At 76.2% G+C, this 55,915-nt stretch carries 47 protein-coding genes and 1 pseudogene (1 of these 48 running past the window's edge); 24 read left to right on the top strand and 24 right to left on the bottom strand.

What is annotated here, in order from left to right; genetic code table 11:
- The 6 genes from dpgA to ACH5AR_RS20190 form a co-directional block, all read left to right on the top strand.
- A protein-coding gene (gene dpgA, locus ACH5AR_RS20165; RefSeq protein ID WP_396302798.1) for a 3,5-dihydroxyphenylacetyl-CoA synthase DpgA crosses the window boundary here: on the top strand, nt 1–613 show its 3' portion. The gene continues 524 nt to the left of window position 1, outside the view; the window shows 613 of its 1,137 coding nt (coding positions 525–1,137); its start codon lies beyond the left edge, outside the window; the stop codon is at nt 611–613.
- A 21-nt stretch (nt 614–634) separates the two neighbouring features.
- Nucleotides 635–1,318, top strand: a complete 684-nt coding sequence (gene dpgB, locus ACH5AR_RS20170) for an enoyl-CoA-hydratase DpgB (RefSeq protein WP_396302799.1) — start codon at nt 635–637, stop codon at nt 1,316–1,318.
- Nucleotides 1,315–2,646, top strand: a complete 1,332-nt coding sequence (dpgC, locus tag ACH5AR_RS20175) for a (3,5-dihydroxyphenyl)acetyl-CoA 1,2-dioxygenase DpgC (protein ID WP_396302800.1) — start codon at nt 1,315–1,317, stop codon at nt 2,644–2,646. Before dpgB ends, dpgC begins: the two co-directional genes overlap by 4 nt.
- 68 nt (nt 2,647–2,714) lie before the next feature.
- Nucleotides 2,715–2,996: an MbtH family protein gene (locus ACH5AR_RS20180; RefSeq protein WP_396302801.1), complete on the top strand. Its 282-nt coding sequence runs from the start codon at nt 2,715–2,717 to the stop codon at nt 2,994–2,996.
- Nucleotides 2,993–5,023 carry an ABC transporter ATP-binding protein gene (locus ACH5AR_RS20185; RefSeq protein WP_396302802.1) on the top strand — a complete coding sequence of 677 codons (2,031 nt, stop codon included), beginning with the start codon at nt 2,993–2,995 and terminating at the stop codon, nt 5,021–5,023. Before ACH5AR_RS20180 ends, ACH5AR_RS20185 begins: the two co-directional genes overlap by 4 nt.
- On the top strand, nt 5,020–10,038 hold the full coding sequence (locus ACH5AR_RS20190; RefSeq protein ID WP_396302803.1) for an amino acid adenylation domain-containing protein: 5,019 nt from the start codon (nt 5,020–5,022) through the stop codon (nt 10,036–10,038). The genes ACH5AR_RS20185 and ACH5AR_RS20190 overlap by 4 nt, the downstream gene beginning before the upstream one ends.
- Before the next feature lie 71 nt (nt 10,039–10,109).
- On the opposite strand, the gene ACH5AR_RS20195 is transcribed toward ACH5AR_RS20190, so the two are convergent.
- The gene (locus ACH5AR_RS20195) at nt 10,110–11,111 is read right to left on the bottom strand and encodes a DUF4190 domain-containing protein (RefSeq protein WP_396302804.1); all 1,002 of its coding nucleotides are present in this window, start codon (nt 11,109–11,111) and stop codon (nt 10,110–10,112) included.
- 536 nt (nt 11,112–11,647) lie between these two features.
- On the opposite strand from ACH5AR_RS20195, the gene ACH5AR_RS20200 reads away from it, so the two are divergent.
- Nucleotides 11,648–12,079: a helix-turn-helix domain-containing protein gene (locus ACH5AR_RS20200; protein WP_396302805.1), complete on the top strand. Its 432-nt coding sequence runs from the start codon at nt 11,648–11,650 to the stop codon at nt 12,077–12,079.
- A gap of 16 nt (nt 12,080–12,095) precedes the next feature.
- On the opposite strand, the gene ACH5AR_RS20205 is transcribed toward ACH5AR_RS20200, so the two are convergent.
- Nucleotides 12,096–12,698: a ClpP family protease gene (locus tag ACH5AR_RS20205; protein WP_396302806.1), complete on the bottom strand. Its 603-nt coding sequence runs from the start codon at nt 12,696–12,698 to the stop codon at nt 12,096–12,098.
- Between the two features lies 1 nt (nt 12,699).
- Nucleotides 12,700–13,338 carry an ATP-dependent Clp protease proteolytic subunit gene (locus ACH5AR_RS20210; RefSeq protein WP_396302807.1) on the bottom strand — a complete coding sequence of 213 codons (639 nt, stop codon included), beginning with the start codon at nt 13,336–13,338 and terminating at the stop codon, nt 12,700–12,702.
- A 187-nt stretch (nt 13,339–13,525) separates the two neighbouring features.
- Between ACH5AR_RS20210 and ACH5AR_RS20215 the strand changes: the two genes are divergently transcribed.
- Nucleotides 13,526–14,167 (top strand): hypothetical protein, encoded by a 642-nt coding sequence (locus ACH5AR_RS20215; protein ID WP_396302808.1) that lies wholly within the window; start codon nt 13,526–13,528, stop codon nt 14,165–14,167.
- Nucleotides 14,168–14,182: 15 nt separating this feature from the next.
- Here ACH5AR_RS20215 and ACH5AR_RS20220 read toward each other — a convergent pair whose 3' ends face one another.
- From ACH5AR_RS20220 to ACH5AR_RS20230, 3 genes are all read right to left on the bottom strand, one after another.
- Nucleotides 14,183–15,007: an arylamine N-acetyltransferase gene (locus ACH5AR_RS20220; protein WP_396302809.1), complete on the bottom strand. Its 825-nt coding sequence runs from the start codon at nt 15,005–15,007 to the stop codon at nt 14,183–14,185.
- A 103-nt stretch (nt 15,008–15,110) separates the two neighbouring features.
- Entirely contained in the window at nt 15,111–16,154 is a 1,044-nt protein-coding gene (locus ACH5AR_RS20225) for a hypothetical protein (protein WP_396302810.1), read from the bottom strand.
- Nucleotides 16,151–17,623 (bottom strand): phenylacetate--CoA ligase family protein, encoded by a 1,473-nt coding sequence (locus tag ACH5AR_RS20230; RefSeq protein ID WP_396302811.1) that lies wholly within the window; start codon nt 17,621–17,623, stop codon nt 16,151–16,153. Before ACH5AR_RS20230 ends, ACH5AR_RS20225 begins: the two co-directional genes overlap by 4 nt.
- A gap of 417 nt (nt 17,624–18,040) precedes the next feature.
- On the opposite strand from ACH5AR_RS20230, the gene ACH5AR_RS20235 reads away from it, so the two are divergent.
- Nucleotides 18,041–18,688: a hypothetical protein gene (locus tag ACH5AR_RS20235; RefSeq protein WP_396302812.1), complete on the top strand. Its 648-nt coding sequence runs from the start codon at nt 18,041–18,043 to the stop codon at nt 18,686–18,688.
- 133 nt (nt 18,689–18,821) lie between these two features.
- The gene (locus ACH5AR_RS20240; protein WP_396302813.1) at nt 18,822–19,253 is read left to right on the top strand and encodes an SRPBCC family protein; all 432 of its coding nucleotides are present in this window, start codon (nt 18,822–18,824) and stop codon (nt 19,251–19,253) included.
- 78 nt (nt 19,254–19,331) lie between these two features.
- Here ACH5AR_RS20240 and ACH5AR_RS20245 read toward each other — a convergent pair whose 3' ends face one another.
- Complete coding sequence (locus tag ACH5AR_RS20245; protein WP_396302814.1) at nt 19,332–20,885, bottom strand: alkaline phosphatase family protein; 1,554 nt, start codon at nt 20,883–20,885, stop codon at nt 19,332–19,334.
- 196 nt (nt 20,886–21,081) lie between these two features.
- Between ACH5AR_RS20245 and ACH5AR_RS20250 the strand changes: the two genes are divergently transcribed.
- Complete coding sequence (locus ACH5AR_RS20250; protein ID WP_396302815.1) at nt 21,082–21,864, top strand: GntR family transcriptional regulator; 783 nt, start codon at nt 21,082–21,084, stop codon at nt 21,862–21,864.
- A gap of 165 nt (nt 21,865–22,029) precedes the next feature.
- Nucleotides 22,030–23,040, top strand: a complete 1,011-nt coding sequence (locus ACH5AR_RS20255) for a helix-turn-helix domain-containing protein (protein WP_396302816.1) — start codon at nt 22,030–22,032, stop codon at nt 23,038–23,040.
- 214 nt (nt 23,041–23,254) lie between these two features.
- Here the strand turns inward: ACH5AR_RS20255 and ACH5AR_RS20260 are convergent, their stop codons facing one another.
- On the bottom strand, nt 23,255–24,244 hold the full coding sequence (locus ACH5AR_RS20260) for a DUF4232 domain-containing protein (protein WP_396302817.1): 990 nt from the start codon (nt 24,242–24,244) through the stop codon (nt 23,255–23,257).
- 520 nt (nt 24,245–24,764) lie between these two features.
- Between ACH5AR_RS20260 and guaD the strand changes: the two genes are divergently transcribed.
- The 3 genes from guaD (at nt 24,765) to ACH5AR_RS20275 (ending at nt 27,569) form a co-directional block, all read left to right on the top strand.
- Nucleotides 24,765–26,144 carry a guanine deaminase gene (gene guaD / locus ACH5AR_RS20265; RefSeq protein WP_396302818.1) on the top strand — a complete coding sequence of 460 codons (1,380 nt, stop codon included), beginning with the start codon at nt 24,765–24,767 and terminating at the stop codon, nt 26,142–26,144.
- Between the two features lie 47 nt (nt 26,145–26,191).
- Complete coding sequence (locus ACH5AR_RS20270; protein WP_396302819.1) at nt 26,192–27,109, top strand: hypothetical protein; 918 nt, start codon at nt 26,192–26,194, stop codon at nt 27,107–27,109.
- A gap of 235 nt (nt 27,110–27,344) precedes the next feature.
- Entirely contained in the window at nt 27,345–27,569 is a 225-nt protein-coding gene (locus tag ACH5AR_RS20275; RefSeq protein WP_396302820.1) for a hypothetical protein, read from the top strand.
- Nucleotides 27,570–27,627: 58 nt separating this feature from the next.
- On the opposite strand, the pseudogene ACH5AR_RS20280 reads toward ACH5AR_RS20275, so the two are convergent.
- The 4 genes and pseudogenes from ACH5AR_RS20280 to ACH5AR_RS20295 form a co-directional block, all read right to left on the bottom strand.
- A pseudogene (locus tag ACH5AR_RS20280) lies at nt 27,628–28,232 on the bottom strand (alpha/beta fold hydrolase); the annotation flags it as partial.
- Nucleotides 28,233–28,432: 200 nt separating this feature from the next.
- Nucleotides 28,433–30,370: a glycerophosphodiester phosphodiesterase family protein gene (locus tag ACH5AR_RS20285; protein WP_396302821.1), complete on the bottom strand. Its 1,938-nt coding sequence runs from the start codon at nt 30,368–30,370 to the stop codon at nt 28,433–28,435.
- A 236-nt stretch (nt 30,371–30,606) separates the two neighbouring features.
- A complete protein-coding gene (locus ACH5AR_RS20290) occupies nt 30,607–31,704 on the bottom strand; it encodes a chemotaxis protein (protein WP_396302822.1) in 1,098 nt (365 codons plus the stop codon).
- Nucleotides 31,705–31,959: 255 nt separating this feature from the next.
- Nucleotides 31,960–32,550: a lytic polysaccharide monooxygenase gene (locus ACH5AR_RS20295; protein ID WP_396302823.1), complete on the bottom strand. Its 591-nt coding sequence runs from the start codon at nt 32,548–32,550 to the stop codon at nt 31,960–31,962.
- 338 nt (nt 32,551–32,888) lie between these two features.
- On the opposite strand from ACH5AR_RS20295, the gene ACH5AR_RS20300 reads away from it, so the two are divergent.
- From ACH5AR_RS20300 to ACH5AR_RS20310, 3 genes are all read left to right on the top strand, one after another.
- Nucleotides 32,889–33,356, top strand: coding sequence for a MarR family winged helix-turn-helix transcriptional regulator (locus ACH5AR_RS20300; protein WP_396302824.1), 468 nt, complete (start codon nt 32,889–32,891; stop codon nt 33,354–33,356).
- Nucleotides 33,357–33,599: 243 nt separating this feature from the next.
- On the top strand, nt 33,600–34,802 hold the full coding sequence (locus tag ACH5AR_RS20305) for an MFS transporter (RefSeq protein WP_396302825.1): 1,203 nt from the start codon (nt 33,600–33,602) through the stop codon (nt 34,800–34,802).
- 54 nt (nt 34,803–34,856) lie between these two features.
- Nucleotides 34,857–35,687: an aldo/keto reductase gene (locus ACH5AR_RS20310; RefSeq protein WP_396302826.1), complete on the top strand. Its 831-nt coding sequence runs from the start codon at nt 34,857–34,859 to the stop codon at nt 35,685–35,687.
- A 942-nt stretch (nt 35,688–36,629) separates the two neighbouring features.
- Here ACH5AR_RS20310 and ACH5AR_RS20315 read toward each other — a convergent pair.
- A complete protein-coding gene (locus tag ACH5AR_RS20315) occupies nt 36,630–39,749 on the bottom strand; it encodes a phosphocholine-specific phospholipase C (protein WP_396302827.1) in 3,120 nt (1,039 codons plus the stop codon).
- A 245-nt stretch (nt 39,750–39,994) separates the two neighbouring features.
- Between ACH5AR_RS20315 and ACH5AR_RS20320 the strand changes: the two genes are divergently transcribed.
- On the top strand, nt 39,995–41,098 hold the full coding sequence (locus ACH5AR_RS20320) for a glutamate--cysteine ligase (RefSeq protein WP_396302828.1): 1,104 nt from the start codon (nt 39,995–39,997) through the stop codon (nt 41,096–41,098).
- 45 nt (nt 41,099–41,143) lie between these two features.
- Here the strand turns inward: ACH5AR_RS20320 and ACH5AR_RS20325 are convergent, their stop codons facing one another.
- Nucleotides 41,144–41,386, bottom strand: a complete 243-nt coding sequence (locus ACH5AR_RS20325; RefSeq protein ID WP_396302829.1) for a hypothetical protein — start codon at nt 41,384–41,386, stop codon at nt 41,144–41,146.
- Nucleotides 41,387–41,493: 107 nt separating this feature from the next.
- On the opposite strand from ACH5AR_RS20325, the gene ACH5AR_RS20330 reads away from it, so the two are divergent.
- Nucleotides 41,494–42,555: a YihY/virulence factor BrkB family protein gene (locus ACH5AR_RS20330; RefSeq protein ID WP_396302830.1), complete on the top strand. Its 1,062-nt coding sequence runs from the start codon at nt 41,494–41,496 to the stop codon at nt 42,553–42,555.
- A 37-nt stretch (nt 42,556–42,592) separates the two neighbouring features.
- Here the strand turns inward: ACH5AR_RS20330 and ACH5AR_RS20335 are convergent, their stop codons facing one another.
- Nucleotides 42,593–43,738, bottom strand: coding sequence for a mechanosensitive ion channel family protein (locus ACH5AR_RS20335; protein ID WP_396302831.1), 1,146 nt, complete (start codon nt 43,736–43,738; stop codon nt 42,593–42,595).
- Between the two features lie 203 nt (nt 43,739–43,941).
- Between ACH5AR_RS20335 and ACH5AR_RS20340 the strand changes: the two genes are divergently transcribed.
- Nucleotides 43,942–44,310 (top strand): PRC-barrel domain-containing protein, encoded by a 369-nt coding sequence (locus ACH5AR_RS20340; RefSeq protein WP_396302832.1) that lies wholly within the window; start codon nt 43,942–43,944, stop codon nt 44,308–44,310.
- 126 nt (nt 44,311–44,436) lie between these two features.
- On the opposite strand, the gene ACH5AR_RS20345 is transcribed toward ACH5AR_RS20340, so the two are convergent.
- The 3 genes from ACH5AR_RS20345 to ACH5AR_RS20355 all read right to left on the bottom strand — a co-directional run bounded on the left by ACH5AR_RS20345 (nt 44,437) and on the right by ACH5AR_RS20355 (nt 46,429).
- Nucleotides 44,437–44,907: an ATP-binding protein gene (locus tag ACH5AR_RS20345; RefSeq protein WP_396302833.1), complete on the bottom strand. Its 471-nt coding sequence runs from the start codon at nt 44,905–44,907 to the stop codon at nt 44,437–44,439.
- A 138-nt stretch (nt 44,908–45,045) separates the two neighbouring features.
- On the bottom strand, nt 45,046–45,438 hold the full coding sequence (locus ACH5AR_RS20350) for an STAS domain-containing protein (protein WP_396302834.1): 393 nt from the start codon (nt 45,436–45,438) through the stop codon (nt 45,046–45,048).
- A gap of 88 nt (nt 45,439–45,526) precedes the next feature.
- Nucleotides 45,527–46,429 carry a SigB/SigF/SigG family RNA polymerase sigma factor gene (locus ACH5AR_RS20355; protein ID WP_396302835.1) on the bottom strand — a complete coding sequence of 301 codons (903 nt, stop codon included), beginning with the start codon at nt 46,427–46,429 and terminating at the stop codon, nt 45,527–45,529.
- 230 nt (nt 46,430–46,659) lie between these two features.
- On the opposite strand from ACH5AR_RS20355, the gene ACH5AR_RS20360 reads away from it, so the two are divergent.
- Entirely contained in the window at nt 46,660–47,301 is a 642-nt protein-coding gene (locus ACH5AR_RS20360) for a CatB-related O-acetyltransferase (RefSeq protein ID WP_396302987.1), read from the top strand.
- A 93-nt stretch (nt 47,302–47,394) separates the two neighbouring features.
- Here the strand turns inward: ACH5AR_RS20360 and ACH5AR_RS20365 are convergent, their stop codons facing one another.
- From ACH5AR_RS20365 to ACH5AR_RS20375, 3 genes are all read right to left on the bottom strand, one after another.
- Nucleotides 47,395–47,697 carry a hypothetical protein gene (locus ACH5AR_RS20365; RefSeq protein ID WP_396302836.1) on the bottom strand — a complete coding sequence of 101 codons (303 nt, stop codon included), beginning with the start codon at nt 47,695–47,697 and terminating at the stop codon, nt 47,395–47,397.
- Nucleotides 47,694–48,176, bottom strand: coding sequence for a hypothetical protein (locus tag ACH5AR_RS20370; protein ID WP_396302837.1), 483 nt, complete (start codon nt 48,174–48,176; stop codon nt 47,694–47,696). Before ACH5AR_RS20370 ends, ACH5AR_RS20365 begins: the two co-directional genes overlap by 4 nt.
- Before the next feature lie 88 nt (nt 48,177–48,264).
- Nucleotides 48,265–51,177, bottom strand: a complete 2,913-nt coding sequence (locus ACH5AR_RS20375; protein ID WP_396302838.1) for a BTAD domain-containing putative transcriptional regulator — start codon at nt 51,175–51,177, stop codon at nt 48,265–48,267.
- A gap of 734 nt (nt 51,178–51,911) precedes the next feature.
- Here ACH5AR_RS20375 and ACH5AR_RS20380 point away from each other — a divergent pair.
- Both ACH5AR_RS20380 and ACH5AR_RS20385 read left to right on the top strand, forming a co-directional pair.
- Nucleotides 51,912–53,336 (top strand): uracil-xanthine permease family protein, encoded by a 1,425-nt coding sequence (locus tag ACH5AR_RS20380; protein ID WP_396302839.1) that lies wholly within the window; start codon nt 51,912–51,914, stop codon nt 53,334–53,336.
- Nucleotides 53,337–53,494: 158 nt separating this feature from the next.
- Nucleotides 53,495–54,241: a hypothetical protein gene (locus ACH5AR_RS20385; protein WP_396302840.1), complete on the top strand. Its 747-nt coding sequence runs from the start codon at nt 53,495–53,497 to the stop codon at nt 54,239–54,241.
- A gap of 55 nt (nt 54,242–54,296) precedes the next feature.
- Here ACH5AR_RS20385 and ACH5AR_RS20390 read toward each other — a convergent pair whose 3' ends face one another.
- From ACH5AR_RS20390 to ACH5AR_RS20400, 3 genes are read right to left on the bottom strand one after another with little or no spacing between them, the layout of a single operon-like run.
- Complete coding sequence (locus ACH5AR_RS20390; protein ID WP_396302841.1) at nt 54,297–54,728, bottom strand: peptidase inhibitor family I36 protein; 432 nt, start codon at nt 54,726–54,728, stop codon at nt 54,297–54,299.
- Nucleotides 54,729–54,782: 54 nt separating this feature from the next.
- The gene (locus ACH5AR_RS20395) at nt 54,783–55,220 is read right to left on the bottom strand and encodes a peptidase inhibitor family I36 protein (protein WP_396302842.1); all 438 of its coding nucleotides are present in this window, start codon (nt 55,218–55,220) and stop codon (nt 54,783–54,785) included.
- Nucleotides 55,221–55,275: 55 nt separating this feature from the next.
- Entirely contained in the window at nt 55,276–55,719 is a 444-nt protein-coding gene (locus ACH5AR_RS20400; protein ID WP_396302843.1) for a peptidase inhibitor family I36 protein, read from the bottom strand.
- Nucleotides 55,720–55,915: the final 196 nt, after the last annotated feature.

Below are 55,915 nucleotides of genomic sequence, written 5' to 3' on the forward strand. Positions count from 1 at the left end.
GGCCTGCTCGGCGGCGTACACGATGGACTCCACGATGCGCACCGCGGTGGTGAACAGCCTGTTCGGCGACGGCGCCGCGGCGGTGGCGGTGATGTCCGGGCCGCAGGACGGCGAGGGGCCGCGGGCGGCGCCCGGCCCGCGGCGGGAGCAGGAGGGGGGCCGGCCGCTGGAGGGGCCGCGGATCCTGCGCACCGCGAGCGTGACCGTCGTCGACGCCATCGACGCGATGCGCTACGACTGGGACCGCGACCAGGGCCGCTTCAGCTTCTTCCTGGACCCGCAGGTCCCCTACCTGGTCGGCGCGCACGTCGAGGAGGTCGTCGACCGGCTGCTGTCGGGCACCGCGGTGCGGCGTGACGACGTCGCGCACTGGCTGGTGCACTCCGGCGGCAAGAAGGTCATCGACGCGGTGGCCGTCAACCTGGGGCTGACCCGGCACGACCTGCGGCACACCATCACGGTGCTGCGCGACTTCGGCAACGTCTCCAGCGGTTCGTTCCTCTTCTCCTACGACCGGCTCCTCCAGGAGGGCGTGGTCCGTGACGGCGACTACGGCGTGCTGATGACCATGGGGCCGGGTTCGACGATCGAGTCCGCGCTCATCCAGTGGTGACCCAAGGCAAGGGAGACCGCCATGCCCGTCAACGCCCTCCCGGAGGGGCCCGTGCTGCACGTGGACGGCAGCCGGGAGATCTCGGCCGAGCTGACCGCCGCCGTCGTCGCCCTGTGCGACGAGGCGGAGAGCGCCGGGGCCGACACCGTGTGCCTGTTCGTCTCCGGCGCGCCGAGCGGCGAGGAGGCGGCGAAGGCGGCCGACGTCGCCGCCGTGACGAAGTGGGAGCGGGCGGTGCGGCGCCTGGAGCGGCTGCGCGTGCCCACGCTGGCGGCGGCCAGCGGGGAGTGCGGCGGCGTGGCGCTGGACCTGCTGCTGGCCTCCGACGTGCGGGTGGCGGCGCCGGACCTGCGGCTGCTGCTGTCCTTCCACGGGCAGGCCACCTGGCCGGGGATGGCCGGGTTCCGGCTGGTCCAGCAGCTCGGGCTGGCCCGCGCGCGGCGCACGGTGCTCTTCGGGGTGCCGATCACCGCCCGCGAGGCCCTGGAGCGCTGCCTGGTGGACGAGGTGAGCCGGGAGCCGGGGCGCGCCCTGGCGGCGGCCGCCCGGCTGCTGCGCCACCTGTCCGGGCCGGAGCTCGCGATCCGGCGCCAACTGGCCTTCGACGCCCAGTGGATGAGCTTCGAGGACGCCCTGGGGCCGCATCTGGCGGCCTGCGACCGCTCGCTGCGGCGCAGCCGGGCCGCGGACGGGGTGACGGCATGAGCACGACGGGCACGGCGGGTACGGCGGCGGGCGCGGTGTCCGGCGCGGCGGTGGTGCGCGGGCCCGGGCGCGAGGGGGGCGCGCTGGAGCGGGCCGCGCGGCGGCTGGCGCCCTTCCCCGGCCCGGGGCCGCTGGACGCGGCGGCGCGCGCGGCCGCGGAGGAGGCGCTGGAGGCCGGCCGGGCGCAGCGCACCGCGTTCCTGGAGCGCCACGCGGAGGCGCTGTACGACCGGCTCACCGCGGGGCGGGTGCTGCGGCCGCGGCTGGCGGAGCTGGTGGAGGGGGTGGGGGCCGTGGTGCCGCACCTGGTGCCGACGCCCGCGCAGCTGCGGGCGGAGCGGGCGCTGCCGGTGGCGCGGCGGCTGGGCTACGAGGTCGACGTGGGGGTGTTCCTGCGGGGCCTGCTGCGCTCCCCCGCGGCCGGCGGGCACCTGATGGACTCGATGCTGCGGCCCACCGGGCGCGCGCTGGGGCTGCTGGGGCGGTTCCGGGCGCAGGGGGTGGTGCGGATGGAGACGACGCTGCTGGAGCGGCGGGCGGGGGTGGCGCGGATCACGATGTGCGCGGGCGAGCGGCTGAACGCCGAGGACGAGCAGCAGGTCGACGACATGGAGACCGCGGTGGACCTGGCGCTGCTGGACGGCGGGTGCCGGATCGGGCTGATCCGCGGCGGTGTGATGACGCATCCGCGGTACGCGGGGCGGCGGGTGTTCAGCGCGGGGATCAACCTCAAGCGCCTGCACGCGGGCGAGATCACGCTGGCGGGGTTCCTGCTGCGCCGGGAGCTGGGGTACCTGCGCAAGCTGATGCTGGGGCTGCGCCCGCAGGAGGAGTCGTGGCGCTACCCGTTCACGGACATGCCGTGGGTGGCGGCGGTGGACGGGTTCGCGATCGGCGGGGGGATGCAGCTGCTGCTGGCGGTGGACCACGTGCTGGCGGCGTCCGACGCGTACCTGAGCCTGCCGGCCGCGCAGGAGGGGATCGTCCCGGGGGCGGCGGACTTCCGGTTGCCGGCGGTGACCGGGCCGCGGTTGGCGCGGCAGATCGTGCTGGGCGGGCGGCGGGTGCGGGCGGACGAACCGCAGGCCGCTGCGCTGGTCGACGAGGTCGTGGAGCCGGACGGGCTGGACGGGGCGGTGGAGCGGGCCCTGGAGCTGCTGGACGACCCGGCCGTCACGGCCAACCGGCGGATGGTGAACCTGGCGCTGGAGTCGGCGGACGCCCTGCGCGCGTACCTGGCGGAGTTCGCCGTCCAGCAGGCGCTGCGCGTCCACGCGGCGGACGTGCTGGGCAAGGCGGGGCGTTTCGCGGCCCGCCCGCCGGGGTGAGGGCGCGCCGTGCGCGCCGCGGCCCGCCGGTGGGCGGCGGGCGGTATCCGAACGACAGAGGAGACGTGATGAGCAGCCCCTTCGACGACCCGGACGCCCCGTACCTGGTGCTGGTCAACGCGGCGGGGCAGTACTCGCTGTGGCCGGCGTTCGCGCAGGTGCCGGCCGGGTGGCGGGTCGCCCGTGGCCGGGGTGCGCGGGACGAGTGCCTGGCGTACGTCGACCGCGTGTGGACCGACCAGCGGCCGCGGGACCCGCACGCCCCGCCGCCCGGCGGGGCCGCGCCGCACGGCGCGCAGGTGCCGGACGCCGAGCAGGCGCCGCACGGCGGGCAGGTCGTCGCGCCATGACGAGCGGCCCGGGCCCGCTGATCACGATCCGGGCCACCCCCGGTGACGGGACGCAGCCGGCCCGGGGGCAGGTCAGGCCCGGCACCGCCCGGCGGATCCTGCCCTACCTGCGGCCCTACCGCCGGCAGATCGCGGCGCTGCTGGCCCTGACCGTGCTCGACGCCCTGATCACCGTCTCCACGCCGCTGCTGTTCAAGGAGCTGATCGACCGCGGCATCGTGCCGCGCGACCGGGGCGTGGTGGCGGGCGCGGCCGCGGCGGTGGCGGCCTTGGCGCTGCTCCAGGCCCTGGTGGGCTTCCTGGTCAGCCGCAGCTCGGCGCGCGTCGGCGAGGGGCTGATCTACGACCTGCGCACCGAGGTGTTCGGGCACGTGCAGCGCCAGCCGCTGGCGTTCTTCACCCGCACCCAGACCGGCTCGCTGGTGAGCCGGCTGAACACGGACGTGATGGAGGCGCAGCAGGCGGTGACGGTGCTGCTGTCGAACGTGCTCTCCAGCCTCCTGGTGCTGTGCCTGGTGGTGGCCACGATCTTCTACCTGTCCTGGCTGGTGGGGCTGGTGGTGCTGGTCACGGTGCCGCTGTTCGTGCTGCCGGGTCGGGTGGTGGGCCGGCGGCTGCAGCGCAACCTGCGCACGTCGATGCAGTTGGACGCGGAGCTGGGCTCGCTGATGCAGGAGCGGTTCAACGTGGCGGGGGCGCTGCTGGTCAAGCTGTACGGCAGCCCGGAGCGCGAGGGCCGCGGCTTCGCGGGGCGGGCGGCGCGGGTGCGGGACGTGCGGGTGGTGACGTCCGTCTACGGGCGGATGCTGCTGGTGACGGTGACGCTGCTGGCCTCGCTGGCCACGGCGGTGGTGTACGGGGTGGGCGGGGAGCTGGTGGTGTCCGGGAGCATCCGGATCGGCACGCTGGTGGCGCTGGCGACGCTGCTGGCGCGGCTGTTCGGCCCGATCAACCAGCTGTCCAACCTCCAGTCGAACTACCTGACCGCGCTGGTCTCCTTCGACCGGCTGTTCGAGGTGCTGGACCTGCGGCCGGCGGCCGGGGAGCGGCCCGGGGCGGTGGCCCTGGCGTCCGCGCCGGCCGGCGGGGCCCCGGAGGTGGAGTTCGAGGACGTCACCTTCCGCTACCCGACGGCGGCCGAGGTCTCGCTGGCCTCGCTGGAGACGCTGTCGCTGCCGGCGCCGGAGCGCCCCGACGGCGTCCAGGCGCTGCGCGGGGTGAGCTTCCGGGCGCCGGCGGGCCGGCTGACCGCGCTGGTCGGCCCCTCGGGCGCGGGCAAGACCACCGTCAGCCAGCTGGTGGCGCGGCTGTACGAGCCGACCTCGGGCACGGTGCGCATCGGCGGGCACGACGTGCGGGAGCTGTCGCCGGCCTCGCTGCGCGACACCGTCGGCGTGGTCACCCAGGACGCGCACCTGTTCCACGACACGATCCGCGCCAACCTGCTCTACGCGAAGCCGGACGCCACCGAGGCGCAGCTCGTCGAGGCGCTGGAGGCCGCGCAGGTGCGGGAGGTGGTGGAGGCGCTGCCGGACGGCCTGGACACCGTCGTCGGGGACCGCGGCTACCGCTTCTCGGGGGGTGAGAAGCAGCGCCTGTCGATCGCCCGGCTGCTGCTGAAGAAGCCGTCCGTGGTGGTGCTCGACGAGGCCACCGCGCACCTGGACTCGGAGTCCGAGGCGGCGCTGCAGAAGGCGCTGTGGACGGCGCTGGCCGGGCGCACCGCGCTGGTGGTCGCGCACCGGCTGTCCACGATCCGCGAGGCCGACCAGATCCTGGTGCTGCGGGGCGGGCGCGTGGTCGAACGCGGTCGGCACACCGAACTCGTCGGCGCCGGCGGCCTGTACGCGGAGCTGTACCGCACCCAGTTCGCCGACCCTCCCGCGCCGCGCCCGCAGGCCGGGCCCGCCCCGGCCGACGGCTACGGCGCCCCGCCCCCGCCGCCGGGCGGCGGAGGGCCCCTGCGCCTGCTGCCGCCGCCGACGGCGGCGCCGGGCCCGGACCAACCCGAACGGAGAGCACGATGACCCAGCTGACGGTCGAGGACGTGTGGCCGCTTTCCCCGCTGCAGGAGGGGCTGCTGTTCCACGCCTCGTACGACCAGGACGCGCCCCGGGACGTGTACGTGGGGCAGCGGATCCTCAACCTGGAGGGCCCGTTGCGGCCCGAGGTGCTGCACGCCTCCTGGCAGGCGCTGCTGGAGCGGCACGCGAGCCTGCGGGCCGGCTTCCGCTCCCGTGCGTCCGGCGACACCGTCCAGGTCGTCGCCCGGGGCGTGCGCGTCCCGTGGACGTACGCGGACCTGGGCGAGCTGGGCGAGCGGGAGGCGCGGGAGGAGGCCGGGCGCCTGGCGGCGACCGACGCGCGGCGCTTCGACCTCGGCATGCCGCCGCTGCTGCGGGTGCTGCTGCTGCGTGCCGGGCCCGAGCGGCACCGGATGGTGGTGACGATGCACCACATCCTGATGGACGGCTGGTCGCTGCCGATCATGTTCGACGAGCTGTGGACGATCTACGACAACGGCGGCGACGCCTCGGTGCTGCCGAAGGTGCCGCCGTACCGCGACTACCTGGCCTGGCTGGGGCGCCGGGACGCCGAGGCCGGGCGGGCGGCGTGGCGCGCGATGCTGGCCGGGACGCAGGAGCCCACGCTGGTGGGCCCGGCCGACCGCAGCGGGCCGCCGGTGATGCTGCGGCACGTGGTCGAGCGGATCGGCGAGGACCTGACCGGGCGGCTGCGGGAGACCGCGCGCGAGGCCGGGGTCACCCTCAACCGGGTGTTCCAGGTGGCGTGGGCGCTGCTGGTGGGCAAGCTGTCCGGGCGGCTGGACGTGGTCTTCGGGGCGACCGTCTCGGGCCGGCCGGCCGAGGTGCCGCAGGCGGACCGGATGGTGGGGCTGTTCATCAACACGGTGCCGGTGCGGGTGCGGCTGGAGGCGGCCCTGCCGTTCCGCGCGGCCATGGCGGCCGTGCAGGAGCAGCAGGCCGCGCTGCTCGACCACCAGCAGCTGAGCCTGCCGCAGATCCAGCGCGCCGGGGGGCCGGGCGCGGTGTTCGACACCCTGATGGTGTTCCAGAACTACCCGCGCGGGCCGATGGCGGCGCCCTCCGCCGGCCCGGGGCGGCCCGCGGGCGCCCCGGTGCCGCCGGGCGAGGGGCTGGGCGGCACGGCGCTGCGCAGCGGGGAGCAGGCGGGCGGGCCGCTGACGCCGCCGGCCCCCGAGCCGGAGCCGGAGCCGGGGCCCGCCGGGGAGTCGAAGGCGCCGCCGATGCCGGCCTGGGTCTCGCGGCGGGGCCCGGCCGGGGTGCGGGTGTCGGCCGGCGGCGGCGAGGAGGCCGCCCACTACCCGCTGACCGTGGTCGTCACCCCGGCCGAGGACACCGAGATCCGGTTGGACTACCGGCCCGACCTGTTCGACGAGCGCACCGCCCGCGGCCTGGTCGACCGGATGCTGCTGGTGCTGCGCCAGGTCGCGGACGACCCGGACGTGCCGCTGGGCCGGCTCGACGTGCTGACCGGCGAGGAGCACCGGGACCTGGACGGGGCCGGCGGGCGCACCCGCCGCGAGCTGCCCGACGCGACGCTCGCCGAGCTGTTCGAGCGCCAGGCGCGCCGCGCCCCCGAGGCGGTGGCCGTGGTGGCCGGGGACACCGAGCTGAGCTACGCCGAGCTGGACCGGCGGGCGAACCGCCTGGCCCGCCGGCTGGCCGGGCTCGGGGTGGGCCCCGAGACGCTGGTGGGCGTGGTGGCCGAGCGCTCGCCCGAGCTGGTCACCGCGCTGCTGGCGGTGGTGAAGGCCGGGGCGGCGTACCTGCCGATGGACGGCCGGCACCCGGCCGAGCGGCTGGCCGCGGTGGCGGCGCAGGCGGGCGCGGCCGTCGTGCTGGTGGACGGGGCGAACGCGCGCCGCGGCCTGGCCGGGGAGGCGCTGTTCGCCCCCGCCCGGGTGCTGCTGCTGGAGGCCGGGGAGGCCCCCGCGAACGGGAACGGGGACGGGCCGGACGGGGCCTTCCCGGCGGTGCCGGTGCGCCCGGAGAACCTGATGTACGTCATCTACACCTCCGGGTCCACCGGCAGCCCCAAGGGCGTGGCGGTGACCTACGGCAGCGTCCTGGCGTTCTGCCTCGACGAGTGCTGGTCCGGCGAGACCCTCCAGCGGGTGCTGGTGCAGGCCAACCACGCCTTCGACGCCTCCACCTACGAGATCTGGACGACGCTGCTGCACGGCGGCCGGCTGGTGCTGGTGCCGCCCGGCGACATCGACACGGTCGAACGCGGCCGGCTGATCGCCGCCCAGCGGGTGACCAACGTGCACGCCACCGCGGGGCACTTCCGGGTCCTCGCCGAGCAGGCCCCGCACATCTTCGGCGGCGTGCGCGAGGTGTCCACCGGCGGCGACGTGGTGTCCGCGAACGCGGTGCGGGCGCTGCTGCGCTCCCACCCCGGCATGGTGGTGCGCACCACCTACGGCCCCACCGAGACCACGGCGTTCACCACCCAGCTGCCCTTCAGCGACCCGGACGCGGTGCCCGACACGGTGCCGCTGGGCCGGCCGATGGACAACACCCGGGTGTTCGTCCTGGACGCGTTCCTGCGGCCGGTGCCGGTCGGCATGACCGGCGAGCTCTACCTCGCCGGGGCCGGGCTGGCCCGCGGCTACCTGGGGCGCCCCTCGCTCACCGCGGAGCGCTTCGTCGCCTGCCCCTTCCCCGCCGAGGGCGAGCCCGAGGGCGCCCGGATGTACCGCACCGGCGACCTGGCGCAGTGGACCCCGGACGGGCAGCTGCTGTTCCTGGGCCGCGCCGACGAGCAGCTGAAGATCCGCGGGTTCCGCGTCGAGCCGGCCGAGGTCGAGGCCGTGCTGGCCGCGCACCCCGGCGTGGCCCAGGCGCTCGTGGTCGCGGTCGAGGACGGCGAGGGCCGCAAGCGCCTGGCCGGGTACGCGGTGCCGGCCGGCGGCGGGGAGGAGGGCGGCCCCGACGGGCGGGAGCTCCAGGAGTACCTGGCCGGGAAGCTGCCCGACTACCTCGTCCCGGCGTCGGTGACGGTGCTGGCGGCGCTGCCGGTGACGGCCAACGGCAAGCTCGACCGCTCGGCCCTGCCGCAGCCCGTCTTCTCCGGGAAGGCCGACGGGCGCGAGGCCGCCACCGACGCGGAGGAGCTGCTGTGCCGGCTGTTCGCCGAGGTGCTGAACCTGGAGAAGGTCGGGCCGGAGGACGACTTCTTCGTGCTGGGCGGCGACTCCATCACCTCGATGCTGCTGGCCGGGCGGGCCGGCAAGGCCGGTCTGGCGATCTCGCCGCGCCAGGTCTTCGAGCTGTGCACGCCCGCGGAGCTCGCCCGGGTCGCCGAGCCGGTGGCCGGGGCCGGCGCCGAGCGCGCCGAGGACGTCCCCTACGGCCCCGTCCCGTGGACCCCGGTGATGCGCGAGGTCGCGCGGCGGGCGGGGACGCCGGCGCGCGCCGGCAGCCAGGCGATGCTGCTGACCGCTCCCCCGGGCCTGACGGCCGGGCAGCTGACCGCCGTGCTCCAGGCCGTCCTCGACCGGCACGAGGTGCTGCGGGCCCGCCTGGAGGAGGAGCGGGAGCAGTTGGTCGTGCCCGAGCCCGGCGAGGCGGGGGCCCCGGACGCGGCGGACCTGGTGGCCCGGGTGGACGCCGCCGGCCTCGACCGGGAGCGGCTGGACGCGCTGGTCGACGAGCAGGCCGCCGCCGCCCAGGCCGCGCTGGCGCCGCGGGAGGGCGTGATGCTGCGGGCCGTGCTGCTGGACCGCGGCCCGGGCCGGGCCGGCCTGGTGCTGCTGACGGCCCACCACCTGGTGATCGACGGCGTCTCCTGGCGGGTGCTGGTCCCCGACCTGGCCGTGGCCCACGCGGCCCTGGCCGGCGGCGACGGCGACGCCACGGCGGCCCTGGCCCCCGAGGCCACCTCCTTCCGCCGCTGGGCCGAGGCGCTGGCCGAGCGGGCCCGGGCCCAGCAGACGGTGGACGAACTGCCGGACTGGCGGCGGGTGGTGGACCGCGTCGAGGAGCCGCTGGGCGAACGGGCGCTGGATGCGCGGGTGGACACCGCGGGCGGCGGGCGCTCGCGCGCCGAGCTGACCGTCCCGGCGGCGACGGCGGGGCCGCTGCTGGCGGCGCTGCCCGCCGCGTTCCACGCCGGGGTGGACGACGTGCTGCTGGCCGGGCTGACGGCGGCGCTGCGCGAGTGGCTGCGCGCCCGGGGCAGGGCGGTGCCGGAGGGCTTCCTGGTCGACCGGGAGGCGCACGGCCGGGTGCCGCTGGCGCCGGACATGGACCTGACCCGGACGCTGGGCTGGTTCACCGCCGTCCACCCGGTGTGGCTGGAGACCGGGCCGATCGACCCGGCCGAGGTCCGGGCCGGCGGCGAGGACGCGGCGCGGCTGATCAAGCGGATCAAGGAGCAGCTGCGCCGGCGGCCCGGCGAGGGCCTGGGCTACGGCCTGCTGCGGTGGGTGAACCCGGCCACCCGGGCGGTGCTGGAGCCGCTGGCGTCGCCGCAGATCGGGTTCAACTACCTGGGCCGGTTCGGCGGGTCCGGCGAGGAGGCGGGCTCCCTCGGCGCGGACGCCGCGGACGCGGGCACCGCGGACGCGGGCACCGCGGACGCGGGCACCGCGGACGCGGCGGACGCGGGCGGCGGGCGGCCGTGGACCTCGGCGGGCGAGCACGTGATGCCCGGCGGGGTCGACCCGGCGGTGCCGCTGCGGCACGTGCTGGAGATCAACGGCCGGGCCCGGGAGACGTCCGGGGGCCCCGAGCTGTCCTTCGCCCTGGAGGCGCCGGCCGCCCTGCTCGGCACGGCGGACCTCGACGACCTCGCCGAGCGCTGGAGGGCGGTGCTGGAGGGCCTGGTGCGCCACGCCGAGCAGGGCGCCGGCGGCCACACCCCGTCGGACTTCTCGCTGATCTCGCTGGGCCAGGAGGACATCGACGAGTTCGAGTCCGCCTTCGGCGGCGGCGGGGACGGGCAGGACGGGCATGAGGGGAAGGAGGGGCAGCAGGACGCGGACGGCGGGTGACCGGCGCCGGACGCGCGACACGGCCCGCGGATCCCGCGGGCCGTGTCGGCGGTGTCGGCGGTGTCGGCCGGTCAGCCGGCCGAGCCGGTCCAGGTGACGGCCCTGGGCCGGCCGTCGACGGCGCGGTCGAAGCGGACGGTGAACGGGTCGGCGCCGTCGCCCGGCAGCGCGTACGCGGTGAGCCCGTCGGCCTGCGCGCCGGCGGCCAGGGACCTGCCGAGCAGCTTCATCCGCCCGCTGCCGTCGATCAGCATGAAGACGAGGTTGCCCTTGGCGTCCTTGACGGTGGGCATCCCCGACCCGTAGAGCGAGACCTCCGCGGGGCCGGTGTTGACGACGGTGAGCCTCAGCTGGACGACCCTGGCGCCCGGGGGGACGTCGCCGACGAGCCCGCGCGGGGTGTACGGCTCGGGCGCGGCCAGCGTGACCGTCAGGCCGTCCGGGTAGGTGTAGGACTGGCCGAAGGACAGGCTCCGGGCCTTCAGGTCGGCGGCCTCCTTCTGCTGCTCGGCCTCGATCCGCGCCTTCTCCCTGGCCAGCCGCTCCTGGGCGGACCTGGTCGCGGCCTCGGAGCGGGCGCGGGCGGCGTCCGCCTCCTGGCGCCGCTCCTGCTGGGCCTCCTGCACCCGGGAGACCACGAACACCCCGGTGCCGACCGAGACCAGCAGGCCGGTGACGCCCAGGACCACGCCCGCCAGGGCCATCGCCCGGTTGGCCGCCAGGCCCCTGCGCACGTACCCCAGGGCGACGGCGCCGAAGACCACGGCCAGCAGGGCCGGCAGCCAGGACAGCCAGAACAGGACGATCGTCACGCCGAGGACGACGCCGACGATCCCGAGCACCAGGGCCGCGATGCCCATGCCGTTGCGCGGCTGCGGCGCCGGTGCGGGCAGCGGGTAGGCCGGCCAGTACGGCACGCCGGGGGGCAGGCCCGGCAGCTGACCTGGGATCGGGCCGGGGGGCGCGGCGGGAGCGGCGGCGGGCCCGACCGGGCCCGGCGGCGCCCACGGGTCGGCGGCGGCCGGGCCCTCGGCGGGCTGCGGGCCGCCGTCGGGCGGGACAGGAGCAGTCATGCGGGTCCTTCGGGAGACGTCGGGGTGGCGGGCGGCCGTCCGGCGCCGGGGCGAGGTCCTCCTCCCGGCTCCCCCGCGGCAACGGCCCGCCCCCCGCACGACGGCCGCCGGTGCGGGGCCGCGCCCGTGCGTCGGCCCCCGGGGACGGGACGCCGACAGGGCCGGCGAGTGATCAACATACCGGGGCCCGGAGACGGCCCGGCGACGCGGTCCTCCCCCGGGGCCCGGCCCGCGACCGGGCGGCGGGCGACACGGAGCGCGCCGCCCGCGTCCCGTTCCGCGCGTTCCGCACCGTTCCGCGCCGATTCGTCCGTTTGGCCGGTCGGATCGGGGTGAGAAGAGGACCGGGCGGGACCGCGACACGGCCCGGACGGCGTTCCGTTCCGCCGTCCGGGGCCCTCCCGCCGCCGCTCAGAGCCCGGCCGCCGTGACGACCACCGACCGGCGGCCGGGCGGGGCGCGGGAACGGCGGCGCTTCACCCAGGGCAGAACGCCGGCCCCTTCCGCCGGGGCGCGCTCTCCTTAGGGTGGGACGGGTGAGCACTCAAGCGCCGAACGAAGCCCGCGTCATCCCGCTGCGCCCGCAGGCCCGGCCGTCCGCGCCGGCCGCGCCGGACGGGCCCGCCGCCCCGCCGACCCCCGTACGGCGGGAACCCCTGTGGCGCGACCTCGTCGGCGACGTGCTGCGGCGCGAACGGCTCGCCCAGGAGCGGACGCTGAAGGACGTCGCCGAGGCCGCCCGGATCTCGATGCCGTACCTGTCGGAGCTGGAGCGCGGACGCAAGGAGGCCTCCTCGGAGGTGCTCGCGGCCGCCGCCCGGGCCCTGGGGCTCGGCCTGGCGGACCTGCTCTCGCTGGCCCAGGACGAGCTGGCCCGCCACGCCGCCCCGGGCCGCACCGGGCGCGCCGTCCGGGCGGGGCGGGCGCCGGCCGGTCGGCGCCACGACGGCCTGTGCCTGGTCGCCTGAGCGCGGTGACGGCCGCTCAGGCCGGGTCGTGCCGCCGGCTCAGCACCCGGTCGGCGATCCCGTAGGCGACGGCCTCCTCGGCGGTGAGCACCTTGTCGCGGTCCAGGTCCGCGCGCAGCGTCGCCGTGTCGTGGCGGGTGTGCCGGGCCAGGACCTCCTCCACCTGCGCGCGGATGCGGACCACCTCCTTGGCCGCGAGGCTGAGGTCGGAGACCGTCCCCTGCCGGCCGCCGCTGGCCGGCTGGCCGAGCAGCACCCGGGCGTGCCGGAGCACGAACCGGCGCCCCGGGTCCCCGCCGGCCAGCAGCACCGCCGCGGTGGAGGCCGCCTGGCCGACGCAGAAGGTGGAGATCGGCGCCTGCACGAAGGTCATGGTGTCGTAGATCGCCATCAGCGAGGTGAACGATCCGCCGGGCGAGTTGAGGTAGATCGAGATCTCGCGTTCCGGGTTCTCCGCCTCCAGGTGCAGGAGCTGGGCGATGACCACGTTGGCGACGGAGTCGTCGATCCCGGTGCCGAGGAAGACGATCCGCTCGTTCAGCAGCCGGCTGAACACGTCGTAGGAGCGCTCGCCCTGCGCGGTGCGCTCGATGACGTAGGGAACCGTGTACGCGCCCATGTCACAGTCCGATCCGTCGACGGGAGGCGGCCGGGCGGATGTCGGCGACCGACTCCGCCACCCGGTCCACGATCCCGTACTGCCTGGCCTGCTCGGCGGTGAACCAGCGGTCCCGGTCGCCGTCGCGGGCGATGGTCTGCTCGCTCTGGCCGGTGTGCTCGGCGAGGATCCGCTCGATGGTCCGCTTGGTGAACTCGAGGTTCTCCGCCTGGATCTCGATGTCCGCGGCGGTGCCGCCGATGCCCGCCGAGGGCTGGTGCATCATGATCCGCGCGTTCGGCAGCGCGAACCGCTTGCCGGGCGCCCCGACGCTGAGCAGGAACTGGCCCATGCTCGCGGCGAAGCCCATCGCCAGCGTCGAGACGTCGTTCGGGACGAGCCGCATGGTGTCGTAGACGGCCAGGCCCGCGCTGACGGACCCGCCGGGGCTGTTGATGTACAGGCAGATGTCGGTGCGCGGGTCCTCGGCGGACAGCAGGAGCAGCTGCGCGCACACCCGGTTCGCCGACGCGTCGTCGACCTGGGTGCCGAGCAGGACGATCCGCTGGGCGAGCAGCTGCGCGGCGAGGTGGTCGTCGAAGCGGCTGGGCGGGGTGTCGCCCTGCGTCGCGAAGGGCGGGGGCGGGGTGGGCGGGGTCATCTGCTCTCCTCGTCGGGGCGGGGTGCCGTCGAGGTCCACTGTCGGCCCGGGCGGGCCGGGGCGGGCGCTTTCTCTGCCGGGCGCGAATTCGCTGCGGGCAGAGCGGGGAGCGGGGTGAACCCGCCTGGCGGGCGCGGGGGTTGGGGTGGCGGCCGGGGCGCCGGGGGCGGGTGCCACACTGGCGGGCGTGGCGGAACAGTACCTTTCGGCGTTCGCGGTCGACGGCGGCGCCCTGCTGGCGGTGGCGGGCTGCGGGGACGAGGGCCTCGTGCGGCGGGCGCTGGCGCGGATCGGGACGCCGGGGCGGCGGGAGGGGCCGCTGCGCGGGGGTGACGCGGCGGCGGTGGAGTCGGCGCTGCGCGAGCTCGTCGCCGGGCGTGCGGACGCCTTGCGGCCCCGGCGCTACACGCGGCTGCTGGAGCTGTTGGCGCCGCTCGCGGGCGAGGAGTTGGGGGCGGCGGTGCTGCCGGGGCGCGGCTGGGACGGCCTGGACGGGCCGCTGCGGGCCTGGGGGCTGCCGGCGCTGGCCGGCCCGTGGCGGCGCGGCTGGCCGTTCCCCTGGCCCGCGGCGGCCCGCCCGCCGTGGCCGCGGCCCTTCCCGGTGCTCGTCGAACACGGTGAACTGGCCCGGGTGGGCGAGGAGTTGCTGCTCTTCGACGGCGACCGGGCGCAGGCCGGGCCGGGGGCGCGGCGGCCCGGGCCGGACGGCTGGGACGAGGACGGCCTGGAGGAGGCCCTGCGGCTGCTGGAGGACCTCCTGCCGCCGTGGGTGGACGGCGCCCTCGCCCGCGGCGGGGACCTGCTCCTGCTGGGCGGCGGCGGCGCCTGACGGCCGCCGCCGTGCTCAGCCGGGCAGGACCGGCAGTGCCGGGAGGCGGTCCAGCTCGATCCCGAAGCGGGTGCGGTAGGCGGCGAGGGCCTCGTCGTCGTCGGCCAGCAGGCGCTCGGTGCGCCCGCCGTCCGGGGCGGTGGTGATCAGGCGCCGGCCGCTGATGGTCACCCGGCCGCCGTCGGCGGTGGGCAGCGAGCAGGTCGTCGAGCGGGTGAAGTGGGAGTCCGGCGAGGTGGCCTGCCACCAGCAGGTCGGGGCGAAGTCGGCGAGCTCGTGGGGGCGCGGGTCCAGACGGTACTGCGGGGTGCCGTCCAGCAGGACGTCCAGGTCGCCGTGGGCGCCGGTCGGCACGAGGGTGAACACGCCTTCGGCGTCGGCCTGTTCGCCGCGTTCGTCCAGGCGCAGCGGGTGGCGGCTGAAGCGGCCGAAGCCGACGTCGACCAGCCAGGGTTCGTCGAGGTCGACGCGCAGGGCGAGGTGGTCGAACGGCGGGCCGGGCCGGTCGCCGTCGAAGACGCGGGCGGCGAGCAGGGTGACCGGGTAGCCGAGGGAGGCGAGCAGGGCGGCGAAGGCGCCGTTGAGTTCGTAGCAGAAGCCGCCGCGGCGGCGGGTGACGACCTTGGCCAGCAGGGCGTCGGTGTCCAGGGCGATGCGTTCGCCGAGGTGGACGGCCAGGTTCTCGAACGGGACGGTGCGCAGGTGGGCCTGTTGGAGGCGGGCGAGGGCCTGCGGGCAGGGGGCGCCGGGGTCGGGCAGGGCGATGCGGTGGAGGTAGGCGGTGCGCTGGGCGGCGGTGAGGGCGGCGGGCGGCTGCTCGAGGTGGTGCGCGTGGTCCATCCGGCCATTCCACCCGGGTGCGGCGTGCGGGGCCATCGGTCTTCGGTCCTACGTCCTGCGGGGGCTCCTCGCCGGCTGCGCCGTGGTCCGGCCGGGCGGCGGGTCAGACCAGGCGGGCGGTGGTGGGGGTGTCGGCGCCGTGGCGGCGGGCGTCGCGGCGGGCCCGGCCGGGGGTGGGGCCGGTGCCGAGGACGCGGCCGTCGGCGAGGGCGAGCCAGCTGCCCGGGGGCGTGCCGTCGGGGACGGGGGCGGCGAGGGCGGCGTCGGGTTCGCCGGGGGCGGGGGCCGACAGGGGCAGCGGGTGGCCCGCGCGCCACTGGGCGGTGGTGCGCTCGCCGCCGGTGCGGCGCCGCCAGTACAGGTGCTGGGCGACGATGAGCGGGCCCAGCGCGGTGAGCAGCGGGAAGCCGGTGGTGAGCCAGCCGGCGGCGAAGCAGGCGCTGACGGCGCTGGTGGTGAGCACGCCGGTGAGGGCGGCGGTGGCGGCGGCGGTGCGGCCGTGGGCCTTGGCGGCGACGAGCGGGTACAGGACGAGCAGGAGGAGGTCGCCGAGGCCGACGGCGACGGGGGCGGGGCCGCCGGTGAGGGCGAGCACGGGGGCGAAGGGGCGGTCCTGGACCTGGGCGAAGAAGCGGGCGGTGGTGTCGGTGAGGGTGGTGGCGGCCAGGTCGTAGCCGGTGAGGACGGCGGCCAGGGCGGCGGTGTGGGTGGAGCGCATGCCGCTCTGGGCCCAGAGGTTGGCGACGCCGACGACGGCGGCGGCGATCACCAGGTCGCTGCCGGCGCGGGCGGCGCCGGGGTGGCCGGTGAGGGCGGCGAGCGCGGTGGCGGCGGTGGCGGTGAGGGCGGCGGCCCAGGACCAGGGGGCGGGGCGCAGCCGGGTGGCGGCGAGCAGCGGGGCGAGGGTGAACTGGAGGGCCAGGCAGGCGACGAGGCCGAAGAGGGCGCAGACGGCGGCGCCGGGCAGGGCGGTGTAGAGCAGCGGGGCGAGGACGACGCCGGCGCTCAGCACGGCGGTGTCGCCGGCGGTGTGGACGCCGACCGGGGGGCGGGGCATCTGGACGCGGGCGAGGTAGCGGGCGGCCAGGGCGATCTCGGCGGCGACGGCGGCGCTCAGGGCGGCCAGGGCGGCGGGGCTGACGGTCATGCGGTGCCTTTGCGGCCGGGGGTGTCGGGGGTGTCGAAGGTGTGCTCGCGCAGGTCGGCGCGCAGGGGTGCGGTGGGGGGCATGGCGGCGCGGTCGTCGTACAGCACGATGTCGGCCAGGCGCAGGCCGGCGGTGCGGGCGCGGTCCTCCAGGCGGGTGCGCAGGGCGGTGGCGGGCAGGCGGTCGACGAGCAGGTGCAGGCGGGCGGGCGCGTCGGGGCCGTCGGGCCCTTCGGTGAGGGCGTGGCGGGCGGGCAGCGGGACCTCGGGTTCGGCTTCGACGAGGTCGAGGACGTCGCGGGTGGTGACGGTGCGGCTGAGCGGGCCGTTCCAGCGGCCGAGGATCTCGGAGGTGGCGGGCAGGTGGGCGAGTTCGCAGGTGGGCGGTTCGGCGGGCAGGCGCACGAGGTCGCCGGTGGCGTAGCGCAGCAGCAGGGTGCAGTCGCGGTAGGGGACGTACGGGGTGTGGACGACGGTGCCGGTGGCGCCGGGGGCGGTGGGTTGCCAGGTGAGCGGGTCGAGGACTTCGAGGTGTCCGAACTCGGTGGTGTGGTGGAGGTGGCCCTGGGTGCAGGGGGTGGCGCCGGAGGGCAGGATCTCGGTCATCAGGTAGGCGGAGGTGGCGGGGGCGCCGAAGGCCTCCTCGGCGCGCCGGCGCAGCGGCGCGGAGAGCACCTCGCCGCCGACGCTGATGGCGCGCAGGCCGAAGTCGGCGCTGGTCCACCGGTGGCGTTCGGCTTCCTGGACGAGGGCGGCCAGGTAGGAGGCGGAGGTGGTCAGGTGGGTGATCTGGGGGTCCTTGCCGGGCAGGCCGAGGGGGGCGGCGAGGCGGTCCAGGGCCGCGGCGGGGGCGACGGTGCCGAACTGGACGAAGCCGGCGCCGGCGCGGGTGGCGGACTCCTCGGCGTTGACCAGGGGCAGGGTGGCGCGGGAGCAGCCGGCGTAGGCGACGGTGTGGCGGGGGCGCAGGCCGAGGCCGAGGACGGCGGAGACGGTGCTGAGGGCGACGGCGCACTCGAGTTCGGCGCGGGAGAACCAGACGGCGGTGGGGGTGCCGCTGGTGCCGGTGGTGAGGGCCAGCAGGGCGGGGCGGGAGGCGTCGGAGACGAAGGCGGCGGGCAGGGCGCGCAGGGCCTGTTTGGGGGTGACCGGCAGGCGGGACCAGTCCTCGGGCTCCAAGTGGGCCGGGTCGAGGGCGAGTTCGGCGAACTGGCGGCGGTAGTGGGCGGTGTGCCGGGCGGCGGCGCGGGCGGTGGCGCGCAGGCTGCGCCGGGCCACTTCCCGGCGGACCTGCGGGTCGACGTGGCCGGTGCGGCCGGGCAGCAGGGCGGAGTCCTCGCCGGGTTCACCGAACTCGGCGATGGTGGCGACGAGGTCGCGGGCGAGGCGTTCGAGGTCGGCGGGGCGGATCCGCCGGTTGGTCAGGACGGCGGCGCCGTAGCGCAGTTGGCTCAGCGCGGTGGCGAACAAGCGGTCTCCCGGGGCCGGGGTCGGACGGTGGGCCGCCGGCCCCGGCCGGGGCCGGTCGCTGCTCCGGCCGGGGCGGTCGGGTCAGACCATGTGGAGGAACATCGCGGCGGTGAGGGTGCTGAAGGCGTACTTGAGGTAGTGCTTGACCATGATCGGTTCTCCCTCGTACGGGCGGCCGGCCGCCCTGGCCGGGCGCAGCGGCGGGTGCCCGGGGCCGGGTTCCGGCCTGCGGGCAACGGAAGTATAGGGACGGCCGGGTCGTGCGCAACAGGCTATGTGCACGGCCAACCTTCCGTTTGTGCAGGGGAGTTCGGGGTTGTGGGTGTGCGGCGGGGGTGTTCTGGGCACGATCTGGCAAATCCGTGCCGGGTGTCGGCGCCGTGACGGCGCGGCACCCGCCCTCCCCGAGGAGTCCCCTTGGCGAACACCTTCCTGCGGCGGCTGTCCTTACCCGCCGCGCTCGCCGTCCTGACCGTGGCGGCTTCGGCGTTCGGCGCGGGCACCGCCCACGCGGCCGAGCCGGGCGGCCCGTGCGACCCCCGCGTTCCCCAGGGCGCGCTGTACGAGGTCTCGACCGCCGTCGTCGACCCGGTGCTCACCCACTGGAAGGGCCTCACCATCGCGCCGGGCACCACCGGCTCCGTCGAGACCACGGTGTCCGAGGTCCAGAGCGTGAGCACGACCTTCAACGCCTCGACCGAGATCAGCGCGGCGGCGGGCGCGCTCTTCGCGAAGGTCTCCGTCAAGGTCGGGTTCTCCGTCCAGACCGGCAGGTCCACCACCAGCACCTGGTCGCAGAAGATCACCTACAACTTCTCCCGCCCGGGCGACTACGCCGTGTTCAAGGGCACCCACCGCGTCCAGGGCAAGGCCGACGAGTACGCCTGCGTCTTCGACGGGCCCCTCGGGGGCGACATGAGCAAGGGGCACTGGGCCTACGTCTTCGGCTCCCACCCCGCCTACACGACCTTCGACGCCGAGATCGAGGGCACCGTCTCCTGCGACACCCCGGTCTCCCCCGGCACCGTCCAGGAGCTCGCCCGCAACAAGCTCGTCTGCCGCTGAGTGCCGTTCCCGCCCGGGGCGGGCCCGGGGCGGGAGCGGGTCGGGGGCATGCCCTGCGCGATCGCGGGCAGGCGCGGTGGCAGGAACAGCCGTCTTGGCAGCGGCTGGTGACGGGACGTCGGGAGGAGTGGCGATGCACCGGATCGAGGAGTCCGTCGAGGTGGCGGCACCGCTCGGCACGGTCTACGCGGGCTGGGTCGCGTGCGAGGAGTTCCCGCGGTTCATGCGGGGGGTGGTCAGTGTGGACCGCTCGGACGCCGGCACCCGGTGGGTGCTGCGGACCCCGGCCGGGCCGCGGGAGTTCGAGGCCGTGACCACGGAGCTGGTGGAGGACGAGCGGGTGGCGTGGGACAGCGGCCCCGGGCCGACGCGGCACCGGGGGGTGGTCACCTTCCACCCCGTGGACGGGCAGAGGACCCGGGTGATGCTCCAGCTGGAGGTCGAGCCGCACGGGCTGTGGGAGCACCTCGCCGAGGCGCTCGGCTTCGTCGACCGTCGGGTGATCGACGACCTGGAGGACTTCCGGCGCCATGTCGAGCGGACCGCCCCGCAGGCGGGGGTGTGAGGACGGGGCCCGGGGCCGCGCGGGCGGGAACGGACGGGGCGGCGCCGGCCGCCCGTTCCCGCCCGCGCGGCGTACGGGTCAGGTGGTGGTGAAGGCGACCTGGTCGACGGTCCAGAAGGCGCTGTTGGTGCCGGTGTAGCGGAACCGGAAGCGGGCGGTGGCGGCGCCGGCGGGGACGGTGACGGGCAGGTTCTCGACGGTGTTGAGGTCGCTGCGGTAGGACTTCACCGGTTGCGGGGCGCCGTTGTCGAAGACGACGTAGACGTCGCCGGTCTGCGGGCCGTCGACCTTGTAGTCCGTGGCGAAGGAGAGCACGCCGCGGCCGGCGCCGCCCACCGGGTAGGCGGGGCTGACCAGGGTGGAGTCGAACTGGCCGGCGCCGTGCGCCTTGTCGTCCCACTCGTCGGAGTCGGCGACGGCGAAGACGTTGCGGGCGCGCACGTTGGTCTCGCGGGACTGGCCGGGCTGGGCGGCCGTCCAGAACTCGTCGGTGGCGAAGGTCCAGCCGCGCCACTCGGTGACGCCGCCGCTGGGCATGCGGGAGTTGTCGATGCTCCAGCCGGCCGGCGGGGTGTGGGTCCAGCCCTTGACGGTGGCGGGGATGCCGCTCTCGTCGGCGCGGGCCTGGAGGGCGGGGCGCAGCGCGTCGAAGGCGTCGGGGGCGATCTCGTCGATCGGGCGGCCGTCGAGCTTCCAGGCCGGGTCGACGGCGACGCCCTCGTGCTTGAGGACGGTGGGGGCGAGGTCGACGGGCTTGACGTCGTAGCGGTGCGCGCCGGGGGTGTAGCCGGTGCCGTCGGCGATCAGGAAGGTCTGGCGCTCGTCGGCGCTGTTGCCGCCGTGGCCGCCGGCGTCGGTGTGGCCGTGGTCGGTGGTGACGACGACCAGCCAGTCCTCGGCGGCGTACGTGGGGCGGGAGCTGACGGCCTGGAGGACCTGGCCGACGAGGGTGTCGGCGGAGTGGAGGGCGGCCGCGTACTCGGGGCTGGCGCCGCCGTGGCCGTGGCCGGCCTCGTCGACCTGGTCGAAGTGCAGGAAGGTGGCGTCGGGGTTGCCGTGGGCGAGGTAGTCGGCGGCGTCGGCGGCGGCCTTGGCGTCGTTCTCGCCCTCCTGGAGGCGCAGGTCGGCGCGGCCGTTGAAGACGTTGGCGGCGATGGGGTTCCAGGAGCCGACCACCAGGGTGGAGGTGGCGGGGTCGGCGTTCTCCAGGCGGGTGGCGAAGTCGGGGAACAGGTCGAAGCGGGAGCCGGTGAAGCTGTTGTCCTTGACCTGGTGCTTGTCGGGCCAGGCGCCGGTGGCGAGGGTGGACCAGCCGGGGCCGGAGAGGGTGGGGGCCAGCGGGTTGGCGTAGAGGTTGCCGGTGGCGGTCATGCCGCCGTTCATCAGGGCCTTGAGGTGGGGGGCGTCGGCGGTGAGCAGCTTGTCGTAGCGGGTGCCGTCGATGCCGATGACCAGGGTCTTGGCCTGCCTGGTGCCGTTCGGCAGGCCCTGGTAGGGGGCGGCGGCCGTGGCGGAAGGGTCGGCCGTGGCGGCCGTGGCGGCGGTGGCGGACGGCGGGGTCAGCGCGGCGACGGTGGCGGCGAGCACGGCGGCGGCGAGGGCGGCGGTGCGGGCGGGGCGGGAGGTGCGCAACGGGGTTCTCCCAACTGGTCGTCAGTGCGGTGCGGTCGCACCGCGAGTGAGGATGGGTCGGGCGGGCGAGGGCGGCCCCTCGCCGAGTCCACGGCTGTATGAACAACCGCCGAAATTCAGTCCAGACCCGTTACCGGACCGTGACCACCGGTCGGGGACGCCCGGGCGGGCCGGCGGCGCTCGGTAGGCTGGCGCGGTGAGCCACCCCATCCCCCGGGCCGTCCCCGAGCCCGCCCGCGCCGGCGTCCCCGAGCACGGCCGGGTGCCCAAGTACTACCTGGTCAAGGCCCGCCTGGAGGAGCTGATCGCCGGGCTGGGGCCGGGCGGGCGGCTGCCCACCGAGGCCGACCTGGCGCAGCGCCACGGCGTGGCCCGGGCCACCGTGCGCCAGGCGCTGCGCGAGCTGCTGCTGGAGGGGCGCCTGCGCCGGCAGGGCCGGGGCACGGTGGTGGCCGGGCCGAAGATCGAGCAGCCGCTGTCGCTGAGCAGCTACACCGAGGGCGTCTCGCGCCAGGGCCTGCGCCCCGGGCGGACCCTGATCGGCCTGGACCGGCTGCCCGCCGACGCGGCGATGGCCCGGCTGCTGGACGTCCCCGGGGGCGAGCCGCTGTGGCACCTGGAGCGGGTGCTGTGCGCGGACGAGGAGCGCGTCGGGCTGGAGTCGACGTACGTGCCGGTCTCCCGGGTGCCCGCGCTGGACCGGGACTTCGACCCCGAGGGGTCCTTCTACGGCTACCTGCGCGAGCAGGGGGTGCGCCTGGGGGCGGCGGACGAGCGGATCGAGACGGTGCTGGCCACCCCGCGCGAGGCGCTGCTGGTCGGCACCCCGCCGGCGCTGCCGATGCTGCTGCTGCACCGCCGCAGCCTGGACGCCGCCGGGCGCCCGCTGGAGCAGGTGCGCACCCTGTACCGCGGCGACCGGTTCAGCTTCACCCTCGCCCTGGGCGCCCCGCCGGGCGCGCCGGCCCCAGGGGACTGACGCCGGGCCCGGCGGCCGGTGCCCCGGGCCCCGGGCCGGGGGCACCGGACGCGACCTTGTAGGTTGCGGTGTCACCGACCGCGAGGCGCCGGTGACGCCGGGTGGGCAGGAGGAGCCCGCCCGGGCGGTGGGGGACGGACCCCGGAGAGGAAGGGCGAGGGCGAGGTGGCCACGAGCACGGAGAGCGTGTTCCGCAGCGAGGGCGTGCCCGACAGGGACCGGTTCGAGTGCTGGCGGGAGCTGGTCGGCCGCACCCGGGACAGCGAGGTGACCAGCGTCCACCGCGACGACTTCCGGGCGGAGATGCGGCGCCTGGAGCTCGGCCCGGTGACCCTGCTGCGGACCTCCTTCCCGCCCACCCGCTTCCGGCGCACCGAGCGCCGGGTGCGCCGCTCGGACCGGGGCGTCTTCCACCTGACCCTGCTGCTCGACGGCGGCTTCGCCCTGACCCGCGACACCGGGCCCACCGAGACCTTCGGGCCGGGCAACCTCCACATGCTCGACAGCTCCCACCCCTTCGACCTGCGGGCCCTCGGCTCCCGCGCCCAGGCCCCCGCCCAGCGCCGGATCGAGGCCGTCGGCGTCGACTTCCCCACCGCCCTGCTGCCGCTGCCCGCCCACCGGGTGCACCGGCTGCTGGGCCGCGGCTTCTCCTCCCGGGAGGGCACCTGCGCGCTGCTCTCGGAGTTCCTCGTCGGCCTGGACCGCCAGGCCGCCGTGCTGGGCCCGGCCGAGACCCCGCGCCTGGGCGCCGTGGTGGTCGACCTGGTGGCCGCCTGGCTCGCCCGGGAGCTGGACGCCGAGGCCGCCGTGCCCGACGACACCCGCCAGCGGGCCCTGGTGGAGAACGTCCGCGCCTTCGTCGGACGCCACCTGCACGACCCCGGGCTGACCCCCGCCGTCATCGCGGCCGCCCACCACATCTCGGTCAGCTACCTGCACCGCCTGTTCACCCGGCACTCCGGCGGCGAGACCGTCGCCGCCTACGTGCGCCGCCGCCGGCTGGAGCGGGCCCGCCGCGACCTGGCCGACCCCGCGCTGCGCGAGCTGCCCGTGCACGCCGTCGCCGCCCGCTGCGGGCTGCCGCGCGCCGCCGAGTTCAGCCGCGCCTTCAAGGGCGCGTACGGGCTCTCGCCCCGCGAGCACCGGCGCCAGGCCCTGGCCCTGGCCGGGTAGGCCCGGGCCGGGCGGGCACCCCGTGCGGAACCCGCGGGCGGGAAGGCCGGATCCGTGCACCCAGTGCCAAGGAGTGTCCACCCGGTGCCAACACCGCGGGGGCGCCCCCTGGCATCCTCCTGGAGGGACACCGCGCAGCGGAACATCGGCTTCCGCTCCCCGCGCCGGCGGCCCGGCACGCCACGGGGGAGCGTGCCGGGCCGCCGGTCCCGCCTCACGGCGCCGGAGTCGGCGCGCCCCGCACGTCCTCCCTGACCCAGGCACCGGCGCCCAGGCGCCCGGTGGTACCGAGGTCGAGCTCCGGGACGACCGTCACGGGCGCCGCGTCGGGGGTGGCGCGCACCCGCACGTACGGGGCGTTCTGCGGGGTGCCGGCCTCGGTGGTGTTGCGCCACACCAGGGTGGCGCGGGCGCCCTCGCCCGGGCGCAGGGCGAACGTGCGCGGCGGGTCGTCGGCGCCGGTGCCGGCGGCGATCTGGGCGCCGCCGCGCAGGACGCGCACCCCGTCGAGCGGCCGGTGGTCGACGTCGAGCGGCTGCACCTGCGGGTAGCCGTCGAGGGTGACGGCGGCGGTGCCGCAGTTGCGCAGGTGCAGGCCGACCGCGCGCAGGCCCATCGCGGCGCTGCCCTCGTCGGCGTACAGCCGCAGGCCGGAGGCCGGGCAGGGGCCGTCGGCGTTCGGCGCCTCGGCGGTGGGCACGCTGCGGACCTTCAGCAGCCCGGGCTTCGGCGGGCCCGCCGCGGGCGCCGGGCCCGCCGGGGAGAGGCCGGGCGCGAGCAGGTCGACCCGCCCCTTCTCGGTGGCGCCGGGCGCCAGCGCGGTGACGGTCCGGGTGAGGCGCCCTCCCCCGCCCCCCGGGCCGCCGGGCACCGCCGCTCCCCCGTCCGGGCCGGGGCCATCGAACAGCACGGTGACGTCGTACGGCTCGCTGTTCGGGTTGGTCACCTCGTACTCGAAGCAGGTGCGCCCGACGGCGGTGATCCGCACCCCGCCCTGGGCCAGCCTCGCCGGCTGCGGCACGCCGGGCGCGCTCGGCGGCGGGGGGCCGCACGGCGCGGGGCTGCCGGAGGCGCCGCCCGGGCCGCCGGGGGCCGCGGTCGTCGCGGCGCCGCAGCCCGCGAGCAGCAGGGCGGCGGCGGTGGCGGCGAGCAGCGGGGATTGACGGGCTGTCAGCGGGAGGCGGGGCGGGGAGGACGGGCGCATCGGACGAGTCGATCACGGTCCGCGCCGCACCGCCGTGAGCTGCGCCACTTCGTGGGCAACAGGCCTGCCACGGTCCGCGCGGCGGGCGGTACTTCCGGAGCCGCGACGAGGAGTGAGGCCCGAGGGCCGCGGGGGGGGGCGGGGCGCCCCCCCCCCCCCCCCCCCCCCCCCCCCCCCCGGGGCCCCGCGGGGGGGGGGGCCCCGGGGGCGGGGGGGGGGGCGGGCCCCCCCCGCGCCCCCGCCCGCCCCGCCCCTGCCGGGGTCCACTGCTGGGGTTTCGCCCCGGTGCAGTGGTCCGGCTTCGGCCGTCGGCGGGCCGCCGATACCAGTCGCACCGAGGACCACCCGACCGGTGGAGCCCGGCGCGCAGCGCCCCTCGGCTCCCGCGAGACTGGGAGCGCAGTTGCCTCGTCGCCCATCGGTCCGTACACGTCCGGCCCGTCCTCCGCGTGCGGAGCGCCAGGAGTCCGCCGGCCCCGACGGCCCCCGCGACCGCCTCGACCCCCCTTGGGAGAGCCCCATGCGACCTTCTGCTTCCCCGGCCGCGGACGTGACGGCCGTCCGGGGCGGCCTCGTCTGGTTCCGCGACGACCCGTTCGTGGTCCCCGACGAGGAGGCGCTCGTCCACATCGAGGACGGGCTGCTGGTCTGCGCGGGCGGGAGGATCGTCGCGGCCGGCCCCTACGCCGACCTCGTGCGCGACCTCCCGGAGGACGTGGAAGTCGTCCGCTACCGCGACAAGCTGATCCTGCCCGGGCTCGTCAGCTGCCACGTCCATTACGTGCAGACCCGGATCATCGCCGCCTACGGGAAACAGCTGCTGGATTGGCTGGAACACCATGTCTATCCGGAGGAGCGGCGTTTTTCCGATCCGGATTACGCCCGTGATGTCGCCGCCCTGTTCTGCGACGAGCTGCTGCGCAACGGCACCACGACGGCCATGGTCAACTGCGCCACCTACCCGCAGTCGGTCGACGCGCTGTTCGCGGAGAGCGTCGGGCGCGGGATGCGGCTCGCGGCCGGCAAGGTGCTGATGGACCGCGAGGCCCCGCCCGAACTGCTCGACGCCTCCCCCGAGGAGGCCTACGAGCAGAGCGCGGAACTGATCGAACGGTGGCACGGCGTGGGCCGCAGCATCTACGCCGTCACCCCGCGGTTCGCGGTCGCCTGCACGCCGGAGATGCTGCGGACGGCCGCGAGGCTCTGGCGGGACCACCCCGGCACGCTCCTCCAGGCCCACCTCGCGGAGAACAGGGACGAGGTGAAGAAGGTCCGCCGGCTGTTCCCGGCGTGCGAGGACTACGTCGACGTCTACGAGCAGCACGGCCTGCTCGGCCCCGGCGCGGTCTTCGCGCACGCCGTGCACCTGTCCAAGCGCGAGTGGAAGCGCCTGCACCGCACCGGCAGCGGCGTGGCGCACTGCCCGACGTCGAACCTCTTCCTGGGCTCCGGCCTGTTCCGCATGCGCCGCGCGACCAGTCCGCGCCGGCGCACGCTGGTCGGGCTCGGCTCCGACGTCGGGGGCGGCACCAGCCTGTCCCTGCTCCAGACCGCGAGCGAGGCCTACAAGGTCGGCGCCCTGCGCAGGTTCCCGATGAGCGGGGTCAAGCTGTTCTACCTGGCGACCACCGGCTCGGCGGAGGCGATGGGCCTGGACGACCTCGTCGGCTCGCTGGAGCCGGGGCACGAGGCGGACTTCGTGGTCCTCGACCCCGAGGCCACCGAGCTGCTGGCCGCGCGCACCTCCAACAGCGGGACGGTCCACGACCTGCTGTTCGCCCTCGCGCTGATGGGGGACGACCGCACCGTGCGGGCCACCTACCTCAACGGCCGGCTCGCCCACGACCGGGACGCGCCGGCGGCCCGGACGGGCACCTGCTGGCACGAACGGCGCAGGTGAGCGGGAGATGGACGCCACGAACAGGGATCGGCGGAGGTGAGCGGGAGATGGACGCCACGAACAAGGAACTGCGGTGGGTCGCCTACGACACCGACTGGTCGAAGGACCTCGAAGTCCCCTCCGCCTTCTCGCCCTTCGCGCCCGCCGTCGAGGCGTACAAGGGCCTGCTGTACTGCCTCCACCAGGACACGGTGGGCAATCCCGAGCTGTGGTGGGACATCCGCGACAAGGAGACCGAGCAGTGGCGCGGCGACGAGGCCGTCGTCGACGTCCACGGGAGCCGCCTGCCCTCCTACGGCGCGCCCGCGGTGACGCACGCCAACGACTTCCTGTACTGCGTGCACCACCGCACCCGGGACGACGCCCGCCTGTGGTGGACCCGCTACAACACCGAGGGCTCCGAGGCGGGTTGGGCCCCGCAGCAGCCGGTGAAGGACCACCGGGGCGCCGAGGTCCGCTCGACGAACCCGCCCGCCGTCACCGTCTACGACGGCCTGGTCTACTGCCTGCACGACACCGACGGCAGCCTGCGCTGGATCACCTACGACACCGACGCGGAGGCCTGGAGCATCGACCAGCCCGTCCCCGGCGGCATCCAGACGGCGCGCTCCCCCGCCGTCGACCGCTTCAAGGACCACCTGTACTGCGTGCACGACCGCGGCGGGGACGACCTGTACTGGCTCACCTACGACAGCAGGACCCGGGAGTGGAGCGCCGACCAGCCGATGGTGGACCAGGGCGGCAGCCCCGTGCGCACCCGGTACGCCCCCGCCGTCGCCCGGTACAACGACTACCTGTACTGCGTCTACTGCGTGGGCGAGGAGACCGGCGGCCAGCTGTGGTGGACCCGGTACGACGTCGGCGAGGGCTGGAGCGTGCCCAGGCGCATCCCCTACGTCATCTCCTCCCCCGGGGTCGACATCACGGCCTACCAGGGCCCCCTCTACTGCGTGCACCGGGGGTGAGCGGGGGATGGCGAGGAGAGCGGCAACCGGGAACTGCGGTGGGTCGTCCACGACGGCGGCTGGTCGCCGGACCAGCGGACCCCGTACGCCTACGCCTCCTTCGCGCCTGCCTGCACCAGGGCTGAGCCGGGCGGGCCGAGCACCGCGGCCCCGGCGGCCGGTGTGGCAGGATCGGCGGGCCCGACACCCTGCACCCGCCGCCCCGGGCCGGCGGGCCGGACCGGAGGACCACGACGTGCCGACACCACCCGAGCCCTGCGGCTTCGACCTGGCGCGGCGCGGCTACGACCGCCCCGAGGTCGACGGCTACCTCGCCGCCCTGTCCCAGGCCGGGCCGCCGCCGCCCGTACCGGCGTTCCGGATCCGGTGGCGCGGCTACGACCGCGACCAGGTCGACGCCCGCATCGCCGACCTCCTGCGCGCCCGCGGCGCCGGCGCGCAGCCCCGGCGGCAGGGCTGACGGAGCGGGGAGTCGGCCGGGCCGGCTTCCCGCGCACCGGGCCCGGGCTGCCGTCACGTCAGAGGCGGCCGGCGTCCAGGACGGCCCGGACGAAGGCCTCCGGGGCCTCCTGGGGCACGTTGTGGCCGGCCTCCGGCAGGGTGCAGTGCAGGTACGGCCCGGTGAAGCGGTCGCGGTAGCCCGAGCCGCCGCCGGGGGCGGTGGAGGGGTCGCGGCCGGGATCGAGGGTGACGGTGGGCACGGCGCTCCGGCTGGTCGTAGCGGCGCTCGCCGTCGGCCGGGCCCAGGCGCCGGCGGTAGTCGCGGACGACGATCGCCGCGTAGTCGGGGTTGTCGAAGGCGGCGGCGGGTGCGCTCGAAGACGGCGTCGTCGAAGGCCGAGACCGGCGAGACCTGCCGCCACACCAGGCGGCACAGCTCGCGGCGCCTGTCCCGGTCCTCCGTGGCGCGCCGGCCGCGCTCGGTGGCGAAGGAGAACCGGTACCGCCAGGTGTGCTCGGCGGCGGGCGCCAGCGGTTCCTTCTGCATCTCGACGTCGGTGACCAGGTAGCCGCCGACCGAGACCAGCGCCTTGACCCGCTCGGGCCGCAGCGCGGCGATGGTGTCGGCGGTGCGCGAGCCCCCGTCGAAGCCGGCCGGCACCGCCCTCCTGATGCCCAGCGCGTGGGTCACGGGCGACCTCCGGGGGTGAGGGTCGTCGGCGCGGGGCGGGCTCCGGGAAACCGGCCGGGCCGGGGCGGGAACCATGCGTGGCGCTCCCCGGATGCCGTGCGAACCCTGGGTACGGCCCGGTGGCCGCGAGGCCCGGGCGCGCCGCGGCCCCGCCGCCGCCCGGGGCGGGCGGGGCGGGGCCGGGCGGGGCGTCAGCCGCGCGGGGCGGCGTCCAGGGCGCGGGCCTCGGCGGCGATCAGGGCGGCCCGCTCGGCGGGCACGGTGCGCCCGGCCTGGTTCTCGGCCCAGGCGGCGAGCGGCCGGTACTGGCCCTGGCCGAGCATGACGGTCAGGGTGGCGACGGCGTTGCGGTCGGCGCCGGAGGTGAGCACCAGGGCGGCCAGGCCGGTGGGGGTGGCGGCGAGGGTGAACTCGGCGGTGGTCTCGGCGCGGCCGCCGGGGCCGGTGGCCTCGGCGCGCAGGGTGTGCCGGCCGAGCGGGAGGGCGGCGGTGTCCAGGGCGGTGCCGGGCGCCAGCTCCTTGCCGTCCAGGGTGAGGCGGACGGTGTCGGCGCCGGTGGACTGGACGGCGGTGACCGGCTGCTGGGCGCGGTCCAGGGTGGCGCCGGGGGCCGGGGAGGTGATGGCGACGGTGGGCGCGGCGGGCTGGACGGGGGCGGTGCCCTGGGCCCAGGCGGCGTTCCAGCCGGCGAGCTCCGCCGGGCGGTTGGTGATGACCCCGTCGACGCCGGCGGCCTCCAGGGCCTTCCAGCGGGCGGCCGAGTCGACCGTCCAGACGTTGACCGCGACGCCGGCGGCGTGCAGGTCCTTCACCGCGGCCGGGCGGGCGGCGAGGGCGCCGTCGGAGGGGTTGTAGGCGGACAGGCCGAGGTCCTTGGCGACGGCGACCGGGTCGGCGTCGAGGTCGCCGCGCAGCAGGCCGAGCGGCAGTTCGGGGGCCAGTTCGCGGGTGTACCGCAGGGCGTCGACCTCGAAGCTCTGGACGAGGACCCGGCCGGTCATCCTGTGGTCGCGCACCTCCCGGACGATCCGGGCGACCTCGTCGCGGCTGTGCCTGCCCTTGATCTCCAGCAGCAGGTTGCCGCCGCGGGTGCGCAGGTCCTCCAGCTGGGCGGCGAGGGTCGGCACGCGGGTGCCGGCGTAGGCGGGGCCGAACCAGGAGCCGGCGTCCAGGGCGTCGAGCTGGGCGGCGGTCAGGTCGCGGATGCGGCCCTTGCCGTCGGTGGTGCGGTCGACGGTGTCGTCGTGCAGGACGTAGGGGACGCCGTCCCTGCTGGGCTGGACGTCGTTCTCGATCCACTCGGCGCCGCCGCGGCGGGCGACCTCGTCGGAGACCAGGGTGTTCTCGGGGGCGGCGGAGGAGGCGCCGCGGTGGGCGAAGACGGTCAGCGGGGAGCCGGCCGGGCGCAGCAGGCCGCCGGGGGCAAGGGCGGTGACCTTGAGGTCGTCGAAGGAGACCTTGGCGCCGTTGACGACCAGGGCCTGGCCGCCGTCGGCGCTGCGGGCGGCCTGGGTGGTGCGCATGACCTCCTTGCCGTCGAAGATCCAGCGGGCGGTGGTGCCGTGGACCTCGGCGGCGATGCGCACGTCGCGGCCGGTGCCGGCGGCGGTGGGGGCCGCGGCGGTGTCGGTGACGTTCCAGGTGTTGGCGGGGGTGCGCTGGGCGAATTCGAGGCCGTTGGCGGCGGTGGTGCCGGTGCGCATGGTGGCGATCGACCAGGGGGTGGCGCCGTCGGCGGGGACGTCCAGGCCCAGGGCGGTCCAGCGGGCGTTGTCCTGGACGGTCTCGAAGCGGGCGGTGGCCTCGATGCGGAAGTCGTTCAGGTGGCGGCCGAAGGTGATGCGGCTCTGCTGGCCGGAGTTGGCGGAGGTGCCGACCAGGCGGCCGCCCTCCACCTTCCAGTCGCCCTCGACGGCGGTGAAGCCGGCGGGCAGGGCGGGGGCGGAGAAGTGCTCGTCGAGGACGACCTCGCCGGGGGCGGGGGCGGCGCCCGCCGCGGCGGGGGCGGCTTCGGCGGAGGCGGCGCCGGGGGCGTCCAGGGCGACGGCGGTGAGGCCGAGCGAGGCGGCGAGGGCGGCGGCGAGCAGGCCGGGGCGGCGGGCGGCGCGGGGGCGGTGACTCTGTGTCATGTGCGGCAGGTTAGGGAGGGTGGCCGAACCGGACGCCAAGGCTCCGGGAACCGTTCGTGACCATTGGGCGTGCGGCGCGCGAAGGTGGCGGATTCCTTGCGCCGTTCGGCCGGTTCGTTTCCGTACGGGTGCGGCGGGCGGGTGCGGCGCGGCGGGTGGGTACGGGTGCGGCGGGGCGGGCGGTCGCCCTGTGCGACGGCCCGGCCCCCCCGGGGGGGGCCGGGCCCGACGGCGGGTCAGTAGCGCAGGACGGCGGCGATCCGGCCGGCGTCGGCGAGGGTGTCGTCGGGGACGAAGCCGACCTGGCCGCCGGTGTCCAGGGTGCGTTCGATCACCTCGTCGACGATGTCCTCGCGGGCCCCTTCCCGGTCGGCCTCGGCGGGCACCAGGTGCCCGCCGTCGTCGCGCACGGTGGCGCGGAAGTTCTCCTCGACCACCAGGCGGGCGATCCGGCCCTCCTTGACGTTCTGCCAGGCCTCGTCCAGGCCGGCCGCGAACTGCTGGGCGCCGCGGGCCTTGTCGAGCTGGGCGAGGCTCTCGGCGACGTCCCGCTCGGCCCGGGCGCGCACGGCGGGCTCGACGACCTTGCGGACGGTCTCGGCGTCGGCCTGGGCCAGGCCGCCGTGCGGGAGCTGCGCGGCGGCCTCCTTGGCGATCGGGCCGACGGCGTCCAGCAGGGCGAGCGCGGCGGCCTCGCCGACCACGTACAGCGGGCGGGGGGCGGCGGCCAGCAGCTTGCCGACCAGGGTGTCGGCCTGGCGCAGGAAGGTCTTGGTGCCCTCGTCGCGGAAGGTGCTGGGCGTGTCGCCGATCTGCTCCTGGCGCTCGGGGTCGGGGTTGTCGAAGACGCGCACCAGCGGGAAGCCGTGGTCCCGGTCCTCGGCGACCTTCTCCTCGGTGCCGCCCCAGAGCACCACCTTGTCGGCGGCGACCGCGAGCACCCAGTGGGGGCGCTCGGCGGCGTGCGAGGCGACCAGGTTGCGGGTCAGGTAGGTGTCGGACAGGACCACCCGGGCGGGGGCGGTGCGCCCGAGTGACCAGACCTGGTGCTCGCCGGGTGCGGCGAACAGCGCCAGGCCGTCCTCGGCGTGCACCAGGTCGACCTCCGCCAGGGCCCGGTCGAGCTGCTCCAGCACGTCGATCCGGTCGGCGCGGGAGACCTTCGGGTCGGCCTGGACGCGCTCCCTGGCCTCGGCCAGCAGGTTGCGCAGCCGCACCGGGTCCTGGGCGTTGTCCGGTTCGCGGCGGTGCGTGGGCATCAGGATCGACACCGCCGGGTAGGGCCGCGGCCGGCGCAGCTCGGCGAGGACGGCGGGGCTGAGGTCGGGGCGCATGGTGACCCTCTTTCGTGGACGCGCGGAGCCTGGGCACTGCTGCCAAATGTCGCCAATGTACCTATTCACGGCTTTGGCGGCGCGCGCGAGCACGGGTCGGGCGGGCGTCGGGGCGAGGCGTCGGGGCGAGGGGCCGGGCGGGCCGGGGCGGGGTCCGCGGTGCGGGCGGCGGCCCGCCGGCGCCGCCCGGGGTCGGGCGGGCGCCGGCGGGGCGCGGCGGTCGGGGCGGCCCCGGCGCCGGGGCCGCGCGGGCGGTCAGAACTGGACGTCGGTGCAGGAGTAGAAGGCGTTGCCGGTGTCGGCGATCTCCCAGACGGCGACGATCACCTGGTGGCCGGTGCGGCCGGTGGGCAGGGTCGCGGTGTGGGTGGTGGTGGCGGCGGGCTGGCGGCCGTTGTAGGGGACGGTCAGGAACGGGGTGAGGTCCAGGGCGGCGCGGGTGACGGGCTGGCTCGCGTCGTAGCCGGGCTTGGTCAGGTAGTACTTGAAGTTCGTGGTGGAGTGCCGGGCCTCGATCTCCCAGGTGAAGGTGAGCTGCTGGCCCGCCGTCACCCTGGTGGTCGGCCAGGCGCCGCCCCGGGGGTTGTCCAGCGGGGCCCAGCGGCCGTCCCCGCCGGCGCAGATGGTGCCGTCCGCGGGGCCGCGGGACGGGAAGCCCTTGGGGCCCTCGACGCTCTGCGGCTCCCACTGGATGTCGCCGCAGTCCCACGGGACGGCGTTGGCGCCGCAGAGCGCGGAGCGGCTCGGCGGCAGGTTGATGAAGCCGTGCGACTGGGCCGGCAGGGCCGCCGCGATCGGCAGGGTGATCGCGGCCGCGGCGGCGGCGATCAGGTGGCGCTTGCGCATGGTGCTCCTCCGTGGGGGTGGATGGAGTGTGCGCCCGGCGCGGGGCGTGCGCGTGCGCGTGGGGGTGCGCACGGCGGCCTGCCCGAGACGTGGCATGACCGCGCCAGACCGGTTGCCCGACACCGTAGGATCTGCCTTCCCCGCCCGTCAATGGTCTGAACCATTTGTGGCCACAGTGGTCTGAACCACTTTCGGCCTCCGGAGGCGGGCGGGCGCGCGGGGCGCGGCGGAATGCGCGCACGGGTGAAATGGTTGCACAGGCCCGATACAGGCGTCGGCCGGTATTTCGGCCCATGGCATACCCTGGAGCCGGCCGCACCCGGAAGGAGGCCGGACCCATGACCGCCACGGACCCCGCGCTCACCGCCCTCGCCAACGGCTGGGGCGCCCTGTCCCTCCTGCACGGCAGGATCGAGTCGCACATCGAGCGCGCCCTGCAGGCCGCGCACGGGCTGAGCGTGCGGGAGTACTCCCTGCTCGACGTGCTCAGCCGCCAGCACGACGGGGAGGGCGGCCACCTCCAGATGAAGCAGGTCGCCGACGCGGTCATGCTCAGCCAGAGCGCCACCACCCGCCTGGTCACCCGGATGGAGGACCGCGGACTGCTGGCGCGCTACCTGTGCCCCACCGACCGCCGCGGCATCTACACCGATGTGAGCGAGGACGGCCTGGAGCTCCTGGCGGCGGCCCGGCCGACCAACGACGCCGCCCTGCGCGAGGCGCTCGACGAGGCCGCCCGCACCCCGCGGCTGGCCCCGCTGGTGCGCGCGGTCGAGGCCGTGGACGCCGCCGCCCCCGCCCGCTGATCCCGGCCGGCCCCGCACCGCACCCCCCCGGGCCCGGCCCGTCCGAACCGCACCCGCGGCCGGACGGGCCGGGCCCGGCGGCGTTCCACACCCGCTCCGCGCCCACGGCCGCACCCGGCACCCGTTGCGCGTGCAATCCAACGCGCATGCGCTCTACCTTCGCTTGCACTTATCGCGCGCCTGCAACTATTGTTCAAGCACGTAAGGCGCTAGTTCAAGCAAGAACAGAAGGGTTCGGGCCTCATGCCCCTCGCTCTCATAGCCCTGGCCATCGGCGCGTTCGGGATCGGGACCACCGAGTTCGTGATCATGGGCCTGCTGCCCCGGATCGCCGACGACTACGGCGTCTCCATCCCCGACGCGGGCCTGCTGGTCACCGGCTACGCCCTCGGCGTGGTCGCCGGCGCCCCGCTGATGACCGCCCTCGGCACCAGGATCAGCCGCAAGACCATGCTCATGCTGCTGATGGGCCTGTTCACGGCGGGCAACCTGCTCTCCGCGGCCGCCCCGTCCTTCCCCGTGATGCTGGCCGGGCGGATCGTGACCTCGCTCGCCCACGGCGCCTTCTTCGGCATCGGCTCCGTCGTCGCCGCCGACCTCGTCGCCCCGCAGAAGAAGGCCGGCGCCATCGCCACCATGTTCACCGGGCTGACCGTCGCCAACATCGTCGGCGTGCCGCTGGGCACCTTCGTCGGCCAGGCCGCCGGCTGGCGCGCCACCTTCGCCGGCGTCGCCGCGCTCGGCGTGGTCGGCCTGCTCGGCATCGCCCGGCTCGTGCCCGCCGTGCCCCGCCCCGAGGGCGCCCGCCTGCGCCGCGAGCTCACCGCGTTCCGCAACCCCCAGGTCCTGCTGGCGATGGCGATGACCGTGCTCGGCTTCGGCGGGGTCTTCGCCGCGATCACCTACATCGCCCCGATGATGACCGACGTCGCCGGCTACGCCGACGGCTCCGTCACCTGGCTGCTGGTGCTGTTCGGCGTCGGCATGTTCCTCGGCAACCTGCTGGGCGGGCGCTACGCCGACCGCAGGCTGATGCCGATGCTCTACACCACCCTCGGCGGCCTCGCCGTGGTGCTGGCGCTGTTCACCCTCACCGCCCACGACAAGGTCCTCGCCGCCGTCACCGTCCTGCTGGTCGGGGCCCTCGGCTTCGCCACCGTCCCCCCGCTGCAGAAGCGGGTGCTGGACCAGGCCCACGGCGCCCCCACCCTGGCCTCCGCCGTCAACATCGGCGCCTTCAACCTCGGCAACGCGCTGGCCGCCTGGCTCGGCGGAGCGGTGATCGCCGCCGGCCTCGGCTACACCGCCCCCAACTGGGTCGGCGCCGCCCTCGCCGCGGCCGCCCTGCTGCTGGCCCTGTGGTCCGCCGCCCTGGAGCGCCGCGACCGCGCCCGCGAGGCGCCCGCCCCGGACACCGCCCCGCGCCCCGCCGCCCTGCACCGCTGACCGACCGTCCGTCCACGACCCGCCCCCTGCCCGCCAGACCCGAAGGAACCCCGCATGACCACCCCCGGCGTCCCCACCGTGAAGCTGAACAACGGCGTCGAGATCCCCCAGCTCGGCCTCGGCGTCTACCAGGTCCCCGACGAGCGGACCCCCGCCGTCGTCGCCTCCGCCCTGGAGGCCGGCTACCGCAGCATCGACACCGCCGCCGCCTACGGCAACGAGGCCGGCGTCGGCCGCGCCCTGGCCGCCGCCGGCCTGGCCCGCCGGGAGCTGTTCGTCACCACCAAGCTGTGGAACGCCGACCAGGGCTACGACGCCACCCTGCGCGCCTTCGACGCCAGCCTCGCCCGGCTCGGCCTGGACCACCTCGACCTCTACCTGATCCACTGGCCCGCCCCGGAGCGCGACCTCTACCTCGACTCCTGGCGCGCCGTCGAGCGCCTCGTCGGGGAGGGCCGCGTCCGCGCCGCCGGGGTGTCCAACTTCCAGCCCGCCCACCTGCGGCGCCTGCTGGACAACAGCCCGCTGGTGCCCGCCGTCAACCAGGTCGAGCTGCACCCCGGCCTCCAGCAGGCCGAACTGCGTGCCTTCCACGCCCGGCACGGCATCGCCACCCAGGCGTGGAGCCCGCTCGCCCAGGGCGCCGTCCTGGACGACCCGGCGATCACCGCCGTCGCGCAGCGCACCGGCCGCTCCCCCGCCCAGGTCGTCCTGCGCTGGCACCTCCAGCTCGGCACCGTCGCCATCCCCAAGTCCGTCACCCCGGCGCGCATCCGGCAGAACCTCGACGTCCTCGACTTCGAGCTCACCGAGCAGGACATGGCCGCGATCGCCGCCACCGACCGCGGCCTGCGCACCGGCCCGCACCCGGACCTGTTCAACTGACCCGCCCCTCCCCCGCGGTGGGGCAGCCGGTGAGGGGGCCCGCCCGGTGCGCCGGAGCCGTCCGCGGCACGCGCGGACCCCGTCGAGCCGACGGGCGCCGGGCTGCCACGCGGCGGCGTGGGCGGGCCGGCACCGCCCACGGCCCGCGGTGAGCGGGCGCGTCGCGCCCGGGACGCTGCTCGGGCTGCCACTGAGCCACCCGCCCGCCTCCTCCCCGGAGATGGCGCCCCTGCGGCGGCGGGCCACAGCCGCGCCGCCCGGGCGGCTTCCTGACGATCGACGGCATGACCGCGGCGATCGCGTCCACCGACCCGCTCCTTCGCGGAGCCGGCCCAGGCCACGGCCACCCGGGCAACAGGACCCCGACGCCCGGATCCGGCGGCACAGCCCTGCTCGTCAGCCGGGCACCCGGGGGCGCCCGGCCGCGGCCAGCAGCGGTACTGCCGAGCGACACCACTGCCCTCCCCCGCGGTGGCGAGGGCAGCCGTGCCGGGCCCCGCCGGGCAGACGACCGGGACGCTGTTCGGGCTGCCACTGAGCCACCCGCCCGCCTCCTCCCCGGAGATGGCGGGCCGGCACCACCCACGGCCCGCAGTGAGCGGGCGCGTCGCGCCCGGGACGCTGCCCGGGCTGCCACTGAGCCACCCGCCCGCCTCCTCCCCGGGGATGGCGCCCCTGCGGCGGCGGGCCGCAGCTGCGCCGCCCGGGCGGCTTCCTGACGATCGACGGCGTGATCGCGGCGATCGCGTCCACCGACCGGGTCCTGGACGGGGCCGGCCCGGACCACGGCCACCCGGGCAGCAGGACCGCGACGCCCGGATCCGGCGGCACAGCCCTGCTCGTCAGCCGGGCACCCGGGGGCGCCCGGCCGCGCCCGGCAGCGGTGCTGCCGGGCTACACCACTGCCCTCCCCCGCGGTGGCGAGGACAGCCGTGCCGGGGGTCAGCCGGTGACGGGGCGGGTGTCGAGGCGGATGTGGTCCAGGGCCCAGTACCAGTTGTTGCCGGCGTCGTACATGCGGAACCTGAGGGTCACGGTGCGGGCTCCGGCGGGGACGGCGAAGCTGCGGGTGATCCGGGCGTTCTGGGCGTCCTTGCCGGCGTTGTCGTTGCCGGTGGCCTCGGGGCCGTAGGCGAGCAGGCGGGTCTCGGTGCCGTTGTCGAAGACGGCGGTGACGGTGGCCTTCTGGGGGGCTTCCTGGCGGTAGTGGGAGTCGAAGGCGAGGTGGAGGGTGTCGGCGCCGGGCGGCAGGGGGACGGCGGGCGACACGAGGGTGGAGTCGAAGGTGCCCTTGCGGGAGGGCGAGCCGGTGTCGTCCCAGTCGTCGGGGTCGGCGACGGCGACGATGCCCAGGGCGCGGGTGAAGTTGCCGCGGTCCTGGGCGCCGAGGGCGGCCCATTCGCGCTTGGTGTGGAAGGTCCAGCCCTGGAGGCGGGCGGTGCCCTGGGGCATGGCGGGGGCGTTGAGGACCGTCCAGCCCCGGGGGGCCTGGGCGGTCCAGCCGAGCAGGCCGGACTCGGGGGTGAGGGCGCCGGCGAGGGATTCGAAGTCCTCGTCGAGGAGGTGGCCGGTCATCAGCGGGGCGGGACGGGCGGCGAGTTCGCCGTCGGCGAGGGCGAAGCGGCCGTCGGCCTGGGCGCGGGCGGTGACCAGCAGGCGGTGGGTGGCGGCGGCGGGCCGCTGGGCGGGCGGGGTGACCTGCCAGACGGCGGTGGCGGTGGCGCCGGCGGCGAGCTTGTCGGGTGCGGCCGTGACGGCGGTGGCGCTCCAGCCGGGCGGCAGCATCGGCTGGGCCTCCAGGCGGGTGAGGGCGGTGGCGGCGGTGAGGGTGGCGGTGACGGTGGCGGGGCGCCCGGGCAGCAGGACGGGCTCGTCGATGGTGGCGGAGGCCGCGCCGAGGGCGAGCTCGACGGTGAGCGGGTCGGCCAGGCCGAGGGCGGGGTCGGTGACGGTGCGGTCGTCCCAGGGGAAGCGGCCGGCGATGCGGCGGCGGAAGGCGAGGTCGCCCTGGACGGCGACGGCGACGTCGTACCAGCCCTCGGGGCCGACCCTGAGGTTGACGGTGCGGTCGTCGCCGGCGGCGACGCGCACCTCGCGCAGGCCGTCCCCGTAGGCGAGGTCGCCGACCAGGAAGGTCCGGGCGGTGCGGGAGCGGTTGACGACGTCGACTTCGAGGACCGTGCCGCCGCCCTCCTCGGAGAGCGAGACCTCGTAGGCGGAGTCGGTGTCGCCGCGCAGGTGCCACAGGGCGCCGTCGGGGCCGTGGACGCGCAGGTCGTAGCCGGCCGGGCCGACCTTCCAGACGTCGGACAGCCGGCTCCGGGCGGCGACGGTGTAGTGCTTGGGGGCCTCGCCGGGGGCGGGGTAGACGGCGAAGACGGCGCCCTGGCGGCCCTGGTTGACGAAGTCGAGGGTGAGTTCGTCGCCCTTGAGGCGGGGCTTGACCAGCAGGTCGTAGGGGGCGGGGCGGGAGGAGCGGGTGCCGCGCTGCTGCCGGGGGAAGGCCTGCGGGCTGGGCACGGTGGGGGCGGGGAGCTTGCCGGTGTCGACGACCTTCTGGCGGTTGCCGCTGGTGTCGGGCAGCTGGGGCCAGGCGGGGTTGCGGCCGGAGAAGTCGAAGACGCCGGTCAGGTCGCCGCACACGGCGCGCCGCCAGGGGCTGATGTTGGGCTCCCGCACGCCGAAGCGCTGTTCCAGGAAGCGCAGCACGGAGGTGTGGTCGTAGACGGTGGAGTCGACGACGCCGCCGCGGGTCCACGGGGAGACGACGACCATCGGCACCCGCACGCCCAGGCCCATCGGGTAGGGGCCGGAGACGAGGGTCTCGCCGGCGGGGAGGGCGGCGGACCAGCCGAGGGTGCCGTCGGCGGCCCTGACCCGGTACCTGCCGTCCTGGCCGACGACCCGGTGGTAGGTGGAGGAGCCCTTGGCGACGCGGACGACGACCTCGCCGTCGACGGGGACGTTGGACTTGCCGCGGCCCTCGGCCAGCGGCGGGACGGGCGGCAGCTGGTGGTCGAAGAAGCCGCCGTGCTCGTCGTAGTTGAGGATGAAGACGGTCTTCTGGAACACCTCGGGCTCGGCGGCGAGCGCGGACAGCAGCCGGGCGGTGAGGTGCTCGCCGTTCGGGGGCGCGTAGTTGGCGTGCTCGGACAGGGCGGCGGGGGCGACGATCCAGGAGACCTGCGGGAGGCGGTCGGCCCGGACGTCGGCGGCGAAGGCCTCGACGAGGGCGTCGCCCATGGCGAACGGGTCGTCCTTCCTCGCCGGGTCGCCGACGGCGCGCATGCCGCGCTCGTAGAGCGGCTCGCCGGGCTTGGCCCTGACGAAGGGGGCGAACCAGGCGAGGGCGTTGTCGTCGAAGTTGTCGAGGGCCTGGTAGGTCTTCCAGCTGACGCCGGCCGCCTCCAGGCGCTCGGCGTAGGTGGTCCACTCGTAGCCGCCGGGGACCTCGGTGTTGTCGGTCACCGGGGTGTCGCGCACGGTGCCGCCGCTGGTGCCGGTCATCAGGTGGTCGCGGTTGGTGTTGGTGTTGCACTGCACGGAGGCGTAGTAGGCGTCGCAGACCGTGAACACCGAGGCGAGGGCGTGGTAGAAGGGCATGTCGGCGGGCTCGTAGTAGCCCTGGCCGAGCCAGCCGGAGGAGCGGCGGGTGACGGAGCCGTCGGCGCGGCCCTCGTTCCAGGCGTTCATGGAGTCGCCGTAGCCGAAGGAGGGGGCGCCCTGCCGGTAGGCGCTGGTGTGGGCGGCGTTCATCGCGAAGGGCAGCAGGTAGCCCTCCTTGCGGCCGGGGTCGGGCTGGTGGAAGACCGAGCGGCCGTCGACGCCGCGTACGGCGGTGCGGTCGCCGAAGCCGCGCACGCCGGCGAGGGTGCCGAAGTAGTGGTCGAAGGCGCGGTTCTCCTGCATGAGGACCACGACGTGCTGGATGTCCGCCAGCCGTCCGGGCCGGGCCGGGGCGGCCAGCGCCTGCCGGACGCTGGTCGGGAGGGCGGACAGCACCGCGGCCGCCGCCGCGCCGCCGAGGACGCTGCGGCGCGACAGTTCGGGCTTCGGACTCATCGGGTGGGGCTCCTTGCTGACGGACCGCGGGTCTCGTGGGGGCCGGCCGCGCGGTTCGGACCGGACCCGTTATGTGTACGAGACCGAGGTGGACGCGGCGGCGGCCTCCGGTGACGGGCCGGTGGCCGGCACAAGGATCAGAGCTGTACAGACAACTTGACGCCAGTTGATCAAGCTGTCGCGGCGCCGGCGGCGAGGGCCCGGCCGGCCGCGTGCGAACGGCGCGGCGGGGTAGCCGAACCGGCATGCTGACACTCGGAGTCGAGGAAGAGTACCTGCTGGTCGACCCCCGCGACGGCGCACCGCTGCCCCGCGCCGCCGAGGTCCTGGGCACCGCCGCGCTGGCGCCCGCGCTGCGCCCGGCGGAGGCGCAGCACGAGCTGCTCCAGGTCCAGGTGGAGAGCGCGACGCCGGTCTGCGAGGAGCTGGCCGGGGTGGGGCGCCACCTCGCACGGGTGCGGGCCGCCCTGAACGCGGCCGCGGCCCAGCACGGGTGCCGGGTCGTCCCGGTGGGCTCCGCCCCGTTCGGGCCGCCCGGCGGGGTGCCGGTCACCGACGACGCGCGCTACCGGCGGGCCCGGCACCAGGCGCCCGCGCTGGTCGACGACCTGATGCTGAACGGCATGCACGTCCACGTCGGGGTGCCCGACGAGGAGGAGCGGGTGGGCGCCCTGGTGCGGCTGCGGCCCTGGCTGCCCGTGCTGATCGCGCTGAGCGCCAACTCGCCCTACTGGCGGGGGCGCGATACCCGGTTCGCCAGCTGGCGCACCGTCCAGTTCGACCAGTGGGCCGTCAGCGGCCCGCCGCCCGCCTTCCGCGACGGCGCCGACTACCGGCGGCGGGTGGCGGCGCTGCGCACCGCCGAGGCCGTCGCCGACGAGGGCCAGCTGTACTGGCACGCCCGGCTGTCCGAGCGCTACCCGACGGTGGAGGTGCGGGCGATGGACGTCCAGCTGACCGTCGCCGACGCCGAGCTGTTCGCCGGCCTGGCCCGGGGCCTGGTCGCCACGGCCGTCCTGCGGGAACGGGCGGGGCACCCGCGCCCGGACCCGCCCGAGGAGCTGCTGCGCGCCGCCACCTGGCACGCCGCGCGCACCGGGACGCACGGGCGGCTGGTCTCGCCCGTGGACGGCGTCGCCCGCCCGGCCGGGGCCGTGGTCGAGGAGCTGCGCGCGTACGTCGCCCCCGGCCTGGAGGCGTGCGGCGACGCCGGGCGGGTGGCCGGGCTGTGGTGGGGCTTCGAGCGCCGGGGCAGCGGGGCGGACCGCCAGCGCCGCTGGCTGCGCGACCACGGCCGGCCGGGGCTGGCCGAGCACCTGGTGGGCTCGACCGTCACCCCCGCGCCGTAGCGGCCGCGGCTGGGGCCCGGCCGAAGGCGCCGGGCCCCGGCGGGATCAGGCGTCCCCGTCCGCGTCCCCGTCGCCGCTGTCCGCGTCGCCGGGCCCCTCGCCGTCCCCGGTGCTCTCGTCGGGGCCGAGGCGGCGGGCCCGGCCGGGTTCGGCCGTCGTCGCCTCGCCCTGCTCCTCGCTGCTGCGCTCCTCGGCGCCCGGCCCGGCCCCCGGGGCCCGCGGGTCCCGGGAACCGTCGTCGTGGTGCAGCGGCACGCCGCCCGCGCCGCCCTGCGGGATCTCGTTCACCGTGGGCTCTCCTCCCGTGGCCGTTCCTCTGTCGCTTCGCGGGTGCCCGCTGGCGGCCGGGCCAATCCGCCGGGTGTCGCGGCCCCGGCCCCGGGCAGACGCGCGGCGTGAATCCCATCGAACGGGGCCTGCGGGCCGTGGACCGCTTCCAGCAGCGCCACCGGGCCCCCGGCCTGGTGATCGGCGTCGTGCGCAAGTACGGGGACGACCGGGGCGGCCTGCTGTCCGCCCTGATCACCTACTACGGCTTCGTCGCCCTGATCCCGCTGCTGCTCCTGCTCAGCACCGTCCTCGGCTTCGTGCTGCACGGCCACCCGGGGGCGCAGCGCGCGGTGCTGGACTCCGCGCTCGCCGACTTCCCGATCATCGGCGACCAGCTGCGCCAGAACGTCCACTCGCTGCAGGGCAGCGGCCTGGCGCTGCTGATCGGGGTGCTCGGGCTGCTGTACGGCGCGCTGGGCATCGCGCAGGTCCTCCAGCACGCCATGGCCGAGGTCTGGAACGTGCCGGGGGTGCAGCGGCCCGGCTACTGGCCGCGGCTGGCGCGCTGCGGGCTGCTGTTCGCCGTCCTGGGCGTCGGGCTGGTGCTGGCCACGGCCGCCGCCTCGCTGGTCGCCGGCACGCTGGCCGGGCCGGCCGCCCGGGTCGGGGGCCTGCTCGTCTCGGCGCTGGTGAACGCCGCGCTGTGCCTGGCCTGCTTCCGGGTGCTCACCCCGCGCGAGGTGCCGCTGCGGCTGCTGTGGCCGGGCTGCGTGCTGGCCGGGCCGCTGTTCACGGCCCTCCAGGCGGGCGGCTCGCTGCTGGTCGCCCACGAGCTGCGGCACGCGAGCCAGGTCTACGGGTTCTTCGCGACGGTGATCGGGCTGCTGTCCTGGCTCTACCTGGCCGCGCAGGTCACCGTGTACGCGGCCGAGGCCAACGTGGTGCTCGCCCGGCGGCTGTGGCCGCGCAGTCTGCTCCAGCCGCCGCTGACGGAGGCCGACGTGGCGGTGCTGTCCTCCGTGGCCCGGCAGGAGGAGCGCCGGCCCGAGCAGCGGGTCGACGTCTCCTTCCGGGAGGAGGCGCCGCCCGGGGAGGACGGGGGGAGCGCAGGGCCCGAGGGGCCGGGCGGGGACGGCGGGCGCGGGGACGGCGGCCCCGGCGGCGCTGTCCGCCCCGGTTCCTCCTGACCCGTCCCCCGTTCCCCGTCCCCGCGGCGCGCCCGGGTCACGAAGCCCGCGGGCCCTGGGCGGGCGGTCGCCGGGCGAACGGCGGCGCGTCGGCGCCGTGCCCGGTGCCGTCGGCTCGCCCGGCGCCCCCGGTGTCCCCGGCGTCCGGGTGCGCGCCGGGGGCCGGCGCCACGGGCAGCCGGGGCAGCGCGTACGGGTGCTGGTCGCGCAGGTAGCCGATGAGGTGCTCGCGCAGCTGGCAGCGCAGCTCGAAGGCGTCGGCGCCGTCCGCCGCCGTGGCCAGCGCCCGGACCACGATGGTGGTGGGGGTGGTGTCGACGACCTGGAGGGCGCTGCCCTCGCCGTCCCACAGCCGGTTCCCGGCCAGGAAGGCGTCGAACTCCTTGCGCAGCAGGGCGACGGGGGCGCGGTGGTCGAGGTGGAGCAGCGCGGTGCCGGTGATCCGGCTGGAGCGTCGGGACCAGTTCTCGAACGGGCGGCCCACGAAGTACGACATCGGCATCACCAGGCGGCGCTGGTCCCAGGTGGCGATCACCACGGCGGTCAGGGTGATCTCCTCCACGGTGCCCCACTCGCCGCCGACCACGACCACGTCCCCGATCCGGGCGAGGTCGCCGAAGGCCATCTGGACGCCGGCGAAGACGTTGGCCAGGGTGCTCTGGGCCGCCACGCCCGCCACCACGCCGACCAGCCCGGCGGAGGCGAGCAGGCTGGTGCCGACGCCGCGCACGGCCGGGAAGGTCATCAGGACCGCGCCCAGCGTCACCACGGCGACGCCCGCCTGGACGATCCGGCCGAGCAGGTCGGCCTGGGTGCGGGCGCGCCCCGCCCAGGCCGGGTCGCGGCGGTGCACGGCCAGGCGCAGGGTGCTGTCCACGACCAGGGCCACCACCCGGGCGCACAGCCAGCCGCCGGCGGCGATGGCGAGGATCACCGCGAGGTGGCGCAGTCCCTCGCGGGCGTCCGGTGGCGCGGCGATCCAGGGCAGGGCCGCGAGCAGGACCAGGCAGGCCGTCAGCGCCAGCAGCGGGAGCCGACAGCGGCGCACCAGCAGGGGTATGCCGACGGTGCCCGCGCGGGCGGCCAGGCGCCGGGCCGCGAACTGCGCGATCCGGTCCAGGCCGTACGCGAGGAGCACCGCCCCGGCGCTCGCGAGTGCCAGGCGCAGCAGGCTCCACCACATCTGTCGGTCTTCCCTTCTTCCGGGTGCGGCCGGCGGGCGCCCGAAACCGGCGACGCCCGCCGGGAGCTCGTTTTTCCCGGGTGGGCGCGGCCATACCTGCCGGCGGCGGGGCGGCATGGATGGGGCGGGGCGGGGCAACCGGTCATCGCGCGTCCGCGCCGGGCCGGCAGCGCGCCGGCCCGCACCACGGAAGGGAGAAGCGCATGGGCTCGAACAGCGGGATATGGGAGTTCCGGGACGCCAGCGGCCACCGCGCCGGCACCGACCTCATCGGGTTCCACGTGGAGGCGGAGGACGGCCCCATCGGCAAGGTGGACCGGCTGTCCGAGGAGGTGGGGGCGCAGTACCTGGTCGTCGACACCGGCCCCTGGATCTTCGGCAAGCGGGTGCTGCTGCCGGCCGGCACCGTCTCCCGCATCGAGATCGCGGAGCGGAAGGTGTACGTGGACCGGACCAAGGAGGAGATCAAGGCCGGCCCCGACCTCGACCAGGACGGGGCGGAGGAGCGGCCCGGGTTCCAGGACCCGTACGTGCTGTACTACGACCCGTTCTACGGCGGGCGCATCCGCTGAGGCCCGTACGCCGGCCGCCGTCCCCGTCGGGGCGGCGGCCGGCGGGCGTACGGGGGCGGTGCCGTCGGTCGGACGGGCCGGGGCGCGGGGCGGGTGCGGGCCGGGAGTGGACGGGCGGGGGGCGGGTCAGCCGCGGGTGAGCCGCTCGGCGTCGAACTCGGCCCAGATCGCCTTGCCCTGGCCGTTCGGCTCGGCGCCCCAGCGGTCGGCGGTGCGCTGCACGATGAACAGGCCGTGGCCGCCGGGCAGGGCGGGCTCGTGCGGCAGGCGCAGCGCGGGCATCGCCGGGCTGCGGTCGCTGACCTCCACCCGCAGGCGCTGTTCGGTGGCGTCCAGGACCAGCTCCAGCGGGCCGTCGCCGTGCAGCATGGCGTTGGCGACGAGCTCGGCCACCAGCAGCACGACGTCCGCGCCGGCGCCGTCGCGGGCGTCGGCGGGCGGGTACCAGTCCGCCACCGCCTCGGTGGTGAAGGCGCGGGCCCGGGCGACCGGCTTGGGCAGGCCGGCCAGCGGCAGCCGCCGGCGCTGGCCGCCGGGCGGCAGGGCGGGGCCGGCCGGGTGCGCGTCTCCGTCCAGGGTTCCCGGGCTCATCGTCATGTGAGGGCACCCTTCGGATCGACGGCGTTCGCAGGGTCGGTTTCCCGGCGCTCCCGGGATTATGCCTGCCCCGGTGCCGGGCGCGCGCCATCGGCGGCACGCGTCCCGGTGCGCCGCGGCGGCGCGCGGGGCGCCCGCTCAGGCCGCCAGGGCTTCCTCGGCCGAGGCGTGGATGGAGAACACCGCGCGGGTGCCGGTCAGTTCGAGGACCCGCATGACGGTGGGCGGCACCGCCGCCAGGTGCAGGTCCACGCCCTCCTCCCCCGCCGCGAGGCGGGTCTTGAGCAGGAGGTTCAGGCCGGAGGAGTCGCAGAAGCCCACCTGGGCGAGGTCGATCACCACCGCGCCCGGGTGCCGGGCGATCAGGGCGGTGAGGGTGTCGGCCGCGGGGGCGAGCGTCTCGATGTCGAGGTCGCCCGCCAGGGCGCAGACCACCGCACCGCCGGCCGCGGGGCTGGTGCGCACCGCCAGCTCCGCACGGTACGGGGAGGCCGCCGGTGCGGAGCCCCGCTGGTCGTTGTCGGATGGCATCTTCGTCGTCCCCTCCATGTCCATGCCCTCCGACCTTACGTAGGCGCCCCTCCCGCGGCCAAACGCGGGGTCGGGCGCCGGGCAGGCCTCAGTCCTCCTCCAGCCCTTCGCGCAGGCGCCGCAGGGTGCGCGAGAGGAGCCGGGAGACGTGCATCTGGGACAGCCCCAGGCGCTCGCCGATCTGCGACTGGGTCAGGTCCTCGCAGAAGCGCATCGACAGGATCAGCCGCTCGCGCTCGGGCAGGGCGCCGACCAGCGGCTTGAGCGCCACCAGGTCCTCCACCTTGGACAGGGCGTGGTCCTGCGTGCCGAGCCGCTCGCCCAGGGCGGCGGGGCGGTCGTCGTCGTCGGTGCCGCCGTCCAGGGAGCCGGCGGTGTGCCCGTTCGCGGCGGTCAGGCCCTCGACCACGTCCTCCTGGGGGATGCCCAGGTCGTCGGCCAGCTCGGCGACCGTGGGGGCCCGGTCCAGTTTCTGGGCCAGGCGCTCCTGGGCCTTGGCCAGGACGATCCGCAGCTCCTGGAGGCGGCGCGGCACGTGCACGGCCCAGGTGGTGTCGCGGAAGTGCCGGCGGATCTCGCCGAGGACGGTGGGCAGGGCGAAGGTGGTGAACTCGGCCCCGACCTCGGGGTCGAAGCGGTCGATGGCCTTGATCAGGCCGACCGCGCCGACCTGCAGCAGGTCCTCCTGCGGCTCGCGGTGGGCGTTGAAGCGGCGGATCGCGAACCGGACCAGCGACAGGTTCATCTCCACCAGGGTGGCCCGCACGTACGAGTACTCCCGGGTGCCCTCCTCCAGCGTGGCGAGCCGGCGCAGCAGCACCCGGGTGAGCTCGCGGGCGTCGGCCGGGGCGACTTCCCGCAGGTCCTCGGTGGCGGCGAGCTCCGGTGGCAGCAGGTCGCGCAGGGGGGCCGAGGCGCGGGCGGCCGTGCGGGAGGGGTCCTTCGCCGGCGAAGCGGCGGAGGCGGTCAGTTCACCAGTGGTCGTGACCATCGGAGTCCTTCCTCGTGTCGGCACGGGGTCGAACGCCCCGGTTACCCCGTGCCGGTCGATCGATGCAGCCGCGCCGTGTGGAGGTTCCGTGAAGCCCGGCCGGGTGTCCGGGCGGGGCCGGAAAACCCGTCGGCCCGCGGCGCCGTCCGGTGGATCATGGCAGGGTGCGCCGGGCGCCCCCGGCCCGCGTCCCGATCCCCCGTCAACGTGAGAGCGGTGCCCCCCTCGTGATCCCCGACGTGCCCGACCCGACCGTGCTGCACCCCTTCCCCGAGCAGCCTCGGGTGGTCCTGCTCAAGCCGCTGGTCACCTCGCCGCTGATCGAGGTGGGCGAGTACTCGTACTACGACGACCCGGACGACCCGACCGCGTTCGAGACCCGCAACGTGCTGTACCACTACGGGCCGGAGAAGCTCGTCATCGGGAGGTTCTGCGCCTTCGCCGCCGGGGTGCGGTTCGTGATGAACGGCGCCAACCACCGGATGGACGGCCCCTCCTCCTTCCCCTTCCCGATCATGGGCGGCGCCTGGGCCGGGCACCTCGACCTGATCACCGGCCTGCCCGGGCGCGGCGACACCGTGGTCGGCCACGACGTGTGGCTCGGCTACCGCACCACCGTCATGCCCGGGGTGCGCATCGGCCACGGCGCGATCGTCGCCGCCGGGTCCGTCGTCACCTCCGACGTCCCCGACTACGCCGTCGTCGGCGGCAACCCGGCCCGGGTGGTCCGGCTGCGCCACGACCCGGCCGACATCGCCCGCCTGCTGGAGATCGCCTGGTGGGACTGGCCCGTCGAGCACCTCACCCGCCACCTGCGCACCGTCATGTCCGGCACCGTCGACGACCTCGCGGCCGCCGCCCCCGGCGCCTGAGGCGCACCGGCCCCTGCCGGGAGGTACGGGCCGGGCCCCGCGCGGCCCGTCGGGGGGAACCGGCGGGGCCCCGAACTCCTGACCGGCGAACTGCTAACCGGCGGCAGGGCGGTGCAGGCGGCGGGCGGCGGTGCGGATGGCGAGGGTGTACGGGGCGTCGAGGGCGCGGGTGCGGGCGTCGAGGTCGTCGAAGGGCACCAGGGCCCGGTGGCTGTCGTCGGTGCTCTGGGTCCAGGCCGTCCAGGCGTTGTGGACGTCCTCGTCGGTGACCTGCTCGCCCTTGGCCTGGAGCAGCACGGCGTAGATGCGGAAGAGGTCGTCGGAGCCTGCCGGGGGTCTGGCCTCGGTGGGCAGGCAGGAGCGGATCAGTTCGGCGATGGGATCGAGGTGGCTCATACCGCCAGTGTGCCGGTGGCGAGCGTGCCGGTGAGCAGGATCAGGTGGGCCGCCGCGAATATCATCGGCACGAGCCGTTCCGTGGTGCCGAGTTCGGTGTAGTGCCGGTGGCTGCGCCCGCCCGCCGCGGTGTTCCTGAGGGCGTCCCACTCGTCGGTGTAGATCCGCGCGGACAGCTTGTCCTCCAGGCTGTTGATGACCCTGAACTTGGCGCCGTTGAGGTCCCGGTAGCTGCGCAGCTGCATCCACCAGGCGCCGGAGAGGGTGATGCCGGCCAGCGCGACGGCCGTCGGCACCCACCACGGGGACTCGGACAGCTTGGGGATGCCGAAGCCGATCAGGGTGACCAGCGCGGTCTGCACGGACAGGAAGAAGGTGTTGGCGCTGCCCCGGCGGGCCGAGACCCGGTCGGCCATCTCCACGGCGAGCTTGTACAGCTCCAGCAGCTCGTTCTGACGGTTCGGCGGCGGCGTGGTCAATCGCGAAACCCCCTCGGGCAGGTGGGTGCCGGCTTCGCCCGCTGCCCGGGCTCCCCCCGTCGTCCATCCTTCCCTGCGGGGCGGTCCGTCAGTGCTGCGCGTCGGCAACGGCCGTGGCGGGCACGGGCGTCGCGGGCACGGGCGTGGTGGCGGCGGGGGCGGGTACGGCCGCGGCGGCGCGGCCGGCCGGCAGGGCGCGCAGGGCCGCGGCGGCCTGCGCCTCGCCCTCCTCGTACTGGTGGGCGCGGGCGGTGCGCAGGGCGGCGCCGAGGTGGCGGGCGGCCTCCTCGGGGTGGCCGGTGGCGGCCAGGGCGCGCCCGTAGAGCGTCTGCAGGACCACCCGGCGGGTGACCGGGAAGGGCGGTTCGGCGACGGCCAGGCCGCGGGCCGCGTGGTGGGCGGCCTCCTCGGCGTCGCCGGCGGCCAGGCACTCGCCGGCCAGGTGCTGGCGGGCGAGCGCGACCAGGTCGGCGCGGGCGGCCCGTTCGGCCAGCGCCAGGGCCTGCGTCAGCAGCCCGCGCACCCGGGCCCGGCCGGCCCGGTCGCCGTGGCGGGCGAGGGCGACGGCGTGGTTGACCAGGGCGACGGCCTGGGCGGTGCTGTCGCCGGCCCGGGCGGCGAGGTCGGGGGCGCGCTCCAGGTGGACCAGGGCCGGCTCGGGGCGGCCCTCCTCCAGCAGGACCCAGCCCAGCAGGGCCCGGGCCCGGGACTGGGCGCCCGGGTCGCGGTCGGCCTCGGCGGCGGCCAGGCCGTGTTCGAGCAGCGGCACCCAGCCGTCCCGGACCTGCCAGACGATCAGCGGCCACTGGAGCAGCACCAGGCGCCAGGCGCGGTCGTGCAGCCCGGCGGCGACGGCCGCCTCCACCGCGCCGCGCAGGGTGTCGCGTTCGGCGGCGTACCAGGCGAGCGCGGCCGCCCGGTCGGGGAAGGGCCGGACCTCGGCGGGGCGGCGGGTGCCGGGCGGCAGGGTGCAGCACGGCTCGCTGCCCGGCTCGGCGGCGGCGCAGGCGCTGAGGAGGGTGTTGAGCAGGTGGTCGAGCAGCCGGGGCAGCACCTGGGTGTCGGTGCCGCCGGGCAGGCTGCGGGCGTAGAGGCGGACCAGGTCGTGCAGGGTGTAGGCGTCCCGGCCGATCTGGACGATCAGGTGGGCGGCGGCCAGTTGGGCGAGCGCCTCGGCGGCCTCCTCGGGGCGGCAGCCGGCCAGTGCGGCGGCGGTGCGGCTGTCCAGGGTGGCGCCGGTGTGGGCGCCGAGGCTGCGGAACGTCCGGCGGGCGCAGTCGCCCAGGTGCTGGACGGTCAGGGCGAGGGCGGCGGCGACGCTGGTGTCCTCGACGTCGAGGAGGTCCAGGCGGTCCTGCTCGTCGGCGAGTTCGTCGGCGAGGGCGGACAGCGCCCGGGCCGGGCCGGTGGCCAGGCGGGCCGCGGCCAGCCGCAGGGCCAGCGGCAGGCCGTCGCACAGCCCGGCCAGCCGGGCCGCGGCCTCGGGCTCGGCGGCGACCAGGTCGGGGCCGAGGGTGGCGGCCAGCAGCGAGACGGCCTGCGGGGCGGAGAGCTCGGCGAGCGGCACGGGGCGGGCGGCGTCGGAGGCGACCAGGCCGCCGAGCCGGTCGCGGCTGGTCACCAGGGTGACGCAGTCGTCGCCGTCGGGCAGCAGCGGGCGCACCTGGTCGGAGCGGCGGGCGTTGTCCAGGACGATCAGCATCCGGCGACCGGCCGTCAGCTCCCGGTAGCGGGCGGCCATCGCCTCGGGGGTGGCGGGCATCCGCTCGGCGGGCAGGCCCAGGGCGAGCAGCAGCTCGCGCAGGACGGCGGCGGTGTCGCGCTCCGGCAGCGGGCTGTGGCCGCACAGGTCGACGAAGAGCCGGCCGTCGGGGAAGTCCTGCCGGCGGCGGTGCGCCCAGTACAGGGCGAGGGTGGTCTTGCCGACGCCGGCGCCGCCGGTGAGCACGGCGACGGCGCCGGGGGCGGCGGTGGCCCGGTCGAGCGCGGCCAGCTCCTCCTCCCGGCCGGCGAAGCCGCGCGGGCGGCGGGGGAAGGGCCAGGGGGTGTGCGGGCCGGGGGCGGCGGGCGGCGGTCCGGCGGCGGGTGCGGGGGCGGCCGGGGCGGGGCGCTGTTCGGGGACGGAGGCCGGGCCGCCGACGGTGGGCACCCGTACGGGCGGCAGGTGCTCGGCGGGCGGGCGCTCGGCGGGCGGGCGGTGCGGCGGCTGGTCGCCGGGGCGGCGGGCGGGTGGCACCCGGTCGGCGCGGCCCGGCTGCGCGTCGGTGCGCAGCAGGCGGGCGTAGGCCTCGGTGAGTTCCGGCCCGGGGCCCATGCCGAGTTCCTCGGCCAGGGCGCGGCGGGTGCGGTGGAACCAGTCCAGGGCCTCCGAGCGGCGTCCGGCGCGGCCGAGGGCGTGCATGAGGTCGGCGACCAGCGGTTCGCGCAGCGGGTTGGCGGTGGCCTCGGTGTGCAGCAGGTTCGCGGCCGCGCCGTGCTCGCCGAGCCGGCCGTGGGCGCGGGCCAGTTCCCCGGTGGCGGTCAGCCGCCGTTCCTCCAGGGCCTGGGCGGCGCTGCGCAGGGGCAGGCTGCCGGTGGTGCCGGTCAGGGCGGGGCCCCGCCACAGGGCGAGGGCCTCGCGCAGGGCGGCGGCCGCCCGGCGGGCGTCGTCCAGGGCGCGGGCGCGGGCCACCAGCTGGTCGAAGCGCACGGCGTCCACCGCCTGGTCGGGCACCCGCAGCAGGTAGGCGCCGTTGTCGGTGACGAGTTCGACGCCGGCGCCGGGGGCGTCGTGGGCGGTGAGCAGGGCGCGCAGCCCGGAGACGTGGTTGTGGATGACGGTGCGCGAGTGCCGGGGCGGTTCCTCGTCCCAGAGGGTCTCGGTGAGCCGCTCGACGGTGACCGGCGCCCCGGGGTTGAGCAGGAGCATGGCCAACAGGCTGCGGCGTTTGGCCGATCCGGCCGGCAGCTCGCGGCCGTCCGCGGCCACCACCGCCACCGAGCCCAGCAGTCGGAACTCCACGCACCCCCCTCGGATGTATATGACAATCATATGACGATTGGCGATCCGCCGGTCGCGGAGCGTCGCCCGTGCCGTGGGGCCTGCGGCGCCGGCCCCGCGCCGCTGAAGGCCGCGACCCGCCCCTACGTCTACGGGAACCCCTGCTACCAGCGCTTCCTGGTCAACCGGCCGCCCCAGCAGGTCGGCCCGCCCGCAACGAGCCGGAGGCGACCGCGCCGGGCCGCCGCCCTCGGCGCGGTCGCCTCCGGGGAGCAGCGGGTCGCGCTGACCGTCCAGGGCAGCGGGAAGGAGACGGTCGTCCTGGAGGCGCTGCACGCGCGGGTCGTCACCAAGGGCGCGCCGCTGGCCCGGAACGGCTACGCGAGGGGGGTGGGCTGCGGCAGCAAGGTGGAGAGCGCGTCCTTCGACGTCGACCTGGACAGCGGCAGCCCGACGGTCACCGCCCGGCGCGGGCACGGGGCGGCCGGGCTACGACCGCCCGCTGGGCGCCGGCGAGTGGGGGCGGCGGCCCAGGGGCTGATCCGGGGGCCGGGGGCGGCGTCCGGGGCGGGCGTCCGGGGCGCGGGGGCGGGCGCTCGGGGCGGGGCCGTAAGATCCCCGACAGCACCGGGCCCGCCAGGCCCCTCCCCACGTCTTCGCAGCTCACGCGGGTGTGTGTGACCGCCGGGACACCCGGCGGCCGGGACAATGGTGCGGACGGTTCCCCGGAAGTACAGAGAAAGCGATACCTCACCATGGATCTCGGCGTGCGCTGGAAGCTGCACGGTGACGGGCGCACGCCCGCGCCGGGGGCGGTGGTCCGCCCCGACGAACGGCTCTCCTGGCCCCGCACGGTAGGGCTCGGCGCCCAGCACGTGGTGGCGATGTTCGGGGCGAGCTTCGTGGCGCCCGTGCTGATGGGGCTCGACCCGAACCTCGCGATCATGATGTCCGGCGTCGCGACGGTGATCTTCCTGCTCGCGACCCGGGGCCGGGTGCCCAGCTACCTGGGCTGCTCGCTGTCCTTCGTCGGCGTGGCCGCGGTGATCCGGGCGCAGGGCGGCACCAGCGCGACGGTGACGGGCGCGGTGTTCGTGGTGGGCGTGGCGCTGTTCCTGGTGGGCGTGGCGGTCCAGCGGTTCGGGGCGCGCATCATCCACGCCGCGATGCCGCCGATCGTCACCGGCGCGGTGGTCATGCTGATCGGCTTCAACCTCGCGCCGGTGACGGCCTCGACGTACTGGCCGCAGGACCAGTGGACGGCTCTGCTGGTGATGCTGTTCACCGGTCTGGCCGTGGTGTGCCTGCGCGGCTTCTGGTCGCGGGTGGCGATCTTCCTGGGGCTGCTGTTCGGCTACGGGATCTCCTGGCTGTTCGACCGGGTCTTCGGGAAGATCCACTCGGTGGACGGCGGCGGGCACGTGTCCGACCACTGGCGGCTGGACCTGTCGGGCGTCGGCAAGGCGGACTGGATCGGCCTGCCGACCTTCCACGGCCCGTCCTTCCAGTGGTCGGCGATCCTGGTGGCGCTGCCCGTGGTGATCGCGCTGGTCGCGGAGAACGCCGGGCACGTCAAGGCGGTCGGCGAGATGACCGGCTCGAACCTGGACGACAGGCTGGGCACCGCGATCTCCGCGGACGGCATCGGCTCGATGCTCTCCACCGCCGTCGGCGGGCCGCCGAACACCACGTACTCGGAGAACATCGGCGTCATGGCCGCCACCCGGGTCTACTCGACGGCGGCGTACTGGGCGGCGGCGGGCTTCGCGCTGCTGTTCGGCCTGTGCCCGAAGTTCGGCGCGATCGTGGCCGCGGTCCCCGGCGGGGTGCTCGGCGGCATCACGGTGATCCTCTACGGCATGATCGGCCTGCTCGGCGCGCAGATCTGGACCAGGGCCCGGGTCGACCTGCGCAACCCGCTGAACCTGGTGCCGGCCGCGGCGGGCATCATCATCGGCATCGGCAACGTGACGCTGAAGTTCACCGACACCTTCAGCCTCAGCGGCATCGCGCTCGGCACGCTGGTCGTCATCACCGGCTACCACGCGCTGCGGGCGCTGGCCCCGGCGCACCTCAAGACGCAGGAGCCGCTGCTGGACGAGGGGACGTCCTCGTACGACGAGGACGCGGCGGGCGCGGCGGACGCGGCGGACGCCTCGCGGGGGCCGCGCGAGCGGTAGCCCGTAACGGACGGGGGCGGGAACGGGTTCACCCGGAGAAGACGGCCGGCGGAAGTGTCCGAAAGGGACCTTCCGTCGGCCGGTCCGTCTGGCCGGGCGGGCGGCGCGGTGGTCGAATCGCTGCCCGCTCGTATCGGCCACTCGTCCCCGGGAGAGTCATGCCCCTTCTGAGCCCCCGCCGCCGTGCCGCCGCCGCGGCCGCCGCCCTCGGCGCCGTCGCGATCGCCTGCGGCCCGGCCTCCTCCGCCGTCGGCGCCGACACCCCCGACACTCCCGCCGCCGGCACGGTGCTGTGGACCCCGAGCACCGCCACCGGCCCGTCCTCGTTCACGGCCGTCCAGTGCGCGCCCGGCGGCTTCTCCGTGGTGAGCGACCCCGCCAAGGGCCGCGTGTGGCGGGCCTTCCAGGCCGCCGGGCAGGAGCGCTGCGAGACGCTCGGCCCGAACCTGAAGGAGGGCGACACCTTCTACCTGGGCTGGTCGTCCCGGCTGGACGTCCGGGACACCGACAGCCGGTACGTCTTCCAGCTGAAGTGCTCGCCGAGCACCGGCACCGCCAACCACCCGCTGGAGATCGACGTCGCCGACGGGCGCCTGCGCCTCCAGGAGTGGGACACCGCCCACGCGGCGCACACGCTGTGGACCGCGCGGACCACGAACGACGCCTGGCACTCGTACGCGCTGAAGATCCGCCTGGGGCGCACGGACGGCACGGTCGACTTCTGGTTCGACGGCGTGAAGCAGACCTTCACCACCGGCTCGGGGACGTTCACCGGCACCACCTGGGACGGCGACCGCGACTACCTGAAGTGGGGCTCCTACCACCTCTCCCCCGGGGACGCGACGAACACCTTCACCAGCCCGGTGATGGCCACCACCCTGGAGGCCGCCACCGCCGGCTCCTGACGGCGCGCGGGCCCGGACCGGGCTGCCCCGGGTCCGGGCCCGCGGCCGGGGGGGCTCAGCAGTACTTGAAGGAGCTGATCCTGTCGTTGATCCATGACGGGACCGAGGCCCACTGCTCCCGGGGGCCGACCCTGAACTCCAGGCCGCCGTAGGTGTTGTGCTCGTAGAAGCAGACGCTGCTGCCGGTGTTGTTCACCACGGACGAGGCGACGTCCTGCATCCCCTGCCACAGGGCGCCGTCCGGCTTCAGCTTGCCCAGGTCGCTGATGTTCTGGTTCGAGGCGATCGCCCCGAACTTGTTGTAGGGCTCGCCGCTGATGAAGCTGCCCTCGGACCACAGGCAGACGTAGTTGGCGGGGCACGCTCCGGCGCCGTGGCCGATGCCGAGGATCGTGGTGGCGCCGGCGGAGCCGGCCACGGTCACGACCAGCCCGACGGCGGCGGCGGTGGCCAGACCGAGCCTGGCCAGGTTCGTGGAGAGCTTCACGGGGATCGGTTCCGTTCGGGTGTCGGGTGTCGGGTGTCGGGGGAAGGGGCCGGCTCAGCAGTACTTGAAGGAGCTGATCCTGTCGTTGATCCACGACGGGAGGGAGGGCCAGTGCTCCCCGGGGCCGACCTTGAACTCCAGGCCGCCGTAGGTGTTGTGCTCGTAGAAGCAGACGCTGCTCCTGGTGTTGTTCAGCACCGACGAGGTGACGTCCTGCATGCCCTTGTCGGTGCTGGCGACGCGCTGGAGCTTGCCCATGTCGCCGGTGTTCTGGTCGGACGCGAAGGCGCCGAACTTGGCGTCGTTGTAGAAGGTGCCCTGGATGAAGTTGGCCTCCGACCACAGGCAGACGAAGCCGCTGGGGCACGAGCCGGCCCCGTGGCCGATGTTGTAGACGTTGGTGGCTCCGGCGGAGCCGGCCACGGTCAGGACCAGCCCGGCCGCGGCGGCGGCGGCCAGACCGAGCCTGGCCAGGTTCGTGGAGAGCTTCACGGTGATCAGTTCCGTTCGGGTGTCGGGTGTCGGGTGTCAGGTGTCGGGAGGGGGGTCAGCAGTACTTGAAGGAGCTGATCCTGTCGTTGATCCACGACGGGACCGAGGCCCACTGCTCCCGGGGGCCGATCCTGAACTCCAGGCCGCCGTAGTTGTTGTGCTCGTAGAAGCAGATGCTGCTGCCGGTGTTGTTCACGACCGAGGAGGCCTCGTCCTGCATGCCCTTCCAGCGGGTCTCCTGGGCCACGAACTTGAGGTGCCCCATGTCCGGGACGTTCTGGTCCGAGCCGATCGCCCCGTAGTCGGTGCCGCCCTTCGGGTTGCCGACGATGAAGTTGTTCTCGCTCCACAGGCACACCCAGTTGGCGGGGCACTTGCCGGCGCCGGTCTGGATCGTGGTGAGGACGTCGGCGCTCGCGGTCGTCGTCGTGGCGGCGACCGCCCCGGCCACCGCGGCGGCGCCCACCGCGAGCCTCATCGCCGTTCGCCGCAGGTTCATCGTGGTCTCCTCTGTTCTCGCTGCTGCCAGGGGTGCCGCTCCGGCGTTCGTCCGCGGAGCAGTTCCACTGTGGCGGCGGGGGCGCAGGGCAGGCATCAGTCATCCGACTGCACGGGGAAACGGGGTCACTGACCTGACCGGGGCGGCCGGCGGCGCGGTCCTGGGTATCCCCCGGTTGCGTCACGCGGCGGTGGGA

Origin of the sequence: Kitasatospora sp. NPDC018619 (genome assembly GCF_044391605.1) — a bacterium.
GTDB lineage: Bacteria > Actinomycetota > Actinomycetes > Streptomycetales > Streptomycetaceae > Kitasatospora.

What these genes read in the sequence shown, in the direction of transcription:
- ACH5AR_RS20220 (WP_396302809.1), bottom strand. Translation starts at nt 15,007, where the DNA reads ATGGACCACGCGCACCACCTCGAGCAGCCGCCCGCCGCCCTCACCGCC.
- ACH5AR_RS20185 (WP_396302802.1), top strand. Translation starts at nt 2,993, where the DNA reads ATGACGAGCGGCCCGGGCCCGCTGATCACGATCCGGGCCACCCCCGGT.
- ACH5AR_RS20365 (WP_396302836.1), bottom strand. Translation starts at nt 47,697, where the DNA reads ATGAGCCACCTCGATCCCATCGCCGAACTGATCCGCTCCTGCCTGCCC.
- ACH5AR_RS20380 (WP_396302839.1), top strand. Translation starts at nt 51,912, where the DNA reads ATGGATCTCGGCGTGCGCTGGAAGCTGCACGGTGACGGGCGCACGCCC.
- ACH5AR_RS20385 (WP_396302840.1), top strand. Translation starts at nt 53,495, where the DNA reads ATGCCCCTTCTGAGCCCCCGCCGCCGTGCCGCCGCCGCGGCCGCCGCC.
- dpgB (WP_396302799.1), top strand. Translation starts at nt 635, where the DNA reads ATGCCCGTCAACGCCCTCCCGGAGGGGCCCGTGCTGCACGTGGACGGC.
- ACH5AR_RS20315 (WP_396302827.1), bottom strand. Translation starts at nt 39,749, where the DNA reads ATGAGTCCGAAGCCCGAACTGTCGCGCCGCAGCGTCCTCGGCGGCGCG.
- ACH5AR_RS20295 (WP_396302823.1), bottom strand. Translation starts at nt 32,550, where the DNA reads ATGCGCAAGCGCCACCTGATCGCCGCCGCCGCGGCCGCGATCACCCTG.
- ACH5AR_RS20355 (WP_396302835.1), bottom strand. Translation starts at nt 46,429, where the DNA reads ATGGTCACGACCACTGGTGAACTGACCGCCTCCGCCGCTTCGCCGGCG.
- ACH5AR_RS20320 (WP_396302828.1), top strand. Translation starts at nt 39,995, where the DNA reads ATGCTGACACTCGGAGTCGAGGAAGAGTACCTGCTGGTCGACCCCCGC.
- ACH5AR_RS20195 (WP_396302804.1), bottom strand. Translation starts at nt 11,111, where the DNA reads ATGACTGCTCCTGTCCCGCCCGACGGCGGCCCGCAGCCCGCCGAGGGC.
- ACH5AR_RS20340 (WP_396302832.1), top strand. Translation starts at nt 43,942, where the DNA reads ATGGGCTCGAACAGCGGGATATGGGAGTTCCGGGACGCCAGCGGCCAC.
- ACH5AR_RS20180 (WP_396302801.1), top strand. Translation starts at nt 2,715, where the DNA reads ATGAGCAGCCCCTTCGACGACCCGGACGCCCCGTACCTGGTGCTGGTC.
- ACH5AR_RS20335 (WP_396302831.1), bottom strand. Translation starts at nt 43,738, where the DNA reads ATGTGGTGGAGCCTGCTGCGCCTGGCACTCGCGAGCGCCGGGGCGGTG.
- ACH5AR_RS20190 (WP_396302803.1), top strand. Translation starts at nt 5,020, where the DNA reads ATGACCCAGCTGACGGTCGAGGACGTGTGGCCGCTTTCCCCGCTGCAG.
- ACH5AR_RS20290 (WP_396302822.1), bottom strand. Translation starts at nt 31,704, where the DNA reads ATGCGCCCCGACCTCAGCCCCGCCGTCCTCGCCGAGCTGCGCCGGCCG.
- ACH5AR_RS20225 (WP_396302810.1), bottom strand. Translation starts at nt 16,154, where the DNA reads ATGACCGTCAGCCCCGCCGCCCTGGCCGCCCTGAGCGCCGCCGTCGCC.
- ACH5AR_RS20305 (WP_396302825.1), top strand. Translation starts at nt 33,600, where the DNA reads ATGCCCCTCGCTCTCATAGCCCTGGCCATCGGCGCGTTCGGGATCGGG.
- ACH5AR_RS20270 (WP_396302819.1), top strand. Translation starts at nt 26,192, where the DNA reads ATGGACGCCACGAACAAGGAACTGCGGTGGGTCGCCTACGACACCGAC.
- ACH5AR_RS20350 (WP_396302834.1), bottom strand. Translation starts at nt 45,438, where the DNA reads ATGCCATCCGACAACGACCAGCGGGGCTCCGCACCGGCGGCCTCCCCG.
- ACH5AR_RS20240 (WP_396302813.1), top strand. Translation starts at nt 18,822, where the DNA reads ATGCACCGGATCGAGGAGTCCGTCGAGGTGGCGGCACCGCTCGGCACG.
- ACH5AR_RS20400 (WP_396302843.1), bottom strand. Translation starts at nt 55,719, where the DNA reads ATGAACCTGCGGCGAACGGCGATGAGGCTCGCGGTGGGCGCCGCCGCG.
- ACH5AR_RS20285 (WP_396302821.1), bottom strand. Translation starts at nt 30,370, where the DNA reads ATGACACAGAGTCACCGCCCCCGCGCCGCCCGCCGCCCCGGCCTGCTC.
- ACH5AR_RS20300 (WP_396302824.1), top strand. Translation starts at nt 32,889, where the DNA reads ATGACCGCCACGGACCCCGCGCTCACCGCCCTCGCCAACGGCTGGGGC.
- guaD (WP_396302818.1), top strand. Translation starts at nt 24,765, where the DNA reads ATGCGACCTTCTGCTTCCCCGGCCGCGGACGTGACGGCCGTCCGGGGC.
- ACH5AR_RS20345 (WP_396302833.1), bottom strand. Translation starts at nt 44,907, where the DNA reads ATGACGATGAGCCCGGGAACCCTGGACGGAGACGCGCACCCGGCCGGC.
- ACH5AR_RS20260 (WP_396302817.1), bottom strand. Translation starts at nt 24,244, where the DNA reads ATGCGCCCGTCCTCCCCGCCCCGCCTCCCGCTGACAGCCCGTCAATCC.
- dpgC (WP_396302800.1), top strand. Translation starts at nt 1,315, where the DNA reads ATGAGCACGACGGGCACGGCGGGTACGGCGGCGGGCGCGGTGTCCGGC.
- ACH5AR_RS20205 (WP_396302806.1), bottom strand. Translation starts at nt 12,698, where the DNA reads ATGGGCGCGTACACGGTTCCCTACGTCATCGAGCGCACCGCGCAGGGC.
- ACH5AR_RS20210 (WP_396302807.1), bottom strand. Translation starts at nt 13,338, where the DNA reads ATGACCCCGCCCACCCCGCCCCCGCCCTTCGCGACGCAGGGCGACACC.
- ACH5AR_RS20310 (WP_396302826.1), top strand. Translation starts at nt 34,857, where the DNA reads ATGACCACCCCCGGCGTCCCCACCGTGAAGCTGAACAACGGCGTCGAG.